Annotated in this window: 49 protein-coding genes and 1 tRNA gene (2 of these 50 running past the window's edge); 20 read left to right on the top strand and 30 right to left on the bottom strand. The window is 72.8% G+C overall.

The window, feature by feature from the left end:
* Positions 1–2292 carry the 3' portion of a S41 family peptidase gene (locus tag ACZ7MF_RS38595; RefSeq protein WP_471482821.1) on the top strand. The gene continues 1701 nt to the left of window position 1, outside the view, so 2292 of the gene's 3993 nt are visible here — the last part of the coding sequence; its start codon lies off the left edge, out of view; its stop codon occupies positions 2290–2292.
* An 89-nt stretch (positions 2293–2381) separates the two neighbouring features.
* Here ACZ7MF_RS38595 and ACZ7MF_RS38590 read toward each other — a convergent pair whose 3' ends face one another.
* The 4 genes from ACZ7MF_RS38590 to ACZ7MF_RS38575 form a co-directional block, all read right to left on the bottom strand.
* Entirely contained in the window at positions 2382–2609 is a 228-nt protein-coding gene (locus tag ACZ7MF_RS38590; protein ID WP_356859202.1) for a hypothetical protein, read from the bottom strand.
* 88 nt (positions 2610–2697) lie between these two features.
* Positions 2698–3591, bottom strand: coding sequence for an SDR family oxidoreductase (locus tag ACZ7MF_RS38585; protein ID WP_471482820.1), 894 nt, complete (start codon positions 3589–3591; stop codon positions 2698–2700).
* The gene (locus tag ACZ7MF_RS38580) at positions 3588–4532 is read right to left on the bottom strand and encodes an alpha/beta fold hydrolase (RefSeq protein ID WP_471482818.1); all 945 of its coding nucleotides are present in this window, start codon (positions 4530–4532) and stop codon (positions 3588–3590) included. The genes ACZ7MF_RS38585 and ACZ7MF_RS38580 overlap by 4 nt, the downstream gene beginning before the upstream one ends.
* The gene (locus ACZ7MF_RS38575) at positions 4529–6070 is read right to left on the bottom strand and encodes a flavin-containing monooxygenase (protein ID WP_471482817.1); all 1542 of its coding nucleotides are present in this window, start codon (positions 6068–6070) and stop codon (positions 4529–4531) included. Before ACZ7MF_RS38575 ends, ACZ7MF_RS38580 begins: the two co-directional genes overlap by 4 nt.
* A gap of 157 nt (positions 6071–6227) precedes the next feature.
* On the opposite strand from ACZ7MF_RS38575, the gene ACZ7MF_RS38570 reads away from it, so the two are divergent.
* A complete protein-coding gene (locus ACZ7MF_RS38570) occupies positions 6228–6875 on the top strand; it encodes a MerR family transcriptional regulator (protein WP_356859194.1) in 648 nt (215 codons plus the stop codon).
* Positions 6876–6891: 16 nt separating this feature from the next.
* Here ACZ7MF_RS38570 and ACZ7MF_RS38565 read toward each other — a convergent pair whose 3' ends face one another.
* The gene (locus tag ACZ7MF_RS38565) at positions 6892–7695 is read right to left on the bottom strand and encodes an exodeoxyribonuclease III (protein ID WP_471482815.1); all 804 of its coding nucleotides are present in this window, start codon (positions 7693–7695) and stop codon (positions 6892–6894) included.
* Positions 7696–7763: 68 nt separating this feature from the next.
* On the opposite strand from ACZ7MF_RS38565, the gene ACZ7MF_RS38560 reads away from it, so the two are divergent.
* On the top strand, positions 7764–8249 hold the full coding sequence (locus tag ACZ7MF_RS38560) for a GNAT family N-acetyltransferase (protein WP_471482813.1): 486 nt from the start codon (positions 7764–7766) through the stop codon (positions 8247–8249).
* A 15-nt stretch (positions 8250–8264) separates the two neighbouring features.
* Here ACZ7MF_RS38560 and ACZ7MF_RS38555 read toward each other — a convergent pair whose 3' ends face one another.
* The 8 genes from ACZ7MF_RS38555 to galU form a co-directional block, all read right to left on the bottom strand.
* Complete coding sequence (locus ACZ7MF_RS38555) at positions 8265–10028, bottom strand: hypothetical protein (protein ID WP_471482811.1); 1764 nt, start codon at positions 10026–10028, stop codon at positions 8265–8267.
* A 185-nt stretch (positions 10029–10213) separates the two neighbouring features.
* Positions 10214–10287, bottom strand: a tRNA-Ala gene (locus tag ACZ7MF_RS38550).
* 55 nt (positions 10288–10342) lie between these two features.
* On the bottom strand, positions 10343–11620 hold the full coding sequence (sepX, locus tag ACZ7MF_RS38545; protein WP_471482810.1) for a divisome protein SepX/GlpR: 1278 nt from the start codon (positions 11618–11620) through the stop codon (positions 10343–10345).
* Positions 11621–11793: 173 nt separating this feature from the next.
* Positions 11794–12429, bottom strand: a complete 636-nt coding sequence (locus tag ACZ7MF_RS38540) for a GNAT family N-acetyltransferase (protein ID WP_471483027.1) — start codon at positions 12427–12429, stop codon at positions 11794–11796.
* A complete protein-coding gene (locus ACZ7MF_RS38535) occupies positions 12426–12965 on the bottom strand; it encodes a MogA/MoaB family molybdenum cofactor biosynthesis protein (RefSeq protein ID WP_471482809.1) in 540 nt (179 codons plus the stop codon). Before ACZ7MF_RS38535 ends, ACZ7MF_RS38540 begins: the two co-directional genes overlap by 4 nt.
* A complete protein-coding gene (gene moaC, locus ACZ7MF_RS38530; RefSeq protein WP_108990646.1) occupies positions 12962–13474 on the bottom strand; it encodes a cyclic pyranopterin monophosphate synthase MoaC in 513 nt (170 codons plus the stop codon). Before moaC ends, ACZ7MF_RS38535 begins: the two co-directional genes overlap by 4 nt.
* A gap of 86 nt (positions 13475–13560) precedes the next feature.
* A complete protein-coding gene (glp, locus tag ACZ7MF_RS38525) occupies positions 13561–14910 on the bottom strand; it encodes a molybdotransferase-like divisome protein Glp (protein ID WP_471482807.1) in 1350 nt (449 codons plus the stop codon).
* Positions 14907–15818, bottom strand: coding sequence for a UTP--glucose-1-phosphate uridylyltransferase GalU (galU, locus tag ACZ7MF_RS38520; protein WP_003975635.1), 912 nt, complete (start codon positions 15816–15818; stop codon positions 14907–14909). Before galU ends, glp begins: the two co-directional genes overlap by 4 nt.
* 93 nt (positions 15819–15911) lie before the next feature.
* Here galU and ACZ7MF_RS38515 point away from each other — a divergent pair, with 93 nt between their 5' ends.
* Positions 15912–16526 carry a 5-formyltetrahydrofolate cyclo-ligase gene (locus ACZ7MF_RS38515; RefSeq protein ID WP_471482806.1) on the top strand — a complete coding sequence of 205 codons (615 nt, stop codon included), beginning with the start codon at positions 15912–15914 and terminating at the stop codon, positions 16524–16526.
* Positions 16527–16615: 89 nt separating this feature from the next.
* Here ACZ7MF_RS38515 and ACZ7MF_RS38510 read toward each other — a convergent pair whose 3' ends face one another.
* On the bottom strand, positions 16616–19411 hold the full coding sequence (locus ACZ7MF_RS38510) for a penicillin acylase family protein (RefSeq protein WP_471482805.1): 2796 nt from the start codon (positions 19409–19411) through the stop codon (positions 16616–16618).
* A 314-nt stretch (positions 19412–19725) separates the two neighbouring features.
* Between ACZ7MF_RS38510 and ACZ7MF_RS38505 the strand changes: the two genes are divergently transcribed.
* The 6 genes from ACZ7MF_RS38505 to mscL all read left to right on the top strand — a co-directional run bounded on the left by ACZ7MF_RS38505 (position 19726) and on the right by mscL (position 25478).
* Positions 19726–21273, top strand: a complete 1548-nt coding sequence (locus ACZ7MF_RS38505; protein ID WP_471482803.1) for a potassium/proton antiporter — start codon at positions 19726–19728, stop codon at positions 21271–21273.
* A gap of 251 nt (positions 21274–21524) precedes the next feature.
* On the top strand, positions 21525–22790 hold the full coding sequence (locus ACZ7MF_RS38500) for an MFS transporter (RefSeq protein WP_471482802.1): 1266 nt from the start codon (positions 21525–21527) through the stop codon (positions 22788–22790).
* Positions 22791–22857: 67 nt separating this feature from the next.
* Positions 22858–23202, top strand: a complete 345-nt coding sequence (locus ACZ7MF_RS38495; RefSeq protein ID WP_159327081.1) for an FmdB family zinc ribbon protein — start codon at positions 22858–22860, stop codon at positions 23200–23202.
* A gap of 101 nt (positions 23203–23303) precedes the next feature.
* Positions 23304–24176, top strand: a complete 873-nt coding sequence (locus ACZ7MF_RS38490) for an S-methyl-5'-thioadenosine phosphorylase (protein ID WP_471482801.1) — start codon at positions 23304–23306, stop codon at positions 24174–24176.
* A 201-nt stretch (positions 24177–24377) separates the two neighbouring features.
* Positions 24378–24896: a hypothetical protein gene (locus ACZ7MF_RS38485; protein ID WP_471482799.1), complete on the top strand. Its 519-nt coding sequence runs from the start codon at positions 24378–24380 to the stop codon at positions 24894–24896.
* Positions 24897–25007: 111 nt separating this feature from the next.
* A complete protein-coding gene (gene mscL / locus ACZ7MF_RS38480; protein WP_356859169.1) occupies positions 25008–25478 on the top strand; it encodes a large conductance mechanosensitive channel protein MscL in 471 nt (156 codons plus the stop codon).
* Between the two features lie 25 nt (positions 25479–25503).
* On the opposite strand, the gene ACZ7MF_RS38475 is transcribed toward mscL, so the two are convergent.
* On the bottom strand, positions 25504–25680 hold the full coding sequence (locus ACZ7MF_RS38475; protein ID WP_115742585.1) for a hypothetical protein: 177 nt from the start codon (positions 25678–25680) through the stop codon (positions 25504–25506).
* 113 nt (positions 25681–25793) lie between these two features.
* Here ACZ7MF_RS38475 and ACZ7MF_RS38470 point away from each other — a divergent pair, with 113 nt between their 5' ends.
* The 4 genes from ACZ7MF_RS38470 (at position 25794) to ACZ7MF_RS38455 (ending at position 30487) form a co-directional block, all read left to right on the top strand.
* A complete protein-coding gene (locus tag ACZ7MF_RS38470; RefSeq protein WP_471483025.1) occupies positions 25794–27026 on the top strand; it encodes a low temperature requirement protein A in 1233 nt (410 codons plus the stop codon).
* A 100-nt stretch (positions 27027–27126) separates the two neighbouring features.
* Positions 27127–28158, top strand: a complete 1032-nt coding sequence (locus ACZ7MF_RS38465; protein ID WP_471482798.1) for a P1 family peptidase — start codon at positions 27127–27129, stop codon at positions 28156–28158.
* Positions 28159–28345: 187 nt separating this feature from the next.
* Positions 28346–29569 carry a L,D-transpeptidase gene (locus ACZ7MF_RS38460; protein ID WP_471482797.1) on the top strand — a complete coding sequence of 408 codons (1224 nt, stop codon included), beginning with the start codon at positions 28346–28348 and terminating at the stop codon, positions 29567–29569.
* A 168-nt stretch (positions 29570–29737) separates the two neighbouring features.
* Positions 29738–30487: a DUF6227 family protein gene (locus ACZ7MF_RS38455; protein WP_471482796.1), complete on the top strand. Its 750-nt coding sequence runs from the start codon at positions 29738–29740 to the stop codon at positions 30485–30487.
* Between the two features lie 34 nt (positions 30488–30521).
* Here ACZ7MF_RS38455 and ACZ7MF_RS38450 read toward each other — a convergent pair whose 3' ends face one another.
* The 4 genes from ACZ7MF_RS38450 to ACZ7MF_RS38435 all read right to left on the bottom strand — a co-directional run bounded on the left by ACZ7MF_RS38450 (position 30522) and on the right by ACZ7MF_RS38435 (position 36098).
* Positions 30522–32564 (bottom strand): PTS fructose transporter subunit IIABC, encoded by a 2043-nt coding sequence (locus ACZ7MF_RS38450; protein WP_471482794.1) that lies wholly within the window; start codon positions 32562–32564, stop codon positions 30522–30524.
* Between the two features lie 127 nt (positions 32565–32691).
* The gene (gene pfkB / locus ACZ7MF_RS38445) at positions 32692–33639 is read right to left on the bottom strand and encodes a 1-phosphofructokinase (protein ID WP_471482793.1); all 948 of its coding nucleotides are present in this window, start codon (positions 33637–33639) and stop codon (positions 32692–32694) included.
* The gene (locus ACZ7MF_RS38440) at positions 33636–34397 is read right to left on the bottom strand and encodes a DeoR/GlpR family DNA-binding transcription regulator (RefSeq protein WP_356859155.1); all 762 of its coding nucleotides are present in this window, start codon (positions 34395–34397) and stop codon (positions 33636–33638) included. The genes pfkB and ACZ7MF_RS38440 overlap by 4 nt, the downstream gene beginning before the upstream one ends.
* Positions 34398–34580: 183 nt before the next feature.
* Positions 34581–36098, bottom strand: a complete 1518-nt coding sequence (locus tag ACZ7MF_RS38435; protein WP_471482791.1) for an MFS transporter — start codon at positions 36096–36098, stop codon at positions 34581–34583.
* A gap of 62 nt (positions 36099–36160) precedes the next feature.
* Here ACZ7MF_RS38435 and ACZ7MF_RS38430 point away from each other — a divergent pair, with 62 nt between their 5' ends.
* Complete coding sequence (locus tag ACZ7MF_RS38430; protein WP_471482789.1) at positions 36161–37132, top strand: helix-turn-helix transcriptional regulator; 972 nt, start codon at positions 36161–36163, stop codon at positions 37130–37132.
* A gap of 58 nt (positions 37133–37190) precedes the next feature.
* On the opposite strand, the gene ACZ7MF_RS38425 is transcribed toward ACZ7MF_RS38430, so the two are convergent.
* Entirely contained in the window at positions 37191–37895 is a 705-nt protein-coding gene (locus ACZ7MF_RS38425; protein ID WP_471482788.1) for a TetR/AcrR family transcriptional regulator, read from the bottom strand.
* A gap of 379 nt (positions 37896–38274) precedes the next feature.
* Positions 38275–39273, bottom strand: coding sequence for a sigma-70 family RNA polymerase sigma factor (locus ACZ7MF_RS38420; protein WP_356859147.1), 999 nt, complete (start codon positions 39271–39273; stop codon positions 38275–38277).
* 215 nt (positions 39274–39488) lie between these two features.
* Here ACZ7MF_RS38420 and ACZ7MF_RS38415 point away from each other — a divergent pair, with 215 nt between their 5' ends.
* Positions 39489–40004, top strand: a complete 516-nt coding sequence (locus tag ACZ7MF_RS38415; RefSeq protein WP_471482786.1) for a GNAT family N-acetyltransferase — start codon at positions 39489–39491, stop codon at positions 40002–40004.
* Here the strand turns inward: ACZ7MF_RS38415 and ACZ7MF_RS38410 are convergent.
* Positions 40001–40762: a dioxygenase family protein gene (locus ACZ7MF_RS38410; protein WP_471483023.1), complete on the bottom strand. Its 762-nt coding sequence runs from the start codon at positions 40760–40762 to the stop codon at positions 40001–40003. The two genes, ACZ7MF_RS38415 and ACZ7MF_RS38410, sit on opposite strands and share 4 nt — an antisense overlap.
* Positions 40763–40882: 120 nt before the next feature.
* Here ACZ7MF_RS38410 and ACZ7MF_RS38405 point away from each other — a divergent pair, with 120 nt between their 5' ends.
* Complete coding sequence (locus tag ACZ7MF_RS38405; RefSeq protein ID WP_356859143.1) at positions 40883–41374, top strand: MarR family winged helix-turn-helix transcriptional regulator; 492 nt, start codon at positions 40883–40885, stop codon at positions 41372–41374.
* A 100-nt stretch (positions 41375–41474) separates the two neighbouring features.
* Here ACZ7MF_RS38405 and ACZ7MF_RS38400 read toward each other — a convergent pair whose 3' ends face one another.
* Both ACZ7MF_RS38400 and ACZ7MF_RS38395 read right to left on the bottom strand, forming a co-directional pair.
* Positions 41475–43019, bottom strand: coding sequence for an MFS transporter (locus ACZ7MF_RS38400; RefSeq protein ID WP_471482785.1), 1545 nt, complete (start codon positions 43017–43019; stop codon positions 41475–41477).
* A 123-nt stretch (positions 43020–43142) separates the two neighbouring features.
* On the bottom strand, positions 43143–43796 hold the full coding sequence (locus ACZ7MF_RS38395; protein ID WP_385357456.1) for a TetR/AcrR family transcriptional regulator: 654 nt from the start codon (positions 43794–43796) through the stop codon (positions 43143–43145).
* A 319-nt stretch (positions 43797–44115) separates the two neighbouring features.
* Between ACZ7MF_RS38395 and ACZ7MF_RS38390 the strand changes: the two genes are divergently transcribed.
* Together ACZ7MF_RS38390 and ACZ7MF_RS38385 are read left to right on the top strand one after the other, a co-directional pair.
* Entirely contained in the window at positions 44116–45414 is a 1299-nt protein-coding gene (locus ACZ7MF_RS38390; RefSeq protein WP_471482784.1) for a M6 family metalloprotease domain-containing protein, read from the top strand.
* A gap of 59 nt (positions 45415–45473) precedes the next feature.
* The gene (locus ACZ7MF_RS38385) at positions 45474–47066 is read left to right on the top strand and encodes an IclR family transcriptional regulator domain-containing protein (protein ID WP_471482782.1); all 1593 of its coding nucleotides are present in this window, start codon (positions 45474–45476) and stop codon (positions 47064–47066) included.
* A 242-nt stretch (positions 47067–47308) separates the two neighbouring features.
* On the opposite strand, the gene ACZ7MF_RS38380 is transcribed toward ACZ7MF_RS38385, so the two are convergent.
* From ACZ7MF_RS38380 to ACZ7MF_RS38355, 6 genes are all read right to left on the bottom strand, one after another.
* Positions 47309–48730, bottom strand: a complete 1422-nt coding sequence (locus tag ACZ7MF_RS38380; protein ID WP_471482780.1) for a class II 3-deoxy-7-phosphoheptulonate synthase — start codon at positions 48728–48730, stop codon at positions 47309–47311.
* 317 nt (positions 48731–49047) lie between these two features.
* Positions 49048–49824 carry an indole-3-glycerol phosphate synthase TrpC gene (gene trpC, locus ACZ7MF_RS38375; protein WP_471482778.1) on the bottom strand — a complete coding sequence of 259 codons (777 nt, stop codon included), beginning with the start codon at positions 49822–49824 and terminating at the stop codon, positions 49048–49050.
* Positions 49821–50852, bottom strand: a complete 1032-nt coding sequence (trpD, locus tag ACZ7MF_RS38370; RefSeq protein WP_471482777.1) for an anthranilate phosphoribosyltransferase — start codon at positions 50850–50852, stop codon at positions 49821–49823. Before trpD ends, trpC begins: the two co-directional genes overlap by 4 nt.
* The gene (locus ACZ7MF_RS38365) at positions 50845–51447 is read right to left on the bottom strand and encodes an anthranilate synthase component II (protein WP_471482775.1); all 603 of its coding nucleotides are present in this window, start codon (positions 51445–51447) and stop codon (positions 50845–50847) included. Before ACZ7MF_RS38365 ends, trpD begins: the two co-directional genes overlap by 8 nt.
* Positions 51444–52979, bottom strand: coding sequence for an anthranilate synthase component I family protein (locus ACZ7MF_RS38360; protein WP_471482773.1), 1536 nt, complete (start codon positions 52977–52979; stop codon positions 51444–51446). Before ACZ7MF_RS38360 ends, ACZ7MF_RS38365 begins: the two co-directional genes overlap by 4 nt.
* Positions 52976–54022 (bottom strand): class I SAM-dependent methyltransferase, encoded by a 1047-nt coding sequence (locus tag ACZ7MF_RS38355; protein ID WP_471482772.1) that lies wholly within the window; start codon positions 54020–54022, stop codon positions 52976–52978. Before ACZ7MF_RS38355 ends, ACZ7MF_RS38360 begins: the two co-directional genes overlap by 4 nt.
* 265 nt (positions 54023–54287) lie before the next feature.
* Between ACZ7MF_RS38355 and ACZ7MF_RS38350 the strand changes: the two genes are divergently transcribed.
* Positions 54288–56383, top strand: partial view of an HAD-IC family P-type ATPase gene (locus ACZ7MF_RS38350; protein ID WP_471482770.1) — the 5' portion only. 295 nt of this gene lie beyond the right edge of the window; only the first 2096 of its 2391 coding nucleotides appear in the window; its start codon is at positions 54288–54290; its stop codon lies off the right edge, out of view.

Here is a 56383-nt window from a genome sequence, read left to right as displayed (position 1 = left end):
GGAGGCACCCGCACGGACGTCCCCGCGGGAGGTGGCCGGGCGGCGAGCGCCCCCGCGGAGCGCGGCACCGCGGCCGACGCACCCGGCGACGACCCCGGCGCCGGACCGGCCGCCGGGGGCACCAGCACCCCGGGCGCCCCAGGTGTCCCCGGCCCGGCCGGCCGGCCGACCGACGGGGGCACCCGCACGGAGGTCACCGAGGACGACGCCGACGGCGACGCCGGGGGCACCGTGACGCCGGGCGCCCCCGGCACTCCCGCCACCGCCGGAGGCCAGGTCACCGAGCTGATCCGCTCCGTCAACGGCCCCGTGCGCGACCTCGCCTTCTCCCCCGACGGGGCCTGGCTCACCTGGTCGCACCCGGGCATCGGACGCACCCTGCGGCAGATCAAGATGGCCCGGATCGACGGCCCGGAGGGCACGCTCGTCGTCGACGTCACCAACGGCCGCTTCGAGGACGAGAACCCGGTGTTCACCCGGGACGGCCGCTACCTCGCCTTCCTGTCCTGGCGCGGCTTCGACCCGGTGTACGACGTGCACACCGGCGACCTGTCCTTCCCGCTGGGCTGCCGCCCCTACCTGGTGCCGCTGTCCTCCGCGACCCCCTCCCCCTTCGCCCTCAACCCCGAGGGCCGCCCCGCGGCAGGCGGCCTGGACCCCCTGGAGGACGAGCCCGGCGAGGGCGGCGCGGTGATGGTCGAGGTCGAGGGTCTGGAGAGCCGGGTGACGCCCTTCCCGGTCACCGCCTCCAAGTACTCGGCGCTGGAGCCGGTCGCGGGCGGCGGCCTGGTCTGGCTGCGCTGGCCGATCTCGGGTGCGCTCGGCGAGACCTTCGCCAACCCCGCGGACCCGAGCGAGCGGCCCACCCTGGAGCACTTCAACCTGGCCAAGGCGAAGAAGTCGGAGCTGGTCGACCACCTGGACTGGTTCCGGGTCAGCGGCGACGGCAGCCGCCTGGTGGTGCTCGACGAGGGCGAACTGCGCGCCGTACCGGCGAGCGAGGCGGGCGACGGCGACTCGACCACCTGGATCGACCTGCGCCGCGTCCTGCACGAGGTCGACCCGGCCGCCGAGTGGCGCCAGGCGTACGACGAGGCGGGACGGCTGATCCGCGCCTACTTCTGGGACCCCGGCATGTGCGGCATCGACTGGGACGCGGTCCTGGACCAGTACCGTCCGCTGCTCGAACGGGTCGCCTCCCCCGACGAGTTCGCCGACCTGCTGCGCGAGGTGCTCGGCGAGCTGGGCACCTCGCACGCCTACGTGGTCGCCGCCCGGCGCAACGAGGGCCCGGCGCACTACCAGCGCTGGCAGGGCCTGCTCGGCGCCAACTTCGCCTGCCGGGACGGCCGGTGGCTGGTCCGGCGGATCCTTCCGGGCGACTCCTCCGACTCCAAGGCCCGCTCCCCGCTGGCCGGCACGGGCATCCGCGACGGGGCCGTGCTGACCCACGTCGACGGCCGCCCGGTCGACCCGGCCCTCGGCCCGTCCCCGCTGCTGGCGGGCGCGGGCGGTACGACGGTGGAGCTGACCTTCGCGCCCGCCGAGGGCTGCCAGGGGCCCTCCCGCCGGGTGGCCGTCGTGCCGCTCGTCGACGAACGCCCCCTGCGCTACCAGGACTGGGTGGCCAAACGCCGCGAGGTGGTGCGGGAGTTGAGCGGCGGACGGTGCGGCTACCTGCACATCCCCGACATGGGCGGCTCCGGCTGGGCGCAGTTCAACCGCGACCTGCGCATGGAGGTGTCCCGGCCCGCGCTCATCGTGGACGTGCGCGGCAACGCGGGCGGGCACATCAGCGAGCTGGTCATCGAGAAGCTGACCCGGACCATCCTGGGCTGGGACCTGACGCGGGACGCCCAGCCGGTGTCGTACACCTCCAACGCGCCGCGCGGACCGGTCGTCGCGCTCGCCGACGAGGCGACGTCCTCCGACGGCGACATGATCACGGCGGCGTTCAAGCTGCTTCGCCTCGGCCCCGTGGTCGGGCAGCGCACCTGGGGCGGGGTGGTCGGCATGACCGGCCGGCACCGGCTCGGCGACGGCTCGGTGATCACGGTGCCGATGAACGCGGCCTGGTTCGACGCCTACGGCTGGACCGTGGAGAACTACGGCGTCGCCCCCGACGTCGAGGCGCTGCGCACCCCGCTGGACTGGGCCGAGGGCCGCTACCCGGTCCTCGACGAGGCGGTGCGGCTGGCGTTGGAGCTGCTGGAGACCAACCCGCCCGCCACGCCGCCCGGTTATGACGCCGTACCGGACCGGTCGCGTCCGCCCCTGCCGCCGCGGGAGTAGCGACCTCCCCCGCGACACCTCCGGTGGCACGGGAAAGGGCGCCCACCCGGTCGACCCGGGGGGCGCCCTCTCACCTCAGCGGCGGCGCGTCAGGCGTCGAAGCTGTCCTGGAGCCGGTCGTCCTCGTCGCGACGGCGCGAGGACGGGTCCTGGTGCTCCGACTCGCGGCGACGCGAGGCCGGGGAGGACGGGTCGTTCTCGTCCTCGTCGCGACGGCGGTCGCGGTTCTGGAACTGGTCCCGCCCCTGCTCGGCACGCTGCTTGCCCTGCTGCTGCATGCGCTCGGCCTTGTCCTGGAACTGGTCCTTCATACCCATGTGGGTTCACTCCTGTGGTGATCGGGCCCGACCGGATCGGCCGGGCGCTCGATCAGATTCACACGAGTGGTGACCGTGCGCATGTCGATCACTTACGGACCGTAGTCGCGCTGGTCGGACGGTGTTCGTCGGCCGCTCCACCGGCCCCGACCAGGCCGATCCGCCTGCCGTTCAGCCGGTCGCCGAAGCGCCGCATCTCGCGCTGTCCGACGGTGCCGATGACGGCCGGCAGGTAGCCGCGCACGCCTTGCATGCCGCGCAGCCACCACTGCCCGTAGACGTGCGCGGAGCGGCGCTCGACGCCCTCCACCAGCCTGTCGACGGCCGGGCCCAGCGGGTAGGTCTTGTTGGTCGGCCAGGGCAGCCGCTGCCGCAACTCCCGCATGACGTCGTCCTGGTCGGCGCCGCGCACCATGTCGGTGTCGGTCCAGGACAGGTAGCCGACGCCGACCTTCACGCCGCGGTGCCCGACCTCGCCGCGCAGGCTGTGCGCGTACGCCTCGACGCCGGACTTGGAGGCGCAGTAGGCGCTCATCATCGGGGCGGGGGTGAGGGCGGCCAGCGAGGCGATCTGGAGCAGGTAGCCGCGGCTTTCCAGCAGCGCGGGCAGGAAGGCGCGGGCGGTGACGGCCGAGCCGATCAGGTTGACCTCGATGACCCGCCGCCAGGACTCGGGGTCGGAGTCGACGAAGGGGCCGCCGGTGGCGACGCCCGCGTTGGCGACGACGATGTCGACCTTCCCGAAACGATCCTGCACCTTGGCCGCCACCCGGGCCATCGCCTCGTGGTCGGTGACGTCGGCGTGCCAGTGGTCGCTGTCGCTGTGCAACCGGGCGGAGACCTGCTTGAGTTCGTCCGGTTCCAGCCCGACGAGGGCCACCTTCACCCCGCGCGCGGACAGCTTGCGGGCCATCAGCTCCCCCACGCCCCGTGCGGCTCCGGTGACGACGGCGACCCGTCCTTCCAGGCTCACCCTGCTCATGCGCTCTCCTCGACGGGTACGGCACGCTCACCGCGTGCGCTGGGTATGTAGGTGGCGGCGAGCGCCCGTATCTTGCCGGTGACCAGGTCCGGCGCCTCCACCGGCGTCATGTGGCCGAGCCCCGGCAGTTCCGTCAGGCCCACGCAGTCGGGCAGCGCGGCGGCCAGCGCGCGGGCGTGCACGGGCGGCGTCAGCCGGTCCGCCGTACCGACCACGATCTCCACCGGCATCCGCAGCCCCCGTACGCCGTGGTCGAGGTCGAGCAGGTCCAGCACCTGGGACCAGCCGTGCCGGACCCGGCTCGGGCAGGCGTGCACGATCCGGGCGCAGGCGTCGACCATGTGCGGGGCCGAACCGGGCCCCATCGTCCCGTACTTGAGGATCCGGCGGGCCAGTGGTGTGACCGGTCCGAGCGGCGCCCGGGAGCCGAGGATCCGCCGGGTCAGCCAGGTGCGCACCCGGCCCGCGCGCATCGGCACCACGGTGGCGGACGCCACCAGCCGTGCGCTGCCCGTGCTGCACAGCAGGACGGCCGCCGCGTGCTCGCGCACCGCGGGCCGGGTCGCCGCGGCCATCAGCGTCATCCCGCCCATGGAGTGCCCGGCGATCACGGCCCGCTCGCCCGGGGCCAGGGTGGCCTCCAGTACGGCTTCGAGGTCGTCGGCGAGCGGCTCGGTGCCGTACGCCGGGTTGGCCGGGCTGCGTCCGTGGCCGCGCTGGTCGTAGGCGATGACGCGGTGGTCGACGGCCAGTTCGCGGATCTGCGCCGCCCAGAAGGCGGTGGAGCAGCACCAGCCGTGCGCGAGGACGACCGCGGGGGCGTTCTCGGGGCCGTGCACCTCGACGTGGACGCGGGCGCCGTCGGCGGCGGTGACGGTCAGCTCGTGAGCGGGCACCGGCGGGGCGTACGGGCCGTCGGCGACGTGCAGCAGGCGGCTCACGCGCTCACCTCGGCGTCCGCGCCGGTGTTGGTCTCGGTGGCCTGCACCGCGACCGGGCCCGGGCGCAGCACCCGGTACTCCGCGAGGTCCACGCGGCGTGTCTCGCGCCGGAACTCGGCGGTCGTGCCGGGCCAGACGGTGGTGTTGCGGCCGCTGGCGTCCAGGTACCAGCTGGTGCAGCCGCCGGTGTTCCACACCGTGCGCTTCATGCGCTCCTGCACCCGGTGGTTCCAGTTGCGCACGGCGGCGGGCCGGGGGTCGAGGGCGGTGCGGCCGCCGAGGACGTTCAGCTGGCGCAGGTAGTCCGCCATGTAGTTCAGCTGGGACTCGATCATGAGGATCATCGACGAGTTGCCGAGGCCGGTGTTGGGCCCGATGACCGTCATGAAGTTGGGGAATCCGGCCGCCGTGCCGCCGCGCAGCGCCTCCATCCCGCCCTTCCAGGTCTCGGCCAGCGTCCGCCCGTCCGCGCCCACGACCCGCTCGGCGATGGGCATGTCCGTGACGTGGAAACCGGTGCCGAAGATGATCGCGTCGGCCTCGGCCTCGGTGCCGTCGGCCGCGACGAGCGTCGACCCGCGCACCTCGCTGAGCCCGCTCGCGACCACGTCGACGTTGGGCTCGGCGAGCGCCGGGTAGTACGTGCTCGACAGCAGGATCCGCTTGCAGCCGATGCGGTAGTCGGGGGTGAGCTTGGCGCGCAGGGCCGGGTCCTTGATGGCGGCGCCCATGTTGCGCTTGGCGATCTGCTCCACGAAGCCCAGCTCGTTGGGGTGCTTGGTGAAGGCCTGCACCTGGAGTTCGCGGATGCCCCAGAGCAGCCCGCGGCGCAGCTTGGTGGTGACGGGCAGCGCCCGGTGCAGGGCCCGCTCGGCGCCGCTGATGGCCCGGTCCACGCGGGGCATCACCCAGGCCGGGGTGCGCTGGAAGAGGGTGAGCCGGCCCACCTTCGGCTGGACGGCCGGCACGATCTGGATGGCGGATGCGCCGGTGCCGATCATGGCGACGCGCTTGCCGGCGAGGTCGTAGCCGTGGTCCCAGCGGGCGGAGTGGAAGACCTTGCCGGGGAAGGTGTCGAGCCCGGGGACGTCCGGCGTCCTGGGGTCGGACAGCGGCCCCGTCGCGGACACGACGACGTCGGCCGTGAGCGTGCCGCGCACGGTCTCGATCTCCCACCGCAGCTGCTCGGTGTCCCACGCCATCCGCGTCACCTCCGAGTCGAAGCGGAGATGGGGGCGCAGCCCGAAGGTGTCGGTGACGTGCTCCAGGTAGGCGCGGATGTGCTCCTGCCCGGAGAAGGTGCGCGGCCACTCGGGGTTGGGCGCGAAGGAGAAGGAGTACAGGTGGGACGGCACGTCGCAGGCGCAGCCGGGGTAGCTGTTGTCCCGCCAGGTGCCGCCGACGCTGCCGGACCGCTCCAGTACGACGAAGTCGGTGATCCCTTCGCGCCGCAGCCGCACGGCGGCCCCGAGGCCGCCGAAGCCGGACCCGATCACCGCCACCCGTACGTGTTCGTGAACCTGCTCGTGCTCGGCCATCCCGGAGCCTCCACGCTTGCCTGGACCGTCTGGAACCTGGAACGTCTGGAACCTTGCCAGTGAACACTGGCGCAATGGGAGCGTAGAGCAGCCCCGTACTCATGGGTAGGGGTCGGGCGGAGGAAAGTTACCGGCGGTACGCCATAAGGTCGACGGCGTGACCGAGAAGCGCGAATACCGCATGGAGGAACTGGCCCGGCTGGCCGGCATCACGGTGCGCACCCTGCGCTTCTACCGCGAACGCAAACTGATCCCGCCGCCCCGCCGCGAGGGCCGCATCGCCTGGTACGACGACCACCACCTGGCCCGCCTGCGCACGATCGCGGCCCTCCTGGAGCGCGGCCACACCCTCAACGGCATCGCGGAACTGGCCGACGCCTTCGACCACGGCCGCGACGTCGGCGACCTGCTCGGCCTCGGCGAGCCCACCGAGGAGACGCCGGTCCGCCTCACCCCCGAGGAACTGGCCGCCCGCTTCGAGGGCGAGGTCACCCCGGAGAACCTGGCCGCCGCGATGGAGCTGGGCTACCTCGGCACCGACGGCGACGAACTGGTCCACATCAGCCACCGCCTGCTGGAGGTCTCCTCCGCCCTGGTCCGCGAGGGCATCCCGCTCGGCGAGGTCCTCCAGGCCGGCGTCCGCGTCCGCGAGCACGCCGACGCCCTCGCGGAACTCTTCGCCGACCTGATACTGCGCCACGCCCCCGAACCGGAGCTGCACCGCCTGCGCCCGCTGGCCCGCAGCGTCGTGGAGGCGGAGCTGTCCCTGGCCCTGGACCGACGGATGCGGAAGGGGGCGGAGTAGCCCTCCGCCCGGGCCGTCAGGGGCCGTAGACCACCGTGACCGGCGCATGGTCGGACCAGCGCTCGGCATGGCTGGCGGCCCGCTCGACACGGCCCTTGAGCGCCTTGGCGGCCAGGCCCGGGGTGGCGGCATGCAGGTCGATCCGCCAACCGCTGTCGTTGTCGAAGGCCCGCCCCCGGTAGGACCACCACGAGTACGGCCCCTCGACGTCCGGGTGCAGCGCGCGGATCACGTCCACGTACCCGCCCTCCGCCGGGTCGAGGACGCGGCCGAGCCACTCCCGCTCCTCCGGCAGGAACCCGGAGTTCTTCTTGTTGGCGCGCCAGTTCTTCAGGTCGGCCTCGCGGTGGGCGATGTTCCAGTCGCCGCAGACGACGACCTCGCGCCCCTCGGCGGCGGCACGCTCGCGCAGTTCCTTCAGGTAGGCGAGGAACTCGCCCATGAAACGGACCTTCTCGTCCTGGCGCTCGGTGCCGACCTCACCGGAGGGGAGGTAGAGGGAGGCGACCGTCACACCGGGCAGGTCGGCCTCGACGTAGCGGCCGCTGGCGTCGAACTCCGTCGAGCCGAAACCGACACGGACGGCGTCGGGCTCACGGCGCGTGTACAGGGAGACACCGGCACGGCCCTTGGCGGCGGCGGGGGCGTGTGTCACGTGCCAGCCGTCGGGAGTACGGACGTGTTCGGGCAGTTGGTGGCGTTCGGCCCGCACCTCCTGGAGGCACAGCACGTCGGCGGAGGTGTCGGCGAGCCACTCCACGAAGCCCTTCTTCGCGGCGGCACGGAGGCCATTGACGTTGACGGAGGTCACGGTGAGCATCCCGGCACGATACCGGCACACTGGACGGTGTCCCGCTCCGGGCGCCGCATCGATATACGGTAGGAAGAATGAACATACGCCGGGTCCCCTTCGACCACCCCGACGCCGTGAAGCTCAACGACGACGTCCAGGCCGAGTACGACGTCCGCTACGGCGACGGCGGCGACGCCACGCACCTGGACCCGTCGGACTTCGCGCCGCCGAACGGCCAGTACCTGATCGCGTACGACGAGATGGACGTCCCGGTCGCCTCCGGCGGCTGGCGCAGCCAGGACGCCAACGACGAGGGCAATCTCGACGGGGACGCCGAACTCAAGCGGATGTTCGTGACCGAGCAGGTGCGCGGGCGCGGGCTGGCCCGCCGCATCCTGGCCGCCCTGGAGGACGACGCCCGTGCGGCGGGCCGGACCCGGATGGTGCTGGAGACCGGCACCAAGCAGCCGGAGGCCGTGGCCCTGTACACGTCCAGCGGCTACGAGCCGTGCGGGAAGTTCGGCTACTACCGCTTCCACGAGGACAGCCTCTGCTACGCGAAGGCCCTCCGGGTCCCGTAGGCACCACGGCCGGAGTCAGGCCGTGGTGCCGCCCGTCCTGCGCCGGCGCGAGACGACATACAGGACGCCGCCCGCCGCGAGCGCGAGGGCCGCGCCGGCCGAGCCGAGCAGCACCGTGGAGCCGGTGGAGGCCAGCACGCCGCCCGCACCGCCCTGGGGCGACTGACCGCCGGTGCTGCCGCCGGTGCTGCCGCCGCTGGTCCCGGCGGTGGAGGTGCCGCCGGTGGTCCCCCCGGCCGTGTCCGAGCCACCGGTCGTCCCGGTGCCGCCCGTCGTCTGCGAACCGCCGGTGCTGCCCGTACCGCCCGTGGAGTCCGGGCCGCCGGTGCTGCCGCCGGTGTCGCCCGGAGTCTCCTCGTCACCCGTGCCGTTGAGCACGATCCAGCCGGTGTCGTTGGACGGGTCGCCCTCCCACGGGTTGTCGTAGTCCGGCAGGGCGATCTTGCCCTTGGCGCCCGCGACGACCTTGTCGATGCGCAGCTTGAAGGGGAAGCTCCGCTCGTCGTCCTCCAGGAAGGGGGTGTCGGCGAAGCAGCGGTACACGTCCGGGGTCTCGTCGTTCACGGGCCGGCAGGGGCTGTCCACGACGCCGGCACCCTCGGGGATCTGCACGCTGAAGCCGAGCGGCTCGCCGCCCGCGCGCAGCGACCCGATCCAGGCGGGCCCGTGGTTGCTCATGCGGACGTCGACGGTGACCGTCTCGCCCTGCTCGCCCGCGACGCGTGCGCCGGTGAGGTCGAGGTCGTAGGTGTTCTGCGTGGGCAGGTCGATCTCGGCGTACTTGGAGTAGTCGCTGACGTGGCCGCTCTCGACCGGCTCGAGCGTGAGCGTCCTGCCGGTTCCCTGCCGGTGGCCGGCGCCCGACCGCAGCGCGTCTGCGGCCTCGGCGCCGACGGCGTCGAAGCCGTAGGTGAAGATGTCGCCGAGCGCGAAGTCCGCGGTCTTCACCTCCACCGGCTCGCTCAGTTCGTAGGCCATGCCGTGCAGGAACTCGCCCTCGAAGGTGCACAGCGCGACCTGGCGGTAGCGGATCAGGTTGTCCTTGTTCTCCTCGGTGTACGAGCAGTTGTCGTACGACTCGGGGAAGGAGAGGCCGCGGGTGCCGGCGAAACGGAGCACGACGCCGTGGGCGGGCATGCTGCCGACGTTGCGGAAGCCGAGCGGGGCCCGGTAGGTGTCACCGGGGCGGAAGCCCGCGGGTTCGGCGGGGAGCTTCTTCTTGAGCAGTTCGGGACCGCCGACGAGCACGTCGACGGTGTGCTCGTTGAACTCCAGGCCCTCGCCCTTGCCCGTGACCTTGATGGTGCCGTGGTCGCCCGCCTCGGCGGTGTCCTTCAGGTCGAGACGGACCTTCCAGCTCGGGTTGTACGAGGAGCCCGGGTAGAGGGTGCTCTCGCGGCAGACGGCGACCAGGCCTTCCGCCTCGCACCACTTGGGCAGGGTGACCTTGGCGAAGCCCTTGAGCGCGGTCGCGTCGACGGTGATCTCGTAGCCGTTGTTGGGAAGAGGCTGCGGTTCGGTGTCGCCGTCGGGCTCCTCCCCCGGGCCGGTGAGCCCCAGGCGGATCTGCGGCTCACCGGGCTCGTCCTCGGCCCCGTCCAGCGCCATGCCCACCCGGTCCGGGCCGGTGATGGTGACGGGCAGCGGCGCGCCACCGTTCGCCACCTGGTCGTCCGCCGCGTGCGCGACGCCGGCCAGTCCGGCCGCGGCGAGCCCGGCGGCCGCCGCCCCGGCCACGGCCGCACGCGCCCACGGCGAGTGCAGGGAGCTAGGTCTCATGTGTGCTTCTTCCGTTCCCCAGACGACAAGAAGGTGCCACTGCGTGACACCGCGCACAGGTGACCCATGGGAAACACCGAAGGTTGCGCCGTACATGATCACGGATGCGTCTCGGCGCGGGGGCCGACACATGACGAAGGTCCCGTCCGATCATCATGACCGGACGGGACCTTCGTCAATGTGCGTGGACCTGAGGGGATTCGAACCCCTGGCCCCCTCGATGCGAACGAGGTGCGCTACCGGACTGCGCCACAGGCCCTTGCAACGAGTGAAACTTTAGCACCCCGTCCGGCCTGCTCAAAAATCCCTTCCGGCTACTCGTTGGCGGCGCGGGGGCGGTCGCCGTCGTCGTACTGGTCGAAGAGCGGCGTGCGGCCCCGCTCCCGGGCCCGGCGGGCCGAGGCGGCGCGGCGGGCACCGCTGCGGCCCGGGGTCTCGGGACGCTCCTCGGCCGGTGCGTGCACCGGTGCGTCCGCCGGGCGGTCCCGGTCCGCGCCGGAGGCCCGGGCGGCGTCCTCCTGGTCGGGCGCGACGGCCGAGGAGCGTGCCGAGCTCCACGCGTCCGGCGCCGCGAGGTCCACGTCGGGCGTGGCGCGAGGGGCGACCGGGGCGGTCACGTAGGTGGGCAGGGGCACCGGCACCGGGTCCCAGCTGTCGCCCTGCGGGCGCCCTCGGCGTTCCCGCTGCTGGTCGACCCATTCGGCGTGGTCGGTCTGCTCGACCAGCGCGCGCCGGTCCGCGGCGAGCGCGGACATTCCGGCGCCGGACTCCGTGTCGGGTCCGTCGTCCGGCTCCTCGGCGTCGAGGTCGCCGACGGGGCCGCCGGGGCCGCCGGGGGTGGCGGCGGGTCCGCGCCGGCGCGGGCGGGGGTCGCGGTCGCGCAGTCGCTGTGCGGCGGCCTCGGCCTGGCGACGGTCCATCTGGAAGGCGAAGCGTCGGCGCTCCTGCGCCCGCAGATGGGCGATGTAGGCACTGAGCAGCACCGCGGGCACCCCTGGCGCCCACAGGAACGCGAGCCCGCCGACCGCCGCGACGACCGAGCCGAGGGTGAAGGCCAGGAACAGCATCACGGTGGTACGCCGACGGCGTGCGAGCGCCTTGCTGCGCCGGGCCCGTGCCGCGGCCCCCGGTGAGACGGGTGCGCGACGGGCCTGCGGAACCCGCCCCCGCGCCGGTGCCGCGCCGGGTCCGGCCTGGCGGCCGGATTCGGCGGACTGTCCGGGTCTCGGGCCGTCCTCGGGTCCGCCCGCCCGCGGGCGCGCCGTTTCGGGCCGCTCCGCCGCCTGCCGGGGCGGGGTCGGCCGGGTGTGCCGTCGGGTCCTGGACACGGCGAAGGCCCGGACGTCCACCGAGTCGGTGACGGCGTCCGGGGCGTCGGCGTCGGTCCCCGCCTCGTCGGCGGAGCGCGACCGCAGGTCCTTGGCGTACCGGCGCTCCATGCCCGCCCGTCCGGACAGGAGCCGGATGGCGGTGCTGAAGCGTTCGGTCGGACGGGCCTCGTTCAGCTCGTCCTGCCTACGGAGCCACATCGGCACCAAGTAGGCGGCCCAGGCCCCGACGATGACTGCGTAGATGAGGCCGCTGCTGCTCACGCCTCACACGGTAGAGGGGTTTGCGTGAGGCCATCCGCCAATTGAGCCGGTGTGTCGCACGATCTGGCTGATATTTCGAACTTTTCTTGTGACCGATCCGATCAGCCGACTGCCAGGACCGCGAAATTATCCGCTTCAGGATGGTCACGGCCCGATCATTTTCGAACGTTTATTCAATTCTCGGCGTTGGGGGTACTGCGGTGCCGTGACCGGTGCCATCGCCGCAGCAGGCCTTCGGGAACCTCGTCCGCGGTGAGCGCGAAGACGAGATGGTCCCGCCAGGCTCCGTCGATGTGCAGATATCGCGGCCTGAGACCCTCCTCGCGGAATCCGAGTTTCTCCACGACCCGGCGGCTGGGCGCGTTCTCGGGGCGAATGCAGACCTCGACGCGGTGCAGTCCGACGGTGCGGAAACAGTGGTCCACGGCCATCGCCACGGCCGTCGGCATCACCCCGCGGCCGGCCACCGCCTCGTCCACCCAGTAACCGACGTGTCCGGAGCACATCGAGCCCCAGGTGATGCCGGCCACCGTCAACTGGCCGACCAGCCGCCCCTGGTACTCGATGACGAACGGCAGCATCCGGCCCGCGTGGGCCTCGGACCTCAGGTGCCGCACCATCTGCCGGTAGGTCGGCCGGTGCGCGATCGGGCCGCCGGGCCCGGGCGGCGGGATGGTGGCCTCCCACGGGCGCAGCCAGTCCCGGTTGCGCCGGTTGACCTCGCGCCAGGTCCGCTGGTCGCGCAGCCTTATCGGCCTCAGGACGATGTCGCCGTCCGTCAGCTCGGCGGGCCAGGACGGGCCGTTCAGCTCGCACCCCCACCGCTGGCGGGTCTCGGGTGGTCGCCGCCGCGGATCTGGTCCACGGCGTGCTTCAGCAGCGGCTCCAGCACCGCGAGACCGTCCTTCACCCCGCCGGAGGAGCCGGGCAGGTTGACGATCAGCGTGCCGTTCGCCACGCCGGCCAGTCCCCTGGAGAGCGCCGCGGTGGGCACCTTGTCCCGGCCGTACGCCCGGATCGCCTCGGCGATGCCCGGGACCTCGTGGTCGATCACCGCCCGGGTCGCCTCGGGGGTGCGGTCGGTCGGCGAGATGCCGGTGCCGCCGGTGGTGACGATCACGGCGTAGCCCGCTTCGACGCCCGAACGCAGGGCGGCCTCCACGGGGTCGCCGTCGGGGACGACCCGGGGGCCGTCGACGTCGAAGCCGAAGCGGCGCAGCCCCTCGGCGATCAGGGGTCCGCCCTTGTCCTCGTAGACACCGGCGGCGGCCCGGTTGGAGGCCGTGACGACCAGGGCGGCGTACGGCCCCAGGAGGGGTCCTCCCGCGCCGGTGTCCGGCGTCATGACCGGTTCCAGTCGCCGGACTTGCCGCCCGTCTTCTGCTCCACCCGCACGTCCGTGATGACCGCTCCCTTGTCGACCGCCTTGACCATGTCGACCACGGTGAGCGCGGCGACGGAGACCGCGGTGAGCGCCTCCATCTCGACGCCCGTGCGATCCGTCGTCCGCACCGTGGCGGTGATCTCCACGGCGTCGTCCGCGACCGACAGGTCCAGTTTCACACCGGAGACCGACAACGGGTGGCACAAGGGGATCAGGTCGGGGGTGCGCTTGGCGCCCATGATGCCCGCGATCCGGGCGGTGGCCAGCGCGTCGCCCTTGGGTACGCCCTCGCCGCGCAGCAGCTCGACCACGCGGGGCGCGACGAGGACGCGTCCACTGGCGCGGGCGGTGCGGGCGGTCACGTCCTTGCCGGACACGTCGACCATCCGGGCGGCGCCCGCCTCGTCGATGTGCGTCAGCCGGCCCTGCGGGTCCTGTCCGCTGCTCGGCGGTCGGTCCTGCGTACTCATTCTTGTGTGGCGCTCCCGGTCCTGGCCCGGCGCGGTGCGGCGCGTGGGCCTGCTGTGCGCGACACGGTACCGCCATCGGGCCCCGCTCAGCCGAGCAGGACCACCTCGACGTCGGTGCCGGGCTCGACGGATTCGGTGTCCTCGGGGACGACGATCAGCGCGTTCGCCTGCGCGAGGGCGGCCACGAGATGCGAGCCGGAGCCGCCGACCGGGGTGACCGCTCCGTCGGCGTGGTTGCCCCGCAGGAACTGCCGTCGGCCCTTCGGCGAGGTCAGCGCCTTGTCCGCGGCCAGGGACGCGGTGACCGTCGGACGGTGCACGTCGGGCAGCCCCATGAGGGTGCGGATCGCGGGGCGCACGAACAGCTCGAAGGAGACGTACGACGACACCGGGTTGCCGGGCAGGGCGAGCAGCGGGGTGTGGTCGGGGCCGATGGAGCCGAAGCCCTGGGGCTTGCCGGGCTGCATGGCGAGCTTGCGGAAGTCCACGCCGCCGCCCGGCTCGTCCTCGTCGCCGACGTGTGCCAGCGCCTCCTTGACCACGTCGTACGCCCCGACGCTCACGCCGCCGGTGGTGACCATCAGGTCGGCGCGCACCAGTTGGTCCTCGATGGTGGACCGCAGGGTCTCGGCGTCGTCGGCGACCGCGCCCACGCGGTAGGCGATGGCTCCGGCGTCGCGGGCGGCCGCGGTGAGGGCGAAGCTGTTGGAGTCGTAGATCTGACCGGCCGCCAGCTGTTCGTCGGGCTGGACGAGTTCGCTGCCGGTGGAGAGCACCACCACGCGCGGGCGCGGGCGCACCCGTACCGTGCCCCGGCCGATCGCGGCGAGCAGGCCGATCTGCGGCGGGCCGAGGACGGTGCCCGCCGCCAGGGCGCGGTCGCCGGAGCGGACGTCGCTGCCCTTGGCCCGTACGTGCGCGCGCTCCTCGGCCGGCCGGTACACGTGGACGTGGCCCTCGGCACCCTCGGGGGCCAGACTGCGGGCGCGCATCCCGGCCACCGGGCCCTCGCCGAGCCCTCCGTCGGTCCACTCCACGGGCACGACGGCCTCGGCGCCGGGCGGCAGCGGGGCGCCGGTCATGATGCGGGCGGCCTGGCCGGGGCCGACGGACGGAGCCTCGGCCTGGCCGGCGGCGACGTCCCCGACGACGTCCAGGACGGCGGGGAACTCCTCGCTGGCCCCCGCGACGTCGGTGACCCGCACCGCGTAGCCGTCCATGGAGCTGTTGTCGAACGGCGGCAGGGACAGCGGCACCGTGATGTCGTCGACCAGCACGCAGCCCTGGGCGTCGAGCAGGTTCAGCTCGATGGGGTCCAGGGGGCGGACGGTGGCGAGGACGTCGTCCAGGTGGTCCTGCACCGACCACAGCCGGTCCGGGCCGGGGCCCGCGGCGGCGTGGTCGTGGCCGGTGTCACGGTGCGCGCTGCTGCTCAACGTCCCTGCATCTCCTCGGCTACGTAACTGCGAAGCCAGGTCCGGAAGTCCGGGCCCAGATCTTCACGTTCGCATGCGAGTCGGACAATGGCACGCAGGTAGTCGCCACGGTCGCCGGTGTCATAGCGGCGGCCCTTGAAGACGACGCCGTGCACCGGGCCGCCGACGGACTCGTCCTCGGCGAGCTGCTGGAGGGCGTCGGTCAGCTGGATCTCGCCGCCGCGACCGGGCTCGGTCTTGCGGAGTATGTCGAAGACGTGCGGGTCGAGGACGTAGCGGCCGATGATGGCGTAGTTGGACGGGGCGTCGGCCGGGTCCGGCTTCTCGACCAGCCCGCCGACCTTGACCACGTCGCTGTCCGCGGTGCTCTCCACGGCCGCGCACCCGTAGAGGTGGATCTGCTCCGGCGCGACCTCCATGAGGGCGATCACGCTGCCGCCGTACTGCTCCTGGACGTCGATCATGCGCTGGAGCAGGGGGTCGCGCGGGTCGATCAGGTCGTCGCCGAGCAGGACCGCGAAGGGCTCGTGGCCGACGTGCGGGGCGGCGCACAGCACGGCGTGACCGAGGCCCTTGGGGTCGCCCTGGCGGACGTAGTGCATCATCGCGAGGTCGCTGGATTCCTGGACCTTGGCCAGGCGGCTCGCGTCGCCCTTCTTCTGGAGGGCGGACTCCAGTTCGTAATTGCGGTCGAAGTGGTCCTCGAGCGGGCGCTTGTTGCGGCCGGTGACCATGAGGACGTCGCCAAGGCCGGCGGTGACGGCCTCTTCGACCACGTACTGGATCGCCGGCTTGTCGACGACCGGCAGCATCTCCTTGGGAGTGGCCTTGGTGGCCGGCAGGAACCGGGTACCGAGACCGGCTGCTGGGATGACAGCCTTGCTGATCCTGGGGTGGGACTGAGTCATGCGCGCCACCATATCCGGTGCCTATTGGGAGAATCTGTGTCGCCTCAGCCTCCGCGCTCATATGAGCAGATCAGAGTGGTACGGGAGTGACCATTGCCTCACAACGACCCTGCGGACGAACCCGGCAAGCGCCTCCTGCGGCGGGACCTGCTCGCGGCGCGCACCCGGATGACGCCGGATGACGTGCGGGAATCCGCGGACGCGCTGGCCCGGCGGGCACTTGGGCTGCCGGAGGTCGCGGGGGCGCGCGCGGTGGCGGCGTACGTCTCCGTGGGCGCCGAGCCGGGCACCCTCGCGCTCCTGGACGCGCTGCGCGCGCGGGGGGTGCGCGTGCTGCTGCCCGCGCTGCTGCCGGACAACGACCTGGACTGGGGCGAGTACAGCGGGAAGGACTCCCTCGCGCGCGTGCGCCACGGCGGGCGGATGGAGCTGTTCGAGCCCGCCGGTGAGCGGCTGGGGCCGGAGGCGGTGACGCGGGCGGACGTCGTGCTGCTGCCGGGGGTCGCGGTGGACGGCCGCGGTCTGCGCCTGGGGCGCGGGGGCGGCTCGTACGACCGGGTGCTGGCCCGGCTGGATGCGGCGGGCGCGCGCCCCGCGCTGCTGGTGCTGCTCTACGACCGGGAGGTCGTCGCGCACGTCCCCGCGGAGCCCCACGACCGGCCGGTGGACGCGGTGGTGACGCCGTCGGGGGTGCGCAGGTTCCGCTGACGCCCGGACACACACGGGTGCCGACGGCAGAACGGCCTCCACGCGTGCGTGGAGGCCGTTCTGCCGTTCGTCGGCGGGGGCGGGTCCGGCTACGGCTTGAGGACCAGCGTGTCGCTCGTGCTCTCGTCGACGGCCTTCTTCGAGAAGGACCACGGCAGCAGCTCGCCGTTCGCCCACTTGTCGGTCTGGTCGGTGTAGTGGGCGCTGTAGGCGTGCCCGGAGGCACCGGTGAGGTTGATCCAGCGGGACTTGTCGAGGTCGCCGAGGTTGACCACCATCCGCATGGACGGCACCCAGATCACCCCGTAGCCGCCGGCCGCGTTCCAGCCGGAGGCGTTGACCGCCGCCTCGCCGCCGCTGAGCTTCCAGGGGCCGCGGTTGAGGGCGTACTTCAGGAAGCCGGGGCCCTCGGTGCCCAGGGTCTGGTTCTTCAGGAACAGGCGGTGCAGCCGGCCCCAGTTCCAGGTGTCGATGTCCTTGCCGAGCTTGGCGGTCAGCTCCCAGCGGGCGTCGGTCATGGCGCGCTTGAACAGGTCGTCGCGGTTGTGGTCGGCGCCCTTGCGGGTGCCGTTGGCCGGCGTCGTCCACCAGTCGCTCTTCGGCTTCTCCATCAGCGTGCGGACCACCTCGAACCAGCGGTCGCCGCCGTCCGGCTGCGCCTGGTCCGCGTCGCGCTGGCCGCACTCGCGGACCTTGTTGGTCTCGTCCGCGGGTCCGGTGGTGTTGACCGGGTCCACCCACAGGCACTGGCCCTCGACCCGCAGCTCCTTGGGCAGCTTGTTGCCGAAGGCGAGCTTGAGGATGTTGCGCCAGACCGCGTTGAAGTAGGCGGCGGCGGCCGAGTCGGCGTCCTGGGTGTAGTCCCAGCCCTCCAGCAGCTTCTGCGCCTCGCGGACGTCCTTGTCGGCGATGTCGATCTTCAGCAGCTGGGGCACGAGCAGTTTGGCCATCTCGCTGCTGTTGTCCAGCTGCATCTGGCGCATGTCGTCGGTGGAGATCTTGCCGCCGTCCTTGATCTTCTGCTCGATCAGGGAGGTGATGCGCTGGCTGCGGGCGCCGTAGCCCCAGTCCGTGGTGAGCGTGTACGGGTACTTGTCCGCGTCGACGACGGCCTGGTTGGCGGTCACGATGTAGCCGCGCTCCGGGTCGTACTCGTAGGGCAGCTCGTCCTGGTCGATGTACTGGCCGGTCCAGCGGAACTTCGGGTCCCAGCCCGGCGCCGGGACGGAGCCGTCGTGGCCCTCGGCGCGCACCGGGATCCGGCCCGGCAGCGTGTAGCCGATGTGCTCTTCGTCGGCGTAGACCAGGTTCTGCGAGGGCACGTCGAACAGGGTGGCGGCCTCGCGGAAGTCGTCCCAGTTCTGCGCCCGGTCGATCGCGAAGACGGCGTCCATGCTGGTGCCCGCCTCGAGCGCGGTCCAGCGCAGCGCCACGCCGTACCCGTCGCCGCGGTCGGGGGCGGCGGTCTCGACGGAGGCCTTCTTGCCGGTCTTCACCAGCTCGTCGTCGCGGTCGGAGAGCAGGGGGCCGTTGTTCGTCTCGCGGACGACGATCTTCTTCGAGTCGCCGCCGGCGACCTTGATGGTCTCCTCGCGCGTCTCGAAGGGGACCACCTTGCCGTCGTACTGGTAGCCCTCGCCGGTGATCTTCTCCAGGTAGAGGTCGGTGACGTCGGCGCCGGAGTTGGTCAGGCCCCAGGCGATCTCCCGGTTGTGGCCGACGACCACGCCGGGCATGCCCGCGAAGGTGTAGCCGGCGACGTCGTACCGGCACTTGTCGGAGACGGTGCGGCAGTGCAGGCCCATCTGGTACCAGACGGACGGCAGGGACGGCGACAGGTGCGGGTCGTTGGCCAGCAGGGGCTTGCCGGTGATGGTGTGCTTGCCGGAGACGACCCACGAGTTGGAGCCGATGCCGTTGCCGTTCACGCCGACGGCGGTGGGGACGTTGTCCAGGACGTTCTGGAGCCCGGCCAGTTGGCCCTCCAGGGCGCTGCCGGAACCGGTCCCCGTACCGGTGCCGGTGCCGCTGCCGGTCCCCGTGCCCGTGCCGTCGCTCTCGTCGCCGCCCGACGTACCGCCGCCGTCGAACGTCTCGGTCAGCTCGTCGTACTGGCCCTCCTGGACGATCGCCTTGTTGCGCTCGTACGGGTAGGCCGGGTAGAGGTCGGCGATCTGCTTGGGGCCGAGGCGGCTGGTCATCAGCGCGCGGTCGACCTCGTCCTGCATGTTGCCGCGCAGGTCCCAGGCCATCGCCTTCAGCCAGGCCACCGAGTCGACCGGGGTCCACTCCTGGGGCTTGTAGTCGTTGGTGAAGCCGAGGGCGGCGTACTCCAGGGAGATGTCCGCGCCGTCCTTGCCCTTCAGGTAGGCGTTGACGCCCTTGGAGTACGCCTGGAGGTACTTCTTCGTGGAGTCCGAGAGCTTCTCGTCGTACTCCTTCTTCGCCACCCGGTGCCAGCCCAGGGTGCGCAGGAACTCGTCGTTGTCGATCTGGCTCTTGCCGAACATCTCCGACAGACGCCCGGCGGTCATGTGCCGGCGGACGTCCATCTCGTAGAACCGGTCCTGCGCCTGGACGTAGCCCTGCGCCATGAACAGGTCCTCCTCGGTGGAGGCGTAGACCTGAGGGATGCCGTACCCGTCGCGCTTGACGTCGACCGGGCCCGACAGGCCGTCCAGCGTGATCGAGCCCTTGGTCTGCGGGAAGGACGCGCGGACGGTGCTGATCGACCAGTACGCCCCGTAGGCGAGGCCGCCGATGAGGGCCAGGACCAGCACGAGGACGAGCAAGCGGCCCTTGCGGCCCTTGCGCCCCTTGCGCCCCTTCTTCCTGCCGGACGTGCCGGACTGCTGACCCGTGGAGGCGGTGGTGGTGGGGGGCATCGCTGTCCTTGCTGTCCTAACACGAGCGGCAGGGGCGGGCTGTGCTTCGTACGGAGCGCCGAGCGCTGAACGCCGAACGCTGGAGCAACTGTAGGCGCAGGCCCGGCTCCACCTTGACGCGGAGTCGGGTACGCGGACGCACGGGCGTTCGATCTTGCCAAGCCGAGCGTCAAGAAAGCGTCAAGAGTTAGGTAAGGTAACGAAGTAGTTGCCCGCAGAGCATGGCGGATTCGTGTGCCATGGGGTGGTGCGCCGGTGCACCACCGGTGCACGCCTCGCGCGCCGAGCGGGCGCGCTCGCCCGCGCTGTGATCCATGCGGTGCGCCAGGGAAAGGGAACGGCCGCTGACTGTCCACCACCTCAACCAGCTCCTGCTCGTCTGCTCGCTCGTCCTGCTCATCGCCGTGGCGGCGGTCCGGATCTCCTCGCGCAGCGGGCTCCCCAGCCTGCTCGTCTACCTGGCCATCGGCGTCGCCATGGGCCAGGACGGCATCGGCGACATCAAGTTCGACAACGCCGAACTGGTCCAGGTCATCGGCTACGGGGCCCTCGTCGTGATCCTGGCCGAGGGCGGACTCGGCACGAAGTGGAAGGAGGCGAAACCGGCGCTCCCGGCCGCCTCCGCGCTGGCGCTGGGCGGTGTCGCGGTGAGTGTCGGCGTGACCGCGGCGGGCGCGCACTACCTCACCGGGCTGGAGTGGCGGCAGGCACTGATCGTCGGGGCCGTGGTCTCCTCCACGGACGCCGCGGCCGTCTTCTCCGTGCTGCGCCGGATTCCGCTGCCCAAGCGGATAACGGGCACGCTGGAGGCCGAGTCCGGCTTCAACGACGCCCCGGTGGTCATCCTCGTGGTCGCCTTCTCCACGGCGGGGCCGATCGAGCACTGGTACGTACTCATCGGCGAGATCGCCCTGGAGCTGGCCATCGGCGCGGCCATCGGACTCGCGGTCGGCTGGCTCGGGTCGTGGGGGCTGAAGCACGTGGCACTGCCCGCCTCCGGCCTCTACCCCATCGCCGTCATGTCGATCGCCATCGCCGCCTACGCGGCCGGTGCGATGGCCCACGGCAGCGGCTTCCTGGCCGTCTACCTCGCCTCGATGGTCATGGGCAACGCGCGGCTGCCGCACTGGCCCGCCACCCGGGGCTTCGCCGACGGACTCGGCTGGCTCGCCCAGATCGGCATGTTCGTCCTGCTGGGCCTGCTGGTGACCCCGCACGAACTGGGCGACGACATCCTGCCCGCCCTGGTCATCGGGCTGGTGCTCACCATGGTGGCGCGCCCGCTGAGCGTCGTGCTGTGCCTGGTGCCCTTCCGGGTGCCGTGGCAGGAGCAGGCCCTGATGTCCTGGGCGGGGCTGCGCGGCGCGGTGCCCATCATCCTGGCGACGATCCCCATGGTGGAGGGCGTCGCGGGCAGCCACCGCATCTTCAACATCGTCTTCGTGCTGGTCGTCGTCTACACCCTGGTGCAGGGCCCGACGCTGCCGTGGCTGGCCCGCAAGCTGCGCCTGGGCAAGGGCGACGAGGCGGCCGACCTCGGCATCGAGTCGGCACCCCTGGAACGGCTGCGCGGGCATCTGCTGTCCGTGACGATCCCCGAGGGTTCCAGGATGCACGGCGTCGAGGTCAACGAGCTGCGGCTGCCCACCGGGGCCGCCGTCACGCTGGTCGTCCGCGACGGGACGTCCTTCGTACCGCTGCCGACCACGGGGCTGCGCCGCGGCGACGAACTCCTGGTGGTCGCCACGGACCCGGTGCGGGACGCGGCCGAGGCACGGCTGCGCGCGGTCGGCCACGGCGGCAAGCTGGCCGGCTGGCTGGGCACCGGGGGCACCGAGGACGCCCGCGGCAATCGCAGGTGAGCGTACGAGGGGTGCTCCCTTTCACAGGCCGCCCCCCTCCCGCCCCCTGTACGATGAAGGCCGCACCTGATCGAACCACCTCTGTCTGAAGCAGAGCTGGCGCGACCGTATGGCGGTCGGATCGCCCCCTCATCCACGCGGGCTCCGGCATCTACCGCAGTCCGCGCAAGTGGACAGCTCTCGGCGCTCCCGCACGACGACCACCACGAGGCGGCGGGACCGCGCTACCAGTCAGCAGAAAGGCACGGGCCGTGGCATCCACGGTCACCCGTCCGGGATACGGGCAGCTCCTGCGCACCCGCGGCGCCTGGACGTTCCTGCTCCCCGGCTTCGCGGCACGCCAGCCGTTCGCCATGCTCACGCTCTCCATCGTGCTGCTGGTGCAGCACACCACCGGCTCCTACGGCGTCGCGGGCGCCGCCGCGGCCGTCACCGGCGTCTCCATGGCCGTGTTCGCCCCGTACAGCGGCCGGCTCGCCGACCGCTACGGGCAGCGCGCCGTGCTGCTGCCCGGCGTGCTCGTGCACGCGGCGTCCGGGCTGACCCTGACCGTCCTCGCGCTCGCGGACGCGCCCCTGTGGGCGCTGTTCCTGGCGGCGGTGCCCACCGGCGCCTCGGTGCCGCAGGTCGGGCCCATGGTGCGGGCCCGCTGGGCCGTGAGGCTCAAGGACTCCCCCCTGATGAGCACGGCGGCCGCCTTCGAGTCCGTCACCGACGAGCTGACCTTCGTCCTCGGCCCGCTGGTGGCGACCGCGCTGTGCACGGCCGTCGACCCGGCCGCGGGCCTGGTCACGGAGGCCGCGCTCACCCTGGTGGGCGGTCTGCTGTTCGCCGCGCAGAAGAGCACCGAGCCGAAGGCCGGCGACGCCGACGGCGGGCACGCGCGCGTGGAGCACGTTTCCGCGCTGCGGGTCCCCGGCGTGCGGGTGCTGATCGTCGCCTTCCTGGGCATCGGTTCCGTCTTCGGCGGCATGCAGGTGTCGCTGGCCGCGTTCACCGAGTCCATCGGCGAGCCCGGTCTCAACGGCGTCCTGTACGGCGTCTTCGCGGCGGGCAACATGATCTCCGGCCTGGCCTGCGGCGCCATCGCCTGGAAGGTGGCCCCGCAGCGGCGCCTCCTGGTCGGCTACGCCGCCCTCGCGCTGACCGCGTCCGGCCTGTGGGCCGCGCACTCGGTGCTCGTACTGGCGGGCCTCGGCCTGCTGGTCGGCATGTGTGTCGCGCCCGCCATCGTCACCGGCTACACCCTGGTCGAGGGCCTGGTCCCGGCCGGTGCCCGCACCGAGGCCTTCACCTGGCTGACCGGCGCCGTCGCGCTGGGCCAGGCGGCGGCCGTGACCGTCGCGGGACAGCTGGAGGACCGCTTCCGGGAGGGCGCCGGGTTCCTGGTGCCGATGGGCGGCACGGTCCTCGCGCTGGCGGTCCTGGTGGCGCTGCGCTCGCGGCTGGCGACCCGGTCCCCCGGCCGTACGGTCGCACGTGGTGTCGGTCACCGCGCGCCCGCCACAGTGGACTGATCCCGCGGAATAGGTCACTATGGACCGTCGTTAGCACTCATCGAGTGAGAGTGCCAGGAGGAAGACAGTGCCGACGTACCAGTACCAGTGCACCGAGTGCGGCGAGGGCCTCGAGGCGGTGCAGAAGTTCACCGACGACGCTCTTACCGAGTGCCCGAACTGCCAGGGCCGCCTGAAGAAGGTGTTCTCGGCGGTCGGCATCGTCTTCAAGGGCTCCGGCTTCTACCGCAACGACAGCCGCGGCAGCTCGTCGAGCAGCTCGCCGGCGTCGTCGTCCTCGAAGGCGGCCTCGTCCTCGGCTTCGTCGTCGTCCTCGGACTCGGGTTCGTCCTCGTCGTCCTCGGCGTCCTCCTCCGGATCCGGTTCGTCGTCGGGCTCCGGCAGCTCCTCCGCGGGCAGCACCGCCGCGTAGCACCCGGCTCCCACCGTCGCGCGGGACCCACTTCTTACGAGACCCTGTCGTCGGCCGACGACGGGGTCCTCGGCGTTGAGCGGGGCGGTTAGGGTGCGGGCATGGCGAACAAGGTGAAGGCCGGGAACGGGCAGGCCCAGAACGAGCGGGTCGAGATCGGCGTGATCGGGGGCTCGGGTTTCTACTCGTTCCTCGACGACGTGACCGAGGTCCGGGTGGACACCCCGTACGGGCCGCCCAGCGACTCCCTCTTCCTCGGTGAGGTGGCCGGCCGGCGGGTCGCCTTCCTCCCCCGGCACGGTCGCGGTCACCATCTGCCGCCGCACCGGATCAACTACCGCGCCAACCTGTGGGCGCTGCGTTCGGTGGGCGCACGCCAGATCTTCGGCCCCTGTGCGGTCGGCGGCCTGCGCCCCGAGTACGGGCCGGGCACGCTGTTGGTGCCGGACCAGTTCGTCGACCGCACCAAGTCCCGCCCGTCGACCTACTTCGACGGGCTGCCGACACCCGACGGCACGGTGCCCAACGTGGTGCACGTGTCGCTGGCCGACCCGTACTGCCCCACCGGACGGGCCGCCGCGCTGAAGGCGGCCCGGGGGCGGGACTGGGAACCGGTGGACGGCGGCACCCTGGTCGTGGTCGAGGGGCCCCGTTTCGGGACCCGTGCGGAGTCCCTGTGGCACCGGGCGCAGGGCTGGTCGGTGGTGGGGATGACCGGCCACCCGGAGGCGGCCCTCGCCCGTGAGCTGGAGCTCTGCTACACCTCGCTGACCCTCGTGACCGACCTCGACGCCGGCGCGGAGAGCGGCGAGGGCGTCTCGCACGAGGAGGTGCTGCGGGTGTTCGCGGCGAACGTGGACCGGCTGCGGGGCGTCCTGTTCGACGCGGTGGCCGCGCTGCCGGCGACCGGGGAGCGGGACTGCCCCTGCCGTGCGGCGCTGGGCGGGATGGATCCGGGGATCGCGCTGCCGTAGGGGTACGGAGGGCCGCAAGACGGGGGAACACCACGTTCCGGTGAGGGAGTTGTCCACAGCCGGTCCGTGGTCCACGGGCTTCGGCGGGACGCGGCGACAAGCCTCATCGTGGGAGCGCAAGCCGGTCCCTCGTCACAGGTGGTGGTCCCCGTGTTCCGTCCCGCCCTGCCCTCCCCTTCCTCTTCCCCTCCCTCGTTCCCGTTGCCGTTCCCGCTTCCGCCCGGCACCGATGCGCCGCCCACCTGCGAGGTGCCGCAGTTCGCCCCGGTGCGGGTGCGCGGCGGGCTGCACCGGCTCGTACGGCACCGGCGGCGCGCCCTGGCCGCCGGGCTCGCGGTCACCGCCGCCGCGCTGGTGGCGGCGGGCCCGCATCCGGGGGCCGGCGGGCAGGACACGCGTCGGGCACGCGGACACCCGGTGGCCGATCCGGTGGCCGAGCGGCCGGCCACCCGGTTCGTGGCGGCGCCGGTGCGCATCGCCGACGCGGCCACGGTGCGGCTGCTCAGGCCTGGCGACCGGGTCGACGTCGTGGCGACCGGGGACGGCGGGGCGGATGACGCCTCGGTGATCGCGCGCGGTGTGCGGGTGACGAAGGTGCCGGAGCCCGTGGCGGATGCGGCGGCGGGCGGGGCGCTGGTCGTCGTCTCGGTGCCGCGCGCCACCGCCCACCGGCTGGTCGGCGCGGGTACCACGGAGCGGTTGGCGGTGGCCCTGTGCTGAGCCCGTCAAGTCCCTCGTTCGTGGGATCGGATTGGACAGGACGGCCCAAGGCTGTCGTAGGTTGCGGAGCGTTTGGTTCCTACACCTGTTCAAGCGAGGAGTGCTCCCACCGTGAGCGAGAAGAACGAGCCGAGCGTCTGGCAGGGCTTCAAGGCCTTCCTGATGCGCGGAAACGTCATCGACCTGGCGGTGGCGGTCGTCATCGGCGCCGCCTTCACCAAGATCGTCAACTCGGTGGTGGACGGGGTCATCAACCCCCTGGTCGGGGCATTCGGCACGAAGAGCCTGGACAGCTACAGCTCCTGTCTGAAGGGCCCGTGCACCGGGACCGGCGACAGCGCCACGGGCGTGCGCATCCTCTGGGGCTCGGTGCTGGGCGCCACCCTCACGTTCCTGATCACGGCGGCCGTCGTCTACTTCCTGATGGTGCTGCCCATGTCGAAGTACCTGGCCCGGCAGGAGGCCCGCCGCAGGGCGAAGGAGAGCGCCGAGGAGGTCATCGAGGTCTCCGAGCTGGAGGTGCTCAAGGAGATCCGCGACGCCCTGATCGCACAGCGCGGTTCGGGGCACGACCGCTCTTAGCGCGGGCGGTCCGGGCCCGGGCGGCTCACAGGTGGTGGGGCGGCTTCTCGTCGAGGAAGCGCTTCAGGTCGGCCGCGCTGTCACCCTCGGGCCGCTCGCCCCAGCCGCGGTCGGTGTCGTCCGAGCTCTGCTGGTCCAGCGGGTCGTCGAAGACCAGCGCGGGCCGGGGCGCGCCGGACTCGGGTTCGGGGGTGGTACTCATGCGTCCAGGGTACGGCTCGCCCCGTGGACGACGCCCCCTGCGCCCCGCTCGCCCCGGCGGACGGGGTGGTCCGCAAGTACGTCCGCGCCGTCTCTGCTGTGCTGGGAGCCATGATGTCCAGTCCCTCCTCCGCAAGCGCGCCCGCCGGGCCGCCGCCCGACGGCCACCCTCCGGTGCGTCGCCTGAAGGCCCGCCACCGGCACGAAACGCACCGCGCCGCCACGCCGCTGGAGCTCTTCTTCGACCTGTGCTTCGTCGTCGCCATCGCCCAGGCGGGCGTCCAGCTGGTGCACGCCGTCGCCGAGGGACATGCCGGCGAGGGCGTCCTCAACTACGCGATGGTCTTCTTCGCCATCTGGTGGGCGTGGATGAACTTCACCTGGTTCGCCTCCGCCTACGACAACGACGACGTCCTCTACCGGGTCGTCACGCTGGTCCAGATCGCCGGTGTGCTGGTCCTGGCGGCCGGGATCTCCCGGGCCTTCGAGGACCACGACTGGGTGGCCGTCGTCATCGGCTACCTGATCATGCGGGTCGCCATGGCGGCGCAGTGGCTCAGGGCGGGCCGGTCGGCCGCGCCGCCGGAGAGCACCATGGCCCGGAGCTACTCGGTCGGCGTGCTCCTGTGTCAGATCGGCTGGCTGGGGATTCTCTTCCTGCCTGAGGACGACCGCGGCTGGCTGTTCCTGGTGATGGTGGTGCTGGAGCTGTGCGTGCCGGCGTACGCCGAGCGCAAGCACCCGTCGTCCTGGCACCCGCACCACATCGCCGAGCGGTACGGGCTGCTCACGATCATCGTGCTCGGCGAGACCATCGCCGCGGCCACGGTCGCGGTGAAGTCGGGCATCGAGGAGAACGACGCGCTGAACGAGGTCCTCCCGATCGCGGCCGGCGGACTGCTGATCGTCTTCGCGGCCTGGTGGATCTACTTCGTGGTGCCCGTGCACAGTTATCTGCGGTCCAGCAGACAGTCCTTCCTGTGGGGTTACGGCCACTACCTCGTGTTCGCCTCGGCGGCGGCGATCGGGGCGGGACTGGAGGTGGCGGTGGAGCAGGCCGTGGGCAAGGCACACATCTCCGCGGTGGCGGCGTCCGCCGCGGTGACCCTGCCCACGTCGGTGTTCCTGCTCACGGTGTGGGCCCTGCACGCGCGGCACTTCAAGGTGGGCGTCGCCGAGCAGCTCGTGCTGCCGACGGGCGCGCTCCTGGTGCTCGGCTGCACCTTCCTCGGCGCCGAGGCGGTGCTCGTGGCGGGAATCGTCCTGGCGCTGACCGTGGCGGCCGGGGTGGCGCTGACCGCGCGGCGCACCGAGCGGGAGCGGCGCGCGGCGGCACCGGCCGCCTGAAGCACCGCCGCCTCCCGCCCCTTCTCGCCGCCTCCCGCCCCTTCTCGCCGCCTCCCGCCGGTTCCCGCGCCGCCGCGGGTGGCTGGTCGAGACTGGCCGTATGACAGTTGACGCATTGACGGACGTCGCCGGTCTGCTGGTGGGGCACGCGACCCGCACCGGGGACGGGTGGCTCACGGGGACCACGGTGGTGCTCGCGCCGGAGGGCGGGGCGGTCGCCGGTGTGGACGTGCGCGGCGGCGGCCCCGGCACCAAGGAGACCGACGCCCTCGATCCGCGCAACCTGGTGCAGAAGGTCCAGGCGGTGGTGCTGACCGGCGGCAGCGCCTACGGGCTGGACGCGGCCTCCGGCGTGATGGCCTGGCTGGAGGAGCGGGGGCGAGGCGTGCGGGTCGGCCCCGATCCGGCACACGTGGTGCCGGTGGTACCCGCGGCCTGCGTCTTCGACCTGGGACGCGGGGGTGACTTCCGGGCCAGACCGGACGCGGCCACCGGGTACGCGGCGGTGGAGGCGGCGCACGCGAGCACGTCGGGCGCCGCGGTGGCCGAGGGGTGTGTCGGGGCCGGCACGGGTGCCGTGGTCGGCACGCTGAAGGGCGGGGTGGGCACCGCGAGCACCGTGCTGGACTCGGGGATCACCGTGGCGGCGCTGGTGGTGGCCAACGCGGCGGGGTCGGTGACGGATCCGGAAACGGGGGTGCTGTACGGGGAGTTGTTCCGGGGCGGGCGGGTGGAGTACCCGGCGCCGGGGGTCCACGAGGCCGCGGGGCGGCGGCTGGCCGAGGTCGCGGCGGGGAACGCGCCGCCGCCGCTGAACACCACGCTCGCCGTGGTCGCCACCGACGCCGCTCTGTCCAAGGCGCAGGCGCAGAAGCTGGCCGGCACCGCGCACGACGGGATCGCGCGTGCCGTACGGCCCGTGCATCTGCTCAGCGACGGGGACACGGTGTTCGCCCTGGCGACCGGCGGGCGCCCGCTCGACGCCGGGCAGCCGCTCGCGCTGAACGAGGTGCTGGCGGCGGGCGCGGACATGGTGACGCGGGCGATCGTGCGCGCGGTCCGGGCCGCCGAGCCGGTGGACGGCCCGGGCGGGGCGTGGCCGTCGTACGGCGAGCTGTACGGCGAGCTTTAGGGCGGGCCGGGAGGCCGGGAGGTCTGAACGGGCCGTTGCCCCGGGGCGGTTGACCCGTCCGTGTTGCGATTGTCCGGGTTTTGTCACGTGACGGCGTTCGCGGCGGCCGGTGGGAACCTCACGGGCCGCCGGGCCCCTCTACACGGCTGAAGCGAACATCGCACAACACCCGAACCTGGAGCAGCCCGTGACAACGTCGGACATAGCCACGCGGCGCGTACTGGGGGCGTGTGCCGCCCTGGTGGTCGGCGCCCTCACCCTCACCGCCTGCGGCGGGAGCGCCAGTGCCGACGACCAGCAGGACGGCAAGGGCGGCGCCGGGTCCGCCGACACCTCGGTCGCCAAGCTCGTGATCTCGGCGAAGGACGGGTCGACCGGCGCCTCGATCAACTCGACCGGGGTGAAGGTCAGCGACGGCAGGCTGACCGACGTGAGGATGACCGTGGCGGAGAGCGGTGCCGCCGTACCCGGCGCGGTGTCCGGCGACGGCGGCAGCTGGAAGCCGAAGGAGCAGCTGGAGCGGGGCACGAAGTACCGGATCACGGCACGGGCGAAGGACGCGAACGGCCGCACGGCCGCCGCCGACTCGGTCTTCACGACCGTCTCCTCGGACAACAGCTTCGTCGGCACGTACACCCCGGACGGCGGCAGCACGGTCGGGGTGGGGATGCCGGTGTCGTTCACGTTCGACAAGGCGATCACCGACCAGAAGGGCGTGCAGTCGCACATCTCGGTCACCTCCAGCAGCGGGCAGGAGGTGGTCGGGCACTGGTTCGGCGCGCAGCGGCTCGACTTCCGGCCCGAGGAGTACTGGAAGGCCGGTTCCAAGGTCACGATGAAGATCGACCTGGACGGGGTGGAGGGTGCGAACGGCCTCTACGGCGTGCAGAAGAAGACCGTGACCTTCACCGTGGGCCGCGCGCAGGTCTCCACGGTGGACGCGAACACGCAGACCATGACGGTGGTGCGCGACGGCAAGACGCTCAAGTCCGTCCCGATCTCCGCGGGCAGCGCCGCGAACCCGACGTACAACGGGCAGATGGTGATCTCGGAGAAGTCCGAGCAGACGCGCATGAACGGGTCGACGGTCGGGTTCGGCGGCGAGTACGACATCCCGGACGTGCCGCACGCGATGCGGCTGAGCCAGTCGGGCACCTTCATCCACGGCAACTACTGGTACAACCGCGGCAACCCGCCCTTCGGCGCCCAGGGCACCAGTCACGGCTGTGTCGGACTGGCGGACGCGCAGGGCGCGCAGGGCGACACCCCGGGCAAGTGGTTCTACGACAACTCGCTGATCGGGGACGTCGTCGTCGTCAAGAACTCCCCGGACGACACGGTCGCACCGGACAACGGGCTCAACGGCTGGAACATGCCCTGGAGCGAGTGGACCGCCCAAAGCGCGGCCTGATGGGCTCGTGAGCAGGGAATTTTGACGGTTCGTCGGGCCGCGCGGAAACTTTTCGCGCGGTCCCCGCGTTTTTCGTGCGTACGTTTTCTCGGTTCCCGGACATGATGTCCGACCGAGGGGCTACGGTATGCACCCACAAGGTGACATGCAGCAACGCCGGGAGAAACCTTGAGCGTTCCGTACGAGACGGCAGCGTACGAACCACCCGAGTCGCCCGAGTCTCCGGAGGAGCACCTCATGCGACTGCTGGGTCGCGCCCTGAACTCCTTCGAGCTGCCCGAGGAGACCATACGGCGGCTGGACTGCGCGCTGGCGCACGACGCTTCGCTGCACTCCGCGCACCACAGCGCGGGACTGCACCGCGAGACGTACCGGCACACCTGGCTGCTCGCCGACGGTTCGGCGCTCACGCTGTGGGAGCTGGTCCGCAACACCGCCCCGGGCAGCGAGCCGCAGCACGAGGTCTACCTGGACGAGGAGGAGCTGCGCGCCGCGGGTTCCCGGCTGGCCCTGTCGCCCGAGGCCCCCGACTTCGAACTGCCGGTGCAGGTGCAGTTGTCGCCCGTCCCGGCCCCCCGCCACGCCTACGTCCCCGACGCCTCCGCGGACCACGCCCGCAGGCTGCTGCGCCGCGCGGAGAACGCGGACCGTCCGGACGCCGAGCTCGCCGACCGGCTGTCGTCGGCGTGCGGGCACCAGATCACCCAGGCCTTCGGCGGTCCCGGCCGCGCGGGCCGGGCCCGGGTCGGTTTCTCGCTCTACGAGCACGCGTTCCTGCTGCGCGACGGCGTGGAGGTCTCCCTGTGGGAGGTCGAGCACACGGCCACCCCGGACGGGCGCCACATGTGCGAGGTCTACGACAGCGAGGACACCGCCCGCCGGGCGATGGAGCGGCGCGCGGCCCAGGTCTCCCCGTAGCGCGCCCCGCTCCGCCGGCCCGTCGAGTCCTGCCCTACGCGGCCACCGCCTGCTTCGCGCCCGGCGTCGGGGACGACGGGCCCGCGCCCCCGCCGGATCCCTGGGCCGCCGCTCCCGGCGCCGCCTTGCGCAGCCCCTTGAGGACGATCACCAGAGCCGCGGTGACGCAGACCCCGGCCGCGACGGCGACCAGGTAGAGCAGCGGGTTGCCGATCAGCGGGACCACGAAGATGCCGCCGTGCGGGGCGCGCAGCGTCGCACCGAAGGCCATCGACAGGGCGCCGGTGACCGCGCCGCCCACCATCGAGGACGGGATGACGCGCAGCGGGTCGGCCGCGGCGAACGGGATCGCGCCCTCGGAGATGAAGGAGGCGCCCAGGACCCAGGCGGCCTTGCCGTTCTCGCGCTCGGCGGCGTTGAAGAGCCGGCCGCGCACGGTGGTGGCCAGGGCCATCGCCAGCGGCGGGACCATGCCGGCCGCCATCACCGCCGCCATGATCTTCATCGCCGAGTCGCTGGGGCTGGCGACCGCGATGCCCGCGGTGGCGAAGGTGTAGGCGACCTTGTTGACCGGGCCGCCGAGGTCGAAGCACATCATCAGGCCGAGCAGCGCGCCGAGCAGGACCGCGTTGGCCCCGGACAGGCCGTTCAGCCAGTCGGTCATGCCCGACTGCGCGGACGCGATGGGCTTACCGATCACGACGAACATCAGGAACCCGACGACCGCCGCCGAGACGAGCGGGATCACCACCACCGGCATGATGCCGCGCAACGCCTTCGGTATCGGTACCCGCTGGATCGCCAGCACCACCGCGCCGGAGATCAGACCGGCCGCCAGACCGCCGAGGAAGCCGGCGTTGATGGTCAGCGCGATCGAGCCGCCGACGAAGCCGGGGACCAGGCCGGGCCGGTCGGCCATGCCGTAGGCGATGTAGCCGGCCAGCACCGGGACCAGGAAGGCGAAGGCCACGCCGCCGATCTGGAACAGCAGCGCCGCCCAGCTGTCCGCCTGGGTCCACACGAAGTGGTCCATCACGGAGGGCGCCTTGTTGATCTCGTAGCCGCCGATCGCGAAGCCCAGGGCGATCAGCAGGCCGCCCGCGGCGACGAACGGGACCATGTAACTGACGCCGGACATCAGCCACTTGCGGAGCTTGGTGCCGTAGCCCTCGCCGGACTCGCCGCCGCGCTCGACGGGCGTCGCGCCCGGGGAGGCGGAGGTGACCTCGCCGCGGGCCGCCTTGTCGCGGACCTCGCCGATCAGTTCGCCCGGCCGGTTGATGGCGGCCTTGACGCCGGTGTCGACGGTGGGCTTCCCGGCGAAGCGGTCCTTCTCGCGCACGGCGACGTCGTGGGCGAAGATCACGCCGTCCGCCGCCGCGATCACCGCCGGGTCGAGCCGGGTGAAGCCGGCCGAGCCCTGCGTCTCGACGACGACCTCGACGCCCTCCTCGCGGCCCGCGTTCTCCAGTGACTCGGCCGCCATGTAGGTGTGCGCGATGCCGGTGGGGCAGGAGGTGACGGCGACGATGCGGAAGGGGCGCTCGGGCCCGCCGCCGTCCTCGCTGGTGCTGCCCGGGGCGGTCTCGGCGGAGGCCGCCGCCGAGACCGCCCCGGTGTCCTCGGCCGGTGTCGGCTCCTCCCCGCGGATGAGTGCCGCGGCGCCCGCCGCGTCGCCCACCGAGCGCAGCGCGTCGGTGAACCCGGCGTTCATCAGCTGCCGGGCCAGCGAGGACAGGATCGTCAGGTGGGCGTCGTCGGCGCCCGCCGGAGCGGCGATGAGGAAGATCAGGTCGGCCGGTCCGTCCGCCGCCCCGAAGTCGACACCGGCCGTGCTGCGCCCGAAGGCGAGCGTCGGCTCGGTGACGTGCTCGCTGCGGCAGTGCGGGATGCCGATGCCGCCGTCGAGGCCGGTCGGCATCTGCGCCTCGCGGGCGGCCACGTCGGCGAGGAAGCCCTCCAGGTCGGTCACCCGGCCCAGGGCGACCATCCGCTCCGCGAGGGCGCGCGCCGCCGCTTGCTTGGTGTCGGCGGACAGGTCGAGATCGACCAGATCCGCGGTGATCATGTCGCTCATCGCGGGCTCCTTAGCTCGCGTATCGCCCGGAACGTGGGGTGAGGGGCGGGGGCGGGGAGGGGGACAGGGGCACAGCGGTGGGGGCTGGGGACGGCCCCGGGGAGGAGGCATCGGGCGGTGCGGGGAGTCATGGCACCGGCTCCCCCAGTACGCGGTCCACGGGCACCTCGGCCGTGACCGTCACGGCGGCCGGGTCCAGGTCGTGCGGCGTCGGCATCACGCTGCCGGGCAGCTGGACGGCGGCGGCGCCGTGCGCGACGGCGGCGGCGAGGGCGCCGGGACCGGTCCCGCCGGCGACGAGGAAACCGGCGAGGGAGGAGTCCCCGGCGCCGACGTTGCTGCGTACGGCGTCCACGCGGGCGGTGCCGAACCAGGTGCCCGCGTCGTCCACGAGCAGCTGCCCGTCGGCGCCCAGGCTGGCGAGCACGGCCCTGGCGCCCAGCTCGCGCAGTTCCTCGGCGGCCTTCACGGCGTCGCCGACCGTGGCCAGCGGACGCCCGACGGCCTCGGCCAGCTCCTCGGCGTTCGGCTTGACCACGTCGGGCCGCTCGCGCAGCGCCCGCAGCAGGGCCGGTCCGGAGGTGTCCAGCGCGATGCGGACCCCGGCGGCGTGCGCGCGGGCGACCAGGTCGGCGTACCAGGACGGGGCCAGGCCGCGGGGCAGGCTGCCGCAGCAGGCGATCCAGTCCGCGCCGGGCGACTGGCGGCGCACGGTCTCCAGGAGCAGTTCCCGTTCGGCCGGGGTGAGTTCGGGGCCCGGTGCGTTGATCTTCGTCAGGACGCCGTCGGCCTCGGCGAGCGCGATGTTGGAGCGGGTGGGTCCGGTGATCGGCACCGGCGCGACCTCGATGCCCTGCGCGTCGAGCAGGTCGGCGACGAGGGCGCCCGGCGCTCCGCCCAGCGGCAGCACCGCGACGGTGCGCCGTCCGGCGGCGGTCACCGCGCGCGAGACGTTCACGCCCTTGCCGCCGGGGTCGACCCGCTCGCCGGTGGCGCGGACGACCTCGCCGCGGTCGAGGGAGGGCACCTCGTAGGTGCGGTCCAGCGACGGGTTGGGGGTGACGGTCAGGATCATGCGCGTACTACTTCCGTGCCGGCGCGCTCGATGTCGCCCGCGTCCTCGGGGGTGAGTCCCTTGTCGGTGATCAGGAGGTCCACGTCGCCGAGGGCGCCGAAACGGGCGAAGTGCTCCTGGGCGTACTTGGAGGAGTCGGCGAGCAGCACCACGCGCCGGGCGGCGGTCAGGGCGGCCCGCTTGACGGCGGCCTCGGCGAGATCGGGGGTGGTCAGTCCGTGCTCCACGGAGAACCCGTTGGCCGCCACCACGGCCATGTCGGCGCGGATCTCGCCGTACGCGCGCAGCGCCCAGGCGTCCACCGCGGCGCGCGTACGGTGCCGCACCCGCCCTCCGACGAGGTGGAGCTGGATGCCGGGGTGGTCGGCGAGGCGGGCCGCGATGGGCAGGCTGTGGGTGACCACGGTCAGCGAGGCCTCCGGCGGGATCGCCGCGGCCATGCGGGCCACCGTGGAACCGGCGTCGAGGATCAGCGTGCCCTCGGCCGGCAGTTCCGCGAGGGCGGCCCTGGCGATGCGGTCCTTCTCGTCGGCGGCCGTGGACTCGCGCTCGGCGAGGTCCGGTTCGAAGTCGAGCCGGCCGGCCGGGATCGCGCCACCGTGCACCCGGCGGAGCAGTCCCGCGCGGTCGAGCGCCTTGAGGTCGCGGCGGATGGTCTCCGCCGTCACCTGGAACTCCTCGGCCAGCGACACCACGTCCACCCGGCCGCCGTCCCGGGCGAGCCGGAGGATCTCCTGCTGCCGCTCCGGTGCGTACATGACCGTTCACCTCCGACCCATGCCCGAACCTGTGGTTTCGCTCGGAGGCTACGCCTGCTTGTCCGGAATGTAAACAGGAAGCAGAAACACTCGGACACAAACAGGCGTGAACGGGCATCGATATGAAGGAGGGCGGGCCCGGCACCTTCGTGCCGGGCCCGCCCCCGTCGCGTGTCCGCGGTCTCAGACCAGCGCGGGCTCCTTCTCCTCCGCGCGGTCCTCGGCCGGGCCGCCCTCCACGTGCTGGGCCGGCCGCCGGGGCAGCGCGAACATCAGCAGGAAGATGACGGCCAGCACGGCGGCCACCCACCCCAGGGCGTTCTGGAAGGCGTCCACATAGGCGGGGCCGATGCGGTCGGGGGTGAGGCGGTCGCTCATCGTGCCGAAGAAGACCACCGACACCAGCCCGAGTCCGAGCGCGTTCCCCATCTGCTGCACGGTGTTGATGAGCCCCGACGCCGACCCGGCGTGCTCGCGCGGCACCTGGGAGAGCACCGCGTCGGTCAGCGGCGCGACGATCAGGCCCATGCCGAGGCCCATCACGACCAGCGGCAGCGCCATCTGCCAGGACGTGATGGCGAGCCCGTAGCGCCCGGACTCCCAGATGTAGAGGAGCACTCCGGCCGCCATCACCAGCGCGCCCGCCTGGAGCACCTTGCGCCCGAAGCGCGGGACCAGCTTCTGCACCGAGATCCCGGCGGCCGTGGAGACGGCGATCGAGAACGGCACGCCGGTCAGCCCGGCCCGCAGCGGGCTCCAGCCGAGCCCGAACTGCATGTACAGCGTCCACACCAGGAAGAAGACGCCGAGCGCGACCCCGAAGACGGTCTGCACGGCGATCCCGGCCGCGAAGCTCTTCACCCTGAACAGCGACAGCTCCACCAGCGGCGAACCGTCCCGCGCGCTCTTGCGCCGCTCGTAGGCGACCAGGGCCGCGAGGACCACCAGCGAGCCGGCCATCGACAGGTGTCCCCACAGCGGCCAGCCCAGCTCCTCGCCCCGGGTGAGCGGGTAGACCAGCATCAGCAGGCCGAGGGTGACCAGAGCCACCCCGACCAGGTCCAGCCGGAGGGCGCGCGGCGCCCTGGACTCGGTGATGAAGCGGCTGCCGAGGACGAGGCCCGCGATGCCGACCGGCAGGTTGATGAGGAAGATGGGCCGCCATTCGAGGCCGAAGAGGTTCCACTCGGTGAGCAGGGCGCCCAGCAGCGGGCCCGAGACGGCCCCCAGACCCACGATCGCGCCGAACAGCCCGAAGACCTTGCCGCGTTCGTGCGCCGGGAAGGTGGCGTGCACGATCGAGAGCACCTGCGGCACCATGAGCGCCGCCATGCCGCCCTGGAGGATGCGGGAGGCCACCAGCATCTCCGGGTTGGCCGCCAGGCCGCACAGCGCCGAGGCGAGGGTGAAGCCGCCGATGCCGACGAGGAAGACCCGCTTGCGGCCGTGGATGTCGCCGAGCCGCCCGCCGGTGATCAGACCGGCCGCGAAGGCGAGGGCGTAACCGGCGGTGATCCACTGGATCTGGCTGAAGGAGGCTCCCTCGTCCCGCTGGATCGAGGGGATGGCGATGTTGACGATGGTGACGTCCACCAGGTCCATGAAGGCCGCGGTCATCACGATCGCGAGGGCGAACCAGCGACGCCGGTCGCCCGCCGCGGGCGGGACGGGAGCCGGTTGCGGGGTCTGCTTGAAGGTCATGGGAGGAACGTATGCGGCCAGTAGGTCGGATCGTGTCCTAGATATGCGGCATCCTCACTCACATGACGACGGACACTCCGGCTCGGCTGCTGACCCTCCTCTCCCTCCTCCAGACGCCCCGCGAATGGCCCGGCGGCGAGCTGGCCGACCGGCTCGGGGTCTCCCGGCGCACGGTCCGCCGGGACATCGACCGCCTGCGCGAACTGGGCTATCCGGTGCAGGCGACGATGGGCACCGACGGCGGCTACCGGCTGGTGGCGGGCAAGGCGATGCCGCCGCTGGTCCTGGACGACGAGGAGGCGGTGGCCATCGCGGTCGGGCTGCGGGCCGGCGCGGGGCACGCGGTCGAGGGCCTGGACGAGGCGTCGGTGCGGGCCCTGGCCAAGCTGGAGCAGGTGCTGCCCTCCCGGCTGCGGCACCGGGTCACCACGCTCCAGTCCGCGACCACGCCGCTGACCAGCGGGGACGGGCCGAGCATCGCGCCCGAGACGCTGACCGTGATGGCCTCGACGGTGGCCGGGCACGAGCGGCTGCGGTTCGCCTACCGCGCGGCGGACGGCAGCGAGACGCGCCGCGTGACGGAGCCGTACCGGCTGGTGTCGACGGGGCGGCGCTGGTACCTGGTCGCCTACGACCTCGACCGGGACGACTGGCGGACCTTCCGGGTCGACCGGGTGAGCGAGCCCTTCGCCACCGGGGCGCGGTTCGCTCCCCGGGAGCTGCCGACCGGGGACGCGGCCGAATACCTGCGGCGCTCGATGCAGCGGCGGCACGACTCCTACGGGATCACGGTCGTCTTCCACGCACCGGCCGAGGCCGTCGCGCCGCTGCTGCCGCACTGGATGGGAACGCCCGAGCCGGTGGACGGCTGCGCTTCGTGCGTGGTGCGGGCGACCGTGTCCGGCCCGGTGGAGTGGACCGCGGCCCGGCTGGCGACGACCGGGCTGGAGTTCCGGGTCCGGGAACCGGCGGAACTGGTGGAGTGCGTACGGGAGCTGGGGGCTCGGCTCGGACGCGCGGCGGGGTCCGGCTGACCGGGCGGGCCGACGGAACGACCGGCGCACCGGCCGGCGGCGGCGCCCGCCCGGAGCCTCACCCCTCTTCCGCGGGCCCGGCCTCCCAGGCGAACCCCCGCAGCACCTCCAGGTTCAGCAGCGCCTGCTCCAGGGGACTGCGTGCTCCTTGCGGGGAGGACGACGCCCAGTACTCCGCCGCGACGCGCACGGACGCGCCCGCCACGGCCGCCGCGAAGTGCAGCCGGGGCGAGGCGGCGAGGCGGGCGGCAACGTTGTCGTCGCCCCCGGACATCCGCGCGGCCAGCGCCTGGACCAGCCCCCGCTCCGTGGAGTGGCAGACCTCCGCCCACACCTTGCGCAGCGCCGGACTGCTCTCGGCCAGGCGGATGAGGGTGCGGGCCCACTCCCAGGAGGGCGCCGACACACCGGCGCCCGGGGTCAGCGTGTGCCGCACGGCGCGTTCCAGTGCCTCGGGCGGCGACAGTTCGGCCGGGGCCTCGCGCACCGCCCGCACCCAGCGCTCGGCGCCCAGGGCGTAGAGCGGGGCGATGGCCTCTTCCTTGGTGGCGAAGTAGCGGTAGAACGTGCGCGGGGCGACACCCGCCGCCCTGGCGATGTCCTCGGCCCGGGTGGCCCGCAGGCCCTGTCCGACGAAGAGGCGGGCCGCCGCCCGGGCGATCTCCATCCGGGTCTCGGCCTTGCGCCGCTCGGTCAGGGAGACCGGTCCGGCCGGTTCGGGTCCGAAGCCGGGTCCGGGGAATGCTGGAATGGTGCTGCTCACTTCGGCAGGCTATGCCGCTGTGGCAGAATCTGCCATTCGGCGGGCCACCCCGGGGTTCAGGTTCGGGGTGCCCCGCCTCCCCGCTCTGCCCCGCCCTCCGTGACGCGGAAGGAGCCGGGCTGCGGCGCCCCAGGGGGGAGGGGCGGCCGAGCCCGGCTCGGGAAGTCCCGGCGCCGGGGGGAGTGCGTCGGGACGTGGTCTCCAGTGATGCCGCGGTACCGGCTCGAACGTCTTGTTCCCGGCCCCCGCGGATTGAAGCAGCGTTGTACGGCCATGTTTGCGCCGGGTCCGACACCCGGCGTACGCCCCATCCGCCCCGTCACGCCCCCCACGTCACGCGGCCTCCGGGCCGTACGGCCGGCGTCGTCCTACGGCCGGGTCAGGCCGCCGCCTCGAAGCCGGTGTCGCGGGCCAGCTTCTTCAGCTCCAGCAGCGCGTGCTTCTCGATCTGGCGGATGCGCTCGCGGGTGAGACCGTGCTCCTTGCCGACCTCGGTCAGCGTGCGCTCGCGGCCGTCGTCGATGCCGTACCGCATCTTGATGATGGAGGCCGTGCGCGGGTCCAGGCGGCCGATGAGGTCGTCCAGCTCCTCGCTGCGCAGCAGGGTCAGCACCGACTGCTCGGGCGACACGGCCGAGGTGTCCTCCAGCAGGTCGCCGAACTGGGTCTCGCCCTCGTCGTCCACCGACATGTTCAGCGAGACCGGGTCGCGGGCCCAGTCGAGCACGTCGGTGACGCGCTCCGGCGTGGAGCCCAGCTCGGCCGCGATCTCGGCGGGCTCCGGCTCGCGGCCGTGCTCGCGGTTGAACTCGCGCTGCACGCGACGGATCCGGCCCAGCTCCTCCACCAGGTGGACGGGCAGCCGGATGGTGCGGGACTGGTCGGCGATGGAGCGGGTGATGGCCTGACGGATCCACCAGGTCGCGTACGTGGAGAACTTGAAGCCCTTGCGGTAGTCGAACTTCTCGACCGCGCGGACCAGACCGGCGTTGCCCTCCTGGATCAGGTCCAGGAGCGGCAGACCGCTGCGCGGGTAGCGGCGGGCGACCGCGACGACGAGGCGGAGGTTGGAGCGGATGAAGACGTCCTTGGCCCGCTCGCTGTCGTCGATCAGGGCCTGGAGCTCCTCACGGGTGGCGTCCGCCCCGGTCTCCTCGTACCCTTCGAGGACCTGCCGCGCGAACACACCCGCCTCGATGGTCTGGGACAGCTCGACCTCCTTGGCGGCGTCGAGCAGCGGTGTCCGGGCGATCTCGTCGAGGTACATGCCGACCAGATCGCGGTCGGCGAGCTCGCCGCCGTTCGCGCGGACGCTGGTTGCCGAGCCGGAGGTCTCGCCGGTGGCGGACTTACGACGGGCGACGGCACGGGTTGCCATGCGTGCTCCCTTGCGATGGTGGTTCAGCGGGTGGTCCGGTGGACGCTCGGGCTCCTTGCGGGGTTGTCTTCGTGTCTCCAGCCCCTCTCGGGACTCTCCTCGGGTGCCCTGCATCCGATGGAAACAACGACTGGAATCCGGACAGAATTCCCAACCTGCCCCTCGATTTTTCTGATCATGCAGTACCCTGTGCCGCCACAGAGGGAGGGGCGGCCATGCCGGGAACTGCCGAGGTCCAGGTCAGACCGGGAGTCGAGGAGGATCTCAAGGCACTCACCGACCTCTACAACCACTACGTGCGTGAGACGCCCATCACGTTCGACACCGAACCGTTCACCCCGGAAGAGCGCCGCCCTTGGCTGCTCTCCCACCCTGAAGACGGCCCGTACCGCCTGAGGGTTGCCACGGACGCGGACTCACAGGAGATTCTGGGGTACGCCACATCCAGCCCCTACCGCGCCAAGCCCGCCTACGCGACCTCGGTGGAGACCACCGTCTACGTCGCCCCGGGGGCCGGCGGCCGGGGCATCGGCTCGCTGCTCTACGCGTCCCTCTTCGACGCCCTGGCCGGCGAGGACCTGCACCGGGCCTACGCGGGCATCGCCCAGCCCAACGAGGCGTCGGGGCGACTGCACGCGCGCTTCGGCTTCCGGCACGTGGGCACGTACCGGGAGGTGGGCCGCAAGTTCGGGCGGTACTGGGACGTGGCCTGGTACGAGAGGCCGCTCTAGCCGAACTGCACCGACCGCTTCGCCAGGCCCATCCAGAACCCGTCGATCACCGAGCGCCGCAGGTCAAGCTCGCCGGCCGCGTCCGCCGCGCCCATGGTCACGAACAGGGGCGCGAAGTGCTCGGTGCGCGGGTGGGCGAGCCGTCCCGCCGGGGACTTGTGGGCGAAGTCGAGCAGTCCGTCCACGTCCCCGCCCTCCAGCGCGCGCCGGCCCCAGTCGTCGAACTCCGCGGACCAGGAGGGGATGCCGCCCTGGCGCAGCGCGGCCAGGTTGTGGGTGAAGAAGCCGGAGCCGATGATCAGCACGCCCTCGTCGCGCAGCGGCGCGAGCCTGCGGCCGATCTCCATGAGCCGTGCCGGGTCGAGGGTCGGCATGGAGACCTGGAGGACCGGGAGGTCGGCGCCGGGGTACATCTCCACCAGCGGCACGTAGGCGCCGTGGTCGAGGCCGCGGTCGGGGACGTCCTGCACGGGCGTGCCGGGGGCGCGCAGCAGCTTGCGCACGGACTCGGCGAGCGCGGGCGCGCCGGGCGCTCCGTAGCGCACCTGGTAGTAGTGCTCCGGGAAGCCCCAGAAGTCGTACACGAGGGGGACGGTCCGGGTGGCGCCGAGGGCGAGCGGGGCCTCCTCCCAGTGGGCGGAGACGACGAGGATCGCCTTGGGGCGCGGCAGGCCCGCGGCCCACGCGGCCAGTTCGCCGGGCCAGACGGGGTCGTCGGCGAGCGGCGGGGCGCCGTGGCTGAGGTAGAGGGCGGGCATGCGCTCCCGGGCGGCGGCCATGACTCACAACTCCAATACTTGAACTCTCAATCTTTACCTGCCATCAATCTACGCCGCCTTTGTTTAATGTTCAAGGAACCGTTTCGTAGAGTGGGACACATGAACGACGAACCCCGTTGGCTCACCGCTGAGGAGCAGCTCGTCTGGCGCTCCTACATCGAGGCCGCCACCCTCCTCGAGGACCACCTCGACCGGCAGCTCCAGCGCGACGCGGGCATGCCGCACGTCTACTACGGCCTGCTGGTCAAGCTGGCCGAGTCACCGCGCCGGCGGCTGCGGATGACCGAGCTGGCCAAGTACGCGAAGATCACCCGGTCCCGGCTCTCGCACGCGGTGGCGCGCCTGGAGAAGAACGGCTGGGTCCGCCGCGAGGACTGCACCTCCGACAAGCGCGGCCAGTTCGCCATCCTCACGGACGAGGGGTACGAGGTGCTGCGCCACACCGCACCGGGCCACGTCGACGCCGTGCGCCAGGCGGTCTTCGACCGGCTCACCCCCGAACAGCAGAAGTCCCTCGGCGAGATCATGCGGATCGTCGCCGAGGGACTTCAGCCGAGCGAAGCGGGTGCGGACCTGCCCTGGCTGCGCTGAGCGCGCGGCCGGGGCAGGTCCGGGGGAACCGTGCGTACGGGGCGTCCCCTCCCCGTACGCACGGGTGGAACAGGGGCCCGAGCGGGTACCGGGGCGGTCGTCAGTGGGCGACGACCGGCACCCGCAGCTCCTCCTCGGCCTCGTCACCCGCACCGGACCCGGTGACGGCGTTGCCGCCCGGACGGCCGGCGTTGATGAGGGTCAGGGCGATCGCGGCCGCGACGACCAGGATGCCGACGGCGAACCAGATCGCGCTGGTGTAGCCCTGCACCTGGCCCTCCAGCTGGACCAGCTGCTGCTGGGACCGGGAGGCCGCGCCGCCGATGTGGTCGGCGATGTAGGACGTGGTGGCCGACGCGGCGATCGTGTTCAGCAGCGCCGTACCGATCGCGCCGCCCACCTGCTGCGAGGTGTTGACCATCGCGGAGGCGACACCGGCGTCCCGCGCCTCCACGCCCATGGTGGCCATGGACATGGCCGGCATGAACGCCGTACCCATGCCGAGGCCGAGCAGCAGCATGCCGGGCAGCAGCACACCGGCGTAGGAGGTGTCGACCTCCAGCTGGGTCAGGAACAGCATGCCGACCGCCGCGACCAGGAAGCCGGGGCCCATCAGCAGCCGGGGCGCGACCCGGGTCATCAGCCGGGCGCCGATCTGGGTGGAGCCCGTGATCATGCCCGCGATCATCGGCAGGAAGGCGAAGCCGGTCTTCACCGGCGTGTAGCCCTTCACGATCTGCAGGTAGTAGGTCAGGAAGAGGAACAGGCCGAACATCGCGATGATGGCCAGGCCCAGCGAGAGGTAGATCCCGCCCCGGTTGCGCTCGGTGATCACGCGCAGCGGCAGCAGCGGGGCCTTGACCCGGGACTCGACGAGCACGAAGGCCAGCAGCAGCACGGCCGAGCCGACGAACATGCCGACCGTCAGGGCGTCGCTCCAGCCGTTGGACTCGGCGCGGGTGAAGCCGTAGACCAGCGCGACCAGTCCGAGGGTGGACAGGATGACGCCGGGGATGTCGAGCGGCGAGCGGTTGCGGCCGCCCTTGGGCTCACGGATGACGAGGTACGCACCGGCCGCGGCGACGATCGCGAACGGGATGTTGACGAAGAACGTCCAGCGCCAGTTCAGGTACTCGGTGAGGAAACCGCCGAGGATCAGACCCACGGCACCACCGCCACCGGCGATCGCACCGTAGATGCCGAACGCCTTGGCGCGCTCCTTGGCGTCCGTGAACATCACGGCGAGCAGGGAGAGTGCGGCGGGCGCGAGCAGGGCACCGAAGACACCCTGGAGGGCGCGGGAGCCGAACATCATCGCCTCGTTGGTGGCCGCGCCGCCCAGCGCGGAGGCTACGGCGAAGCCGGCCAGACCGAGGACGAAGGTGCGCTTGCGGCCCCACAGGTCGGCTATCCGGCCGCCGAACAGCAGCAGACCGCCGAAGGCGAGGGCGTAGGCCGTGACGACCCACTGCCGGTTGCCGTCGGAGATGCCGAGGTCCTGCTGTGCGGAGGGGAGGGCGATGTTCACGATGGTGGCGTCGAGGACCACCATCAGCTGGGCGAGCGCGATGAAGACCAGCGCTTTCCAGCGACCGGCGTCCGGGGCGTCGCTGACGCCGGAGGCCTTGACGGCTGTTTGAGACATGGGGATACCCACTTCGGACTTCGTGACGGAAAAAGATGAGAAAAGGGACGAGTGAATCCGCACCGACCGCCCGCGGTCAGCGGCGGAGCCGAGAACCCGGCGTCGGTGGCGGTACTGGCGGTACTACTGGTCGCAGGGCCGGCGCAGGTCCTCCAGAGTCACGGCCGCACCCGGGAGGGCGGAGCGGGCGGGAGCCCGCAGCCCGTCCAGGAACAGCTGAAGATGGCGATGGACGAACCGGTCGGCGCTCACGCACCCCGTACCGGCCGGGGGCCGGCTGAGCTGGGCCGCGGCGATCATCAGATCGCCGACGCCCACGTCGCCGCGGAGCTGACCGGCCGCCTTCGCCCGGTCCATGACCTCGGCGACCAGGCGCTCGACCCGTCCGCGGGCCGCCTCCAGGTCGGGGTGGTGCTGGTCGAAGGTGTTGGCCACCATGGGGCACAGGGCGCTGATCCGCTCGTCGGCGGAGGCGTGCACGAAGCGCTCCAGCGCCTCGAACGCGTCACCGGTCTCCGCGAGGGCCAGCTCGGCCGCCCGTGCCGTACGGTCCATGACCGAGCAGACGACCTCGCGGACGAGGGCGTCACGGTCGGGGAAGTTGCGGTACACCGTGGCGTTGCCGACGCCGGCCCGGCGGGCGACGTCGTCGAGGGGCACGTCCGGCCCGTGCTCGACGAACATCTCGCGGGCGGCGAGGACGATCCGCTCCCGGTTGCGCAGAGCATCGGCGCGGGGCCGGGCCACCTTGCGCTGATCGGGAATCGCGGTCTGCACGGCGTACTCCTTCGTGTCTGTGGTGTCTGTGAGGGTGTCGGTCACGGGTGTGACGACTGGGTTCACGATCCGGGGAGGGAATCCCCGTTTCGCTCGGACACAGGTCTAAACGGGGAAACGATCCCCGGTTATTTCCCGCTCCCGAAGAACTTTCCGGTGACCTGAGTCACAACGGGATCCCGGCCCGTCCCCCGGTCGGCGGCTACCGGTGAGAAACCCACGATCGGCCTCTCCAGCGCGCGCCCGCCCACCCCTCGGCACAGGGTGAGCGCAAGGGTGCAGCCGGTGTCGGGCGGCTGCCGTGGCCGGGGAGGTCCGCATGCAGCCGCACGGGCAGGTGCAGCCGCCGAGCCGCCGCATACGCCCGCGCAGACTGGCCGCGGCCGGGACCGTCGCCGTCCTGACCCTCGCGCTCAGTACCTCGGCCGGCACCGGCCGGCTCGCGCCCGGCACCTCGACCGCGGGCCCCGGCCCCGCCGCCCTCTCCCGCTCCTCCACGCACGGCCCCTGCATGATCGGCGGCGGCGCCGAGATCCAGATGTCCGAGGGCGTGCCCACCTCCGCCGGCTACGCCCGCTCGACCGGCACCGTCCGCGCCCTCAACCTGATGATCGACTTCTCGGACGCGCCCGGCGAGGGCAAGGCGCTCGACCGGTACGCGGAGTTCTTCCCGCAGACCGAGGAATGGTTCCGCACCAGCAGCTACGGCCGCCTCGACTACCGCCCCGAGACCCCGGTCCGGAACTGGCTGCGGATGCCCAAGTCGTTCGCGGAGTACGGCATAGAGCGCGGCGCCCCCTTCGAACCCGGCTACCGCAAACTGGTCCAGGACCTGGTCGCGGCGGCCGACTCCAAGGTCGACTTCCGCTCGTACGACCTCCTGAACGTCCTGGTCACCCCGAACGCGGGCCCCTCCGCCCTGGACACCGTCCTGTCCGTGACCTTCGCCGGGAACCAGGAGGCTCCCGTCGCCGACGGCGTGCCGGTGGCCAACGCCTCCTTCGTCTACTCCCGCCAGGACGACGGCTCGGGCTCCTACGACGAGACCGGCTACCGCGTGCTCCCCCACGAGAACGGCCACGTCTTCGGCCTCCCGGACCTCTACACCCAGGAGGGCGGAGGTGCCGTCGGCCACTGGGACATCATGAGCGAGGACTGGGGCGCCAACAACGACCTCCTCGGCTGGCACAAGTGGAAGCTGGGCTGGCTCGACCCGTCCCAGGTGCACTGCGCGTCCGCGCCGGGGACCACGGAGTACACGCTGACCCCGCTGGCCCGCAAGGGCGGCGACAAGCTGGTCGTCCTCCCCCTGAGCGGCACCTCCGGCTACGCCGTCGAACTGCGCACCCGCGAGGGCAACGACGAGACGGTGTGCCGGCCCGGCGTACTGATCTACAAGGTCGACGCGGACGTCGACACCGGCATGGGCCCGGTACGGGTGTACGACTCCCGGCGCGACAGCGGCGGCTGCACCCGCAGCCCCAACGTCCACGCCGAACTCTCGGACGCCACCTTCACCCCGGGCGAGACCTTCAAGGACCCGCGCAAGGGCGTCACGATCAAGGTGTCGGAGAAGGACGGCGAGGGAGACGTCCGGGTGCGGGTGACGCGGAGGTGACGGCCGGGCGATCGGGGCTACCGTAGGCGGCCTGCCGTGATCGCCGTACCGGAGAGCCGATGCCCGCCCACACCACTCACGACGCCGCCCGTGACGAGGCGGTCGCGCCGCTGCTGCGCGGCATCGCCGTACTCGGCCGGCTGACCGGGTCGGACGACGGCACCCTCAGCCTCAGCGCCCTGGAGCGGACCACCGGCCTGGCCCGCTCCACGGTCGACCGCCTCACGGCGACCCTCGCCCGCATGGGGTACGTCCGGCTGGACGGCCGCGACGTGACCCTGGCTCCCCGTCTGATGGAGCTGGGCAACGCCTATCTCGCCGCGCTCCGCCTCCCCGCCCTGCTCGCCGCCCGCGCCGACGCCCTGGCCGACGAACTGGACGAGTCCGTGTCGCTGGCCGTCGGCGACCGGGACGGCATCCGCTTCATCCACCAGGCCACCCGCCGCCGTGCCATGTCCCTGAGCTTCCGCATCGGCGACCTGCTGCCGGCCGAACGCACCGCCCCGGGCCCCCTGTTCGCCGCGGAATGGACCGAACCGGACTGGCACCGCTGGCGGGAGCGCCGGGCGGCGGACCCGGAGGACCGCTCCTTCCCCGCCGTGCCGCCCCGCGATCCCGGCGCCACCGGCGAACACGAGGCCCCCGGCGCGGACTTCGCCCGGCGGGCGGCGAAGGCGGCGGCCGACGGCTGGGCGCTGGACGACCAGCTGATCGAACCGGGCCTGGTCGCGGTCTCGGTCCCGGTACGGGACCCCGGCACCGGCCGGGTGGCGTGCGTGGCCAGCGTGGTGAGCCACACCAGCCGCCACACGGCACCGGACCTGCGGGCGGCCCTGCTCCCCGGGCTGCGCGCGGCGGTCTCGGCGATGGAGGAGGACCTGCGCGCCGCACCGGCCCCGGAACCGGGACCGCCGCGCGCCGGCCTGGCCCTGTGGACGGGCGCCTCCAAGCAGGAACTGGGCCGGGAGTTCGTCGAGTCCCTGGCCCGCGGCCTGACCGTACTGACCGCCTTCGGCGAGGGCCGCTCCGCGCTGACCCTGACCCAGGTCGCGCAGGCGACCGGCCTGGCCCGCGCGACCGCCCGCCGGGCACTGATCACCCACGCACAGGCGGGCCTGGTGGCGCCCGGCGCCGACCACACCTTCAGCCTCACCCCCCGGGTCCTGTCCCTCGGCTTCCCGCCGCTGTCCCGCACCTCCCTCCCGGAGATCGCCCAGCCCCACCTGACCGCCCTGGCCGACCGCGTCCACGAGTCGGCGTCCCTCGCCGTCCTGTCGGACTCGGGCGAGGAGATCCAGTACACGGCCCGGGCGTCCGCGGCCCGCGTCCTGAGCGCCCGGGTCACGGTCGGCACCCGGCTGCCGGCCCGTGCGACGGCGCTGGGCCGTGTCCTGCTGGCCCTGCCCGAGGTCCGGGCGCAGGGCTACGCCCTGGTCGACGAGGAGCTGGAGGCCGGGCTGCGCGCCATCGCGGTCCCGGTGCGGGACCGTACGGGGCGGGTGGTGGCGGCCCTGAACGTCGCGCTGCACGCGGCCCGCCGGACGGCGGACGACTGTGTCGCGCAGATCCTGCCGGAGCTGCGGCACACGGCGGACCTGGTCGAGACCGAGCTGCGGGTGGCGGGGCGCTTCTGCCGCGTGGCGGCCGTCTGATTCCCCCTTGCCCCTGCGGCAGCCGGCGGCCCGGGGGCGGCGGGTCCGGACTCTGCGGACCCGCCGCCCCCGGGCCGGTTGCGCCAGGAGCCTGCGGGGGAATTTTCAGGCCCCTGCGCACGAGGGTACGGAGAGCGTTCACGGCGGCGCACCTGGCGTTCGTCAGGTACGGGACTTACCTTCGGCAGTACGACGGCCGGGCGGCCGAACGCTCCGCCCGCTCCCGCCCGCACGCCCCGCCCTCACGCTCCGCCGCGCAGTTCGCGCAGGAACTGGGCGACGCGGAAGGCGAGTTCGATCGACTGGGCGGCGTTCAGCCGGGGATCGCAGGCCGTCTCGTACCGGCTGGCCAGGTGGGTGTCCAGCACCTCGTCGAGGTCGCCGCCGAGGCACTCGGTGACGTCGTCGCCGGTGAGTTCGAGATGGATTCCGCCCGGGTGCAGGCCCTCCTCGCGGTGCACCGCGAAGAACTCGGCCACCTCGGTGGTGATGTCGGACAGCCGACGGGTCTTGTAGCCGCTCCCGGAGACGAAGGTGTTCCCGTGCATGGGATCGCAGGCCCACACCGGAGCGTGCCCGGCGTCCCGCACCGCCCGCAACAGCGGCGGCAGCAGCTCCGCGCCCCGCCCGGCGCCGAGCCTGCTGATCAGGACGAGCCTGCCCGGCGCCCGGTCCGGGTCCAGCCGTTCGCACAGTTCCCGCAGGTCGGCGACGCCCATGGTGGGGCCCACCTTGACGCCGACCGGGTTGTCCACCCCGGCGAGCAGTTCCACGTGCGCGCCGTCGACGCGGCGGGTGCGGTCGCCGATCCACAGCAGGTGCGCACTGGTGTCGAACCAGCCGCGCCGCTTCTCGTCGTAGCGGATCAGTGCCTGCTCGTACTGCGGCAGCAGCGCCTCGTGCGAGGTGTAGAGCTGGACCTGGTGCAGGGCGGCCTGGGAGCGGGTGTCCAGGCCGCAGGCGGACATGAACCTGAGGGCCCAGGTGATGTCGTCGGCGGCCTTCTCGTACCGCTGTCCGGCGGGGCTGCGCCGGACGAACTCCTGGTTCCAGTCGTGTACCTGGCCGAGGTCGGCGTAACCGCCCAGGGTCAGCGCCCGCAGCACGTTCAGGGCCGCCGAGGCGTGGTGGTAGGCGCTCAGCAGCCGGCCCGCGTCCGGGCGGCGGGCCTCGGCGGTGAACTCGGGGCCGTTGACGATGTCCCCGCGGTAGGCGGGCAGTTCGACTCCGTCGACGGTTTCCGTGGGGCGGCTGCGGGGCTTGCCGAACTGACCGGCGATCCTGCCCACCTTCACCACCGGCAGCCCGGAGCCGTAGGTGAGCAGGATGGCCACCTGGAGGATGACCCGCAGCTTGCCGCGCACCCCGGCCTCGGTGCAGGAGCCGAACCGCTCCGCGCAGTCGCCCGCCTGGAGCAGGAAGCCCTCCCCCGCGGCGACCTGGGCCAGGGAGCGGCGCAGGTCGAGGATCTCGTCGGGCAGCACCAGGGGCGGCCTGAGCGCGAGGGTGTCCTCCACGCCGCGCAGTTCCCCGGGGTCGGGCCACTCCGGCTGCTGCACGGCCGGCCGACTCCGCCACGAGCCGGGACTCCATCCGCCCCGCCCGACATCGACCGCGGGGCGGGTCCCGGCCGGGGCCGACGTGCCGGTCCCGACCGGAGTCACCGTGCCAGTCCCGGTCGAGGCCGACGTGCGGGGCCGGTCCGGGATCGCCCCGCCGGTCCCGACCGGAGCGACCGCGCCGGTCCCGACCGAGCCCGACGCACCAGTCCCGACCGGAGCCACCGTCCCAGTCCCGACCGAGGCCGACGTGCCAGTCCCCGTCGAGGTCGACGTGCCAGTCCCGACCGGAACCACCGTCCCAGTCCCGGTCGAGGCCGACGTGCCAGTCCCGACCGGAGTCACCGTGCCGGGCCCGGTCGGGGTTGACGTGCCGGGGTGGGCCGGGGGTGTGTGGGGTTCCGTGTGTGTGTCGCTCGCTGTCATCCGACCAGTTCCTTGATCGTGGCGCCGGGGTCGCCGGCCCGCATGAGCAGTTCTCCGACCAGGACCGCGTCCACCCCGGCCGCTTCCAGCGCGCGGGCGTCGGGTGCGCCGCGGACGCCGCTCTCCCCGACCATGACCCGCCCGGTGCCCACCCGCCCCCGCAGCCGGGCCGAAAGGGTCCGGTCGATCGAGAAGTCCCGCAGGTCGCGGTGGTTGACGCCGATGACGTCGGCGCCCGCCGCGAGGGCCACGTCCACCTCCCGTTCGTCGTGCACCTCGACCAGCGCCTCCATGCCGCAGGCACGGGTGCGGGCCAGGAGTGCGGCGAGCCGTGCGGGACTGAGCGCGGCGACGATCAGCAGCAGGGCGTCGGCGCCGAGCGCCCTGGCCTCCAGGACCTGGTACTCGTCGACGACGAAGTCCTTGCGCAGCACGGGGAGTTCGCAGGCGGCGCGGGCGACGGCCAGGTGGTCCGGGCTGCCGCCGAAGCCCGCCTCGTGGGTGAGCACCGACACGGCGTGGGCGCCGCCGCCCTGATAGGCGCGGGCCAGTTCGGCCGGCCGGTAGTCGTCGGTGAGCGGCCCCTTGGAGGGGCTGCGGGGCTTCATCTCGGCGATGACGCCGAGCCCGGGTTCGCGCAGCGCGGCGGCGAAGTCCCGGGCCGGGGGCGCCGCGGCGGCCAGCTCGGTCAGCTTCGCCTCGGTGCGCAGCGCGCGCCGCCGCCCGGTCTGCGACTCGGCCTCGGCGACGAGGCCGGCGAGGATGCCGTTCATGCCGGCACCTCCACCAGGTCCGCCCGCTGCCAGGAGGCGTGGGCCCAGCGGGCGAGCAGGTCGGCGGCGGCGCCCCCGTCGACGGCGGACGCGGCCAGCCGCAGCCCGTCGGACCAGGTGCCGGCCAGGTCGGCGACCCGCAGCGCCGCGGCGGCGTTGAGCAGGACGACGTCCCGCGCGGGACCGCGCTCACCGGCCAGGACACGGCGCAGGACGGCCGCGTTGACGGCGCGGTCGCCGCCGGCCAGGTCGCCGGGGCGGGACCGGGCCAGCCCGTGCTCGGCGGGGTCGAAGCGGTGGGTGGTGCGCCGTCCGTCGCGCAGTTCGACCAGGTGGGCGGGTGCCCCGGTGCTCAGTTCGTCCATGCCGTCCGCGCTGTGGAAGACCAGGGCGCGGGTGACGCCGAGCCGTTCGAGGACCTCGGTCATCGGTTCCACCAGCTCGCGGCTCGGCACCCCCAGGGTGCGCAGCCGGGCGCCCGAGGGGTTGCACAGGGGGCCCAGGAGGTTGAAGACGGTCCGCGCGCCCAGTTCCCGGCGCGGTCCCGCCGTGTGCCGGAAGGCCGGGTGGAAGACCGGGGCGAACAGAAAGGTGATCCCGGTGCGGTCCAGGCAGGCGGCGGCCTCCTCGGCGCCGAGGTCGATGCGGACGCCCAGTTCCTCCAGCACGTCGGCGCTGCCGCAGGCGGAGGACGCGCTGCGGTTGCCGTGCTTGGCGACCCGTACCCCGCAGGCGGCGGCGACGATCGCGGCGGCGGTGGAGATGTTGAAGGTGTTCAGCCCGTCGCCGCCGGTCCCGCAGGTGTCGAGCAGCTCGCCGCCCGCGCGGGGCACCGGCGTGGCGAACTCCTGGGCGGCGCGGGCCATGCCGACCAGGTCGTCGGCGGAGGCGCCGCGCACCGTGACGGCCAGCGCGAACCCGGCGATCTGGGCCGCCGTGGCCTCGCCGCGCATGATCACCCGCATCGCGTCGGCCGCCTCGGCCTCGGTGAGGGGCCGCCGTACGAGCGTTCTCAGTGACTCAATCATCGGCGCACTCCAGGAAGTTCGCGATCAGCTGCTTGCCCTCGGGGCTGAGCACCGACTCGGGGTGGAACTGCACTCCGTGGACCGGGTACGTGCGGTGGCGCAGGCCCATGACCGTGCCGTCCGCGGTGCGGGCCGTGACGGTCAGCTCGTCCGGCAGGCCGACGGGCTCGACCACGAGCGAGTGGTAGCGGGTGGCGGTGAACGGGTCGGGCAGGCCGGTGAACACCCCGCCGCCGTCGTGGTGCACGGCACTGGCCTTGCCGTGCACCTGCTCGCCGCGCACCACCGAGCCGCCGTAGGCGACGGCGACGGCCTGGTGGCCCAGGCACACGCCGAGGACGGGCAGCCGTGGGCCGAGTGCGCGGACCGCGTCCACGCAGATCCCGGCGTCGGCGGGGGTGCCGGGGCCCGGCGAGAGCAGCAGCAGGTCGAATCCGGCGAGGTCGGCGACGGTGACGGCGTCGTTGCGGAACACCGTGGGCCGGCCGCCCAGTTCGGCGACGTAGTGGACGAGGTTGTAGGTGAACGAGTCGTAGTTGTCGATCACCGCGACCCGTGGCGCCGTGCCCGCGCGGGTGCCGGTGGGGGCGCTCATGCCGCCGCCTCCGCCCGCCGTACGGCCGTGAGCATGGCGCGCGACTTGTGCAGGGTCTCGCGGAACTCGGCCGCGGGGTCGGAGTCGGCGACGATCCCGGCGCCCGCCTGCACGTGCACCTGGCCGTCGGCGACGACCATGGTGCGCAGGGCGATCGCGAAGTCGGTCAGGCCGTCCGCGCCGACGAAGCCGAGGGCGCCGCCGTACACCCCGCGCTGCTCGGGCTCCAGCTCGGCGATGATCTCCATGGCCCGGATCTTGGGCGCCCCGGAGAGCGTTCCGGCGGGGAAGGCGGAGCGCAGGGCGTCCAGCGCGTCCCGGTCCTCGGCGAGCCGTCCGCGCACGGTGGACGACAGGTGCATCACGTGGGAGAAGCGCTCGACCCGCATCAGCTGCTCCACCCGTACCGTGCCCGGTTCGGTGACCCGGCCCAGGTCGTTGCGCCCGAGGTCGACCAGCATGACGTGCTCGGCGCGTTCCTTCTCGTCGGCGCGCAACTCCCGCTCCAGCCGCAGGTCCTCGGCGGGGTCGGGGTGGCGTGGCCGGGTGCCCGCGAGGGGCCGGGTGCGCACCGTGCGGCCCTCCGCCTTGACGAGGAGCTCGGGCGAGGCGCCGATCACGTGCCGCCCGCCGCCCAGGCTCAAGTGGTACATGTACGGCGAGGGGTTGGTGGCCCGCAGGTGCCGGTACAGGTCGAGCGGCCGGGCGCGCAGCGGCCTGCTGAGCCGCCGGGAGAGCACGATCTGGAAGGCGTCACCGGCCGCGATGTGCTCCCGGGCGCGGGCGACCCGGCCGGTGAAGCCCTCCTCGGTGAGGTTCGCGGTCCAGCCGTCCGTCCCGTGGTCGGCCGGCGTGGCGGCGGCGAGCGGACGCCCGGAGAAGACGGCGGGCGCCGGCGCCCGGCGCAGTGCGCGGTTGAGGCGCACGATGCGGGCGACGGCGTCGTCGTAGGACTCGCGGGCCGGGCGGTACAGGGTCATCAGCAGGACGCGCCGGGTCGCGTGGTCGAAGACGACGAGGTCGTCGGCGGCGAGGAAGGCGGACTCGGGCAGTCCGGGCGGCGGTCCGGCGGCCAGGGGCAGCTCCTCGAAGTGGCGGGCCGCCTCGTACCCGAGGTAGCCGACGACCCCGCCGTGGAACGGCGGCAGTCCGGGCACCGGGGCCACGGACCGGGCCAGGTGGGGGCGCAGCGCGGTCAGCGGGTCGCCGCCGGGCGGCTCGAGCGGGGCCGGGCGGTGGCCGACGTACGAGTACCGTGCCACGCCGCCGGAGACCGGCACGCTCTCCAGCAGGAATCCCGCCTCGTCCGGTCCGCACAGCTGGGCGAAGGCGGTGACGGGGCTGATCGAGTCGTCCAGGAACTCCTGGTGGAGCGGGACGACGTCGTGCTCGCGGGCGAGTGCCGCGGCGGCGGCGCGGTGCGGGACGGTGGCGCGGGCGGCCTCGTCGGCCTCCGCCGCGTCCGGTGCGTCCGGTGCGTCCGGTGCGCCCTGTTCGTCCGTCGTGGGCGCCTCGGCGGCGTGGGTGGTCATGCCGCCTTCCCGGCGGCGGCCGAGACCCGGCCCACTCCGACGACGGCGCGCCGCGGAATGGTGACGCGCCATCCGCCGGTGGCCTCCTCGCGGCGCAGTTCGCAGGAGGCGAGGCCGTCCTCGGCGTCCGGGTAGCGGAAGACGGCCTTGGCGGTCTCGGCCACCCAGCGGTACGCCTCCTGCTCGGTGCGCCCCTCGAAGACCTTGACCAGGCCGTACATGTTCAGCAGGTACCGGCCGATCTCCAGCTCCGCCTCCTCGGGGGTGGCGGCGACGGCGGTGTAGGGGTCGTCGATCTCCACGACCTCGCGGTGGTCGTAGCCGGCCTTCTCCAGGTACCCCTCGATCTCGTCCCGGGTGAAGTGCAGGAACTTGTGGCCGGTCGCCGAGTACACGTCGGTGACCTCCTCGAACCACACGTCCACGGGCGAGCCGACGAGGAAGTCGTGCAGGACGAACGTGCCGCCGGGGCGGAGCATCCGGCGGGCCTCGGTGGCCACCGTCTGCCGGTCCGAGGGCGGCACGTGGTGCGAGCCGTAGGCCAGCAGTACGGCGTCGACGCTGTGGTCGCGCAGCAGCGGCTGCTCGGCCCGCTGGAGCAGGGCGGGCACGCCGGCCGACCACGCCGTGGTCACCATGTGGGGGGACGCGTCGCAGGTGAGGATGTTGAAGTCGCCGATGCCCAGGTCCTCGCAGACCTTGCGCACCAGTCCGTCGCCGCCGAGCAGGTCGACCAGGACGGGCCGGTCGCCGTCCGCGGTGCGGCGGGCGGTTTCGGCGAAGCCGAGGAGCTTCCTGATCCCCGTCTCGCGGGCGCGCCGGTTGAGGGCCTGGGCCTGTACGTACTCCACGCCCCGGCTGCCCTCCCCGTCGGCGCCGAAGTCGTCGTGGCGCCCTGGGGCGCTGTCCCTGGCCGCCTCCCAGGCGGCGATCCGTCGCGGGTCGGCGAGGGCGTGCAGCTCGGGGTGGCTGCGCCGCAGTTCCGCCAGCTGCCCCTGCACGTCGTCCCCGGTCACGGTGGGTCCGCTCGTCTGTGCGCGCATGCGTCGGGATCTCCTCGGGTGGGGGTGGACGCGGGCAAGACGATGCCCGCCGGGCCTGCGGGCACGACGGTAGGAGCGTCAACTTTCTCCTCGATATCGATCGGTTTTCGCCCCGCCGGGCCAAGATCCGTCCCTGTCGAAAGTAAGGCCCAAGAGACGTCGTTCGTGCCTGGTGACGGCGGATGACGGGCTCCTACAGTCACTTCGCGGGGGACGCAGCCGAGACCGGAACTGAGCGCGGAGTCGAGCCCGGAGGGCGTCAGGGATGAAGAACCAGTTGGACGAGCCGGGGGGCGCGGTCCGCGTCGGCGGGGGTGGCGGCCTGAGCGCGGCGGAAGTCGCCGAACGGGTCGCGGCGGGGCAGGTCAACGACGTACCGGCCCGGTCGAGCCGCACGATCGGGGAGATCGTCCGCAGCAACCTGTTCACGCGCATCAACGCGATCATCGGCGTGCTGTTCGTCATCGTGATGATCGTCGGACCGGTGCAGGACGGCCTGTTCGGCGGCGTCATCCTCGCCAACACCGCGATCGGCATCATCCAGGAGGTGCGTGCCAAGCGGACCCTGGACCAGCTGGCGATCGTCGGCGAGAGCCGGCCCCGGGTGTGGCGGGACGGGCAACGGCTCGAACTCAGCGCCTCCGACATCGTCATCGACGACTCCATCGACCTCGGTCAGGGCGACAAGATCGTGGTGGACGGCACGGTCACCTCGGGCGACAACCTGGAGGTCGACGAGTCGCTGCTCACCGGCGAGGCCGACCCGGTGGTCAAGCAGCCCGGCGACCCGGTGATGTCCGGCAGCTTCGTGGTGGCCGGATCGGGGACGTTCACCGCCACCCGGGTGGGCAAGGAGGCGTACGCCTCGCAGCTCGCCGACGAGGCACGGCGCTTCAGCCTCGTCAACTCGGAGCTGCGCAACGGCATCGACCGGATCCTGAAGTTCGTCACCTACGCGATCGTCCCGGCGGGCATCGCGCTGATCATCACGCAGTTCGTGGTGAACGACGACAACTTCTCGGAGGCGATCCGGCGCATGGTGGGCGGTCTCGTCCCCATGGTCCCCGAGGGCCTGGTGCTGCTGACCTCGCTGGCCTTCGCGGTCGGCGTGGTCCGGCTCGGCAAGAAGCAGTGCCTCGTGCAGGAGCTGCCCGCCATCGAGGGGCTGGCGCGGGTGGACACGGTCTGCCTGGACAAGACGGGCACGCTCACCGAGGCGTCGATGGACGTCGACGAGGTCCTCCCGCTGCTGCCGGAGCTGCCGGTCGACGCGGTGCTCGGCGCCCTGGGCGCCGCCGACGAGCGGCCCAACGCCAGCCTCCAGGCGATCATCGAGTCGTACCCCGCTCCCGAGGGCTGGCGGCGCACCGCCACCGCGCCGTTCTCGTCCGCCCGGCGGTGGAGCGGCGCCTCCTTCGTCGAGCCCTCCGGCACGGAGTCGGCGTGGCTGCTGGGGGCGCCGGACACGATGCTGCCGGCCGGGCACTCGGTGCTGACCGCCGCCGACTCCTACGGGGCCCGGGGGCTGCGCGTGCTGCTCCTGGCACGCAGCGACCGGCCGCTGGACGCGCTCATGGACGACCCCGCGGCCGTGCCCGCCGCGGTCACCGCCGCCGCGCTCGTCGTCATCAAGCAGCGTGTGCGGCCGGAGGCGCAGGCCACCCTGGAGTACTTCGCCGACCAGGGCGTCACGGCCAAGGTGATCTCGGGCGACAACGCGGTCTCGGTGGGGGCCGTGGCGTCGAGCCTGTCGCTGCCCGGCTCGGAACGGCCGGTGGACGCCCGGTTCCTGCCGGAGGACCCGGCGGAGCTGGCCGACGCGGTCGAGGAGAGCACCGTCTTCGGACGGGTGGGGCCGCAGCAGAAGCGGGACATGGTGGGCGCGCTCCAGTCCCGCGGGCACACCGTGGCGATGACGGGCGACGGCGTCAACGACGTCCTCGCGCTCAAGGACGCGGACATCGGCGTGGGGATGGGCTCGGGCAGTCCGGCCACCCGGGCGGTCGCACAGATCGTCCTGCTGAACAACAACTTCTCCGCGCTGCCCTCGGTGGTCGCGGAGGGGCGCCGGGTCATCGGCAACATCGAGCGGGTGGCCAACCTGTTCCTCACCAAGACCGTCTACTCGGTGCTGATGGCGCTGGTCGTCGTGATCGCCCAGGTGCCCTATCCGTTCCTGCCGCGCCACATCACCCTGGTCGGGTCGCTGACCATCGGCATCCCCGCGTTCTTCCTCGCCCTCGCGCCCAACAAGGAGCGGGCCCGGTCCAACTTCGTCGGCCGGGTCCTCAGGTTCGCGATCCCGGCCGGCGCGCTCGCGGCCACCGCCACCTCGGTCGCCTATCTGATCGCCCGGTCCGT

The sequence above is a fragment of the Streptomyces sp. NPDC111628 genome (assembly GCF_055635195.1).
This window is presented reverse-complemented; position numbering and strand designations above follow the sequence as displayed.

What these genes read in the sequence shown, in the direction of transcription:
- ACZ7MF_RS38590 (WP_356859202.1), bottom strand. Translation starts at nt 2,609, where the DNA reads ATGGGTATGAAGGACCAGTTCCAGGACAAGGCCGAGCGCATGCAGCAG.
- ACZ7MF_RS38585 (WP_471482820.1), bottom strand. Translation starts at nt 3,591, where the DNA reads ATGAGCAGGGTGAGCCTGGAAGGACGGGTCGCCGTCGTCACCGGAGCC.
- ACZ7MF_RS38575 (WP_471482817.1), bottom strand. Translation starts at nt 6,070, where the DNA reads ATGGCCGAGCACGAGCAGGTTCACGAACACGTACGGGTGGCGGTGATC.
- ACZ7MF_RS38565 (WP_471482815.1), bottom strand. Translation starts at nt 7,695, where the DNA reads ATGCTCACCGTGACCTCCGTCAACGTCAATGGCCTCCGTGCCGCCGCG.
- ACZ7MF_RS38560 (WP_471482813.1), top strand. Translation starts at nt 7,764, where the DNA reads ATGAACATACGCCGGGTCCCCTTCGACCACCCCGACGCCGTGAAGCTC.
- ACZ7MF_RS38555 (WP_471482811.1), bottom strand. Translation starts at nt 10,028, where the DNA reads ATGAGACCTAGCTCCCTGCACTCGCCGTGGGCGCGTGCGGCCGTGGCC.
- ACZ7MF_RS38535 (WP_471482809.1), bottom strand. Translation starts at nt 12,965, where the DNA reads ATGACGCCGGACACCGGCGCGGGAGGACCCCTCCTGGGGCCGTACGCC.
- moaC (WP_108990646.1), bottom strand. Translation starts at nt 13,474, where the DNA reads ATGAGTACGCAGGACCGACCGCCGAGCAGCGGACAGGACCCGCAGGGC.
- galU (WP_003975635.1), bottom strand. Translation starts at nt 15,818, where the DNA reads ATGACTCAGTCCCACCCCAGGATCAGCAAGGCTGTCATCCCAGCAGCC.
- ACZ7MF_RS38510 (WP_471482805.1), bottom strand. Translation starts at nt 19,411, where the DNA reads ATGCCCCCCACCACCACCGCCTCCACGGGTCAGCAGTCCGGCACGTCC.
- ACZ7MF_RS38505 (WP_471482803.1), top strand. Translation starts at nt 19,726, where the DNA reads ATGCGGTGCGCCAGGGAAAGGGAACGGCCGCTGACTGTCCACCACCTC.
- ACZ7MF_RS38490 (WP_471482801.1), top strand. Translation starts at nt 23,304, where the DNA reads ATGGCGAACAAGGTGAAGGCCGGGAACGGGCAGGCCCAGAACGAGCGG.
- ACZ7MF_RS38475 (WP_115742585.1), bottom strand. Translation starts at nt 25,680, where the DNA reads ATGAGTACCACCCCCGAACCCGAGTCCGGCGCGCCCCGGCCCGCGCTG.
- ACZ7MF_RS38470 (WP_471483025.1), top strand. Translation starts at nt 25,794, where the DNA reads ATGTCCAGTCCCTCCTCCGCAAGCGCGCCCGCCGGGCCGCCGCCCGAC.
- ACZ7MF_RS38465 (WP_471482798.1), top strand. Translation starts at nt 27,127, where the DNA reads ATGACAGTTGACGCATTGACGGACGTCGCCGGTCTGCTGGTGGGGCAC.
- ACZ7MF_RS38450 (WP_471482794.1), bottom strand. Translation starts at nt 32,564, where the DNA reads ATGAGCGACATGATCACCGCGGATCTGGTCGATCTCGACCTGTCCGCC.
- pfkB (WP_471482793.1), bottom strand. Translation starts at nt 33,639, where the DNA reads ATGATCCTGACCGTCACCCCCAACCCGTCGCTGGACCGCACCTACGAG.
- ACZ7MF_RS38440 (WP_356859155.1), bottom strand. Translation starts at nt 34,397, where the DNA reads ATGTACGCACCGGAGCGGCAGCAGGAGATCCTCCGGCTCGCCCGGGAC.
- ACZ7MF_RS38435 (WP_471482791.1), bottom strand. Translation starts at nt 36,098, where the DNA reads ATGACCTTCAAGCAGACCCCGCAACCGGCTCCCGTCCCGCCCGCGGCG.
- ACZ7MF_RS38430 (WP_471482789.1), top strand. Translation starts at nt 36,161, where the DNA reads ATGACGACGGACACTCCGGCTCGGCTGCTGACCCTCCTCTCCCTCCTC.
- ACZ7MF_RS38420 (WP_356859147.1), bottom strand. Translation starts at nt 39,273, where the DNA reads ATGGCAACCCGTGCCGTCGCCCGTCGTAAGTCCGCCACCGGCGAGACC.
- ACZ7MF_RS38415 (WP_471482786.1), top strand. Translation starts at nt 39,489, where the DNA reads ATGCCGGGAACTGCCGAGGTCCAGGTCAGACCGGGAGTCGAGGAGGAT.
- ACZ7MF_RS38410 (WP_471483023.1), bottom strand. Translation starts at nt 40,762, where the DNA reads ATGCCCGCCCTCTACCTCAGCCACGGCGCCCCGCCGCTCGCCGACGAC.
- ACZ7MF_RS38405 (WP_356859143.1), top strand. Translation starts at nt 40,883, where the DNA reads ATGAACGACGAACCCCGTTGGCTCACCGCTGAGGAGCAGCTCGTCTGG.
- ACZ7MF_RS38400 (WP_471482785.1), bottom strand. Translation starts at nt 43,019, where the DNA reads ATGTCTCAAACAGCCGTCAAGGCCTCCGGCGTCAGCGACGCCCCGGAC.
- ACZ7MF_RS38390 (WP_471482784.1), top strand. Translation starts at nt 44,116, where the DNA reads ATGCAGCCGCACGGGCAGGTGCAGCCGCCGAGCCGCCGCATACGCCCG.
- ACZ7MF_RS38385 (WP_471482782.1), top strand. Translation starts at nt 45,474, where the DNA reads ATGCCCGCCCACACCACTCACGACGCCGCCCGTGACGAGGCGGTCGCG.
- trpC (WP_471482778.1), bottom strand. Translation starts at nt 49,824, where the DNA reads ATGAACGGCATCCTCGCCGGCCTCGTCGCCGAGGCCGAGTCGCAGACC.
- trpD (WP_471482777.1), bottom strand. Translation starts at nt 50,852, where the DNA reads ATGATTGAGTCACTGAGAACGCTCGTACGGCGGCCCCTCACCGAGGCC.
- ACZ7MF_RS38365 (WP_471482775.1), bottom strand. Translation starts at nt 51,447, where the DNA reads ATGAGCGCCCCCACCGGCACCCGCGCGGGCACGGCGCCACGGGTCGCG.
- ACZ7MF_RS38360 (WP_471482773.1), bottom strand. Translation starts at nt 52,979, where the DNA reads ATGACCACCCACGCCGCCGAGGCGCCCACGACGGACGAACAGGGCGCA.
- ACZ7MF_RS38355 (WP_471482772.1), bottom strand. Translation starts at nt 54,022, where the DNA reads ATGCGCGCACAGACGAGCGGACCCACCGTGACCGGGGACGACGTGCAG.